General features: G+C 73.6%; 60 protein-coding genes (1 of these 60 running past the window's edge). 23 read left to right on the top strand and 37 right to left on the bottom strand.

Annotated elements, in window-relative coordinates; genetic code table 11:
* A protein-coding gene (locus ACFCY7_RS16895) for a patatin-like phospholipase family protein (RefSeq protein WP_376485594.1) crosses the window boundary here: on the bottom strand, positions 1-304 show its beginning. Its footprint begins 554 nt before the window's first position; 304 of the gene's 858 nt are visible here — the first part of the coding sequence; it begins with the start codon at positions 302-304; the stop codon falls past the left edge of the window.
* A gap of 40 nt (positions 305-344) precedes the next feature.
* Positions 345-1,100 (bottom strand): DNA alkylation repair protein, encoded by a 756-nt coding sequence (locus ACFCY7_RS16890; RefSeq protein ID WP_376485591.1) that lies wholly within the window; start codon positions 1,098-1,100, stop codon positions 345-347.
* 97 nt (positions 1,101-1,197) lie between these two features.
* Here ACFCY7_RS16890 and ACFCY7_RS16885 point away from each other — a divergent pair, with 97 nt between their 5' ends.
* Positions 1,198-1,953 (top strand): TVP38/TMEM64 family protein, encoded by a 756-nt coding sequence (locus ACFCY7_RS16885; protein WP_376485589.1) that lies wholly within the window; start codon positions 1,198-1,200, stop codon positions 1,951-1,953.
* A 28-nt stretch (positions 1,954-1,981) separates the two neighbouring features.
* Here ACFCY7_RS16885 and ACFCY7_RS16880 read toward each other — a convergent pair whose 3' ends face one another.
* Complete coding sequence (locus ACFCY7_RS16880; RefSeq protein WP_376485586.1) at positions 1,982-3,151, bottom strand: thiolase family protein; 1,170 nt, start codon at positions 3,149-3,151, stop codon at positions 1,982-1,984.
* Between the two features lie 135 nt (positions 3,152-3,286).
* Between ACFCY7_RS16880 and ACFCY7_RS16875 the strand changes: the two genes are divergently transcribed.
* Complete coding sequence (locus ACFCY7_RS16875) at positions 3,287-3,769, top strand: winged helix-turn-helix transcriptional regulator (protein ID WP_376485584.1); 483 nt, start codon at positions 3,287-3,289, stop codon at positions 3,767-3,769.
* A gap of 81 nt (positions 3,770-3,850) precedes the next feature.
* A complete protein-coding gene (locus ACFCY7_RS16870; RefSeq protein ID WP_376485581.1) occupies positions 3,851-4,723 on the top strand; it encodes an undecaprenyl-diphosphate phosphatase in 873 nt (290 codons plus the stop codon).
* A 36-nt stretch (positions 4,724-4,759) separates the two neighbouring features.
* Here ACFCY7_RS16870 and ACFCY7_RS16865 read toward each other — a convergent pair whose 3' ends face one another.
* Complete coding sequence (locus tag ACFCY7_RS16865; RefSeq protein WP_376485579.1) at positions 4,760-5,353, bottom strand: flavin reductase family protein; 594 nt, start codon at positions 5,351-5,353, stop codon at positions 4,760-4,762.
* Positions 5,354-5,434: 81 nt separating this feature from the next.
* On the opposite strand from ACFCY7_RS16865, the gene ACFCY7_RS16860 reads away from it, so the two are divergent.
* Positions 5,435-5,878, top strand: coding sequence for a nuclear transport factor 2 family protein (locus tag ACFCY7_RS16860; protein WP_376485577.1), 444 nt, complete (start codon positions 5,435-5,437; stop codon positions 5,876-5,878).
* A gap of 94 nt (positions 5,879-5,972) precedes the next feature.
* Here ACFCY7_RS16860 and ACFCY7_RS16855 read toward each other — a convergent pair whose 3' ends face one another.
* The gene (locus ACFCY7_RS16855) at positions 5,973-6,878 is read right to left on the bottom strand and encodes a Gfo/Idh/MocA family protein (protein WP_376485576.1); all 906 of its coding nucleotides are present in this window, start codon (positions 6,876-6,878) and stop codon (positions 5,973-5,975) included.
* Positions 6,879-6,939: 61 nt separating this feature from the next.
* The gene (locus tag ACFCY7_RS16850; protein WP_376485573.1) at positions 6,940-8,172 is read right to left on the bottom strand and encodes an FAD-dependent monooxygenase; all 1,233 of its coding nucleotides are present in this window, start codon (positions 8,170-8,172) and stop codon (positions 6,940-6,942) included.
* Between the two features lie 102 nt (positions 8,173-8,274).
* Between ACFCY7_RS16850 and ACFCY7_RS16845 the strand changes: the two genes are divergently transcribed.
* The 3 genes from ACFCY7_RS16845 to ACFCY7_RS16835 all read left to right on the top strand — a co-directional run bounded on the left by ACFCY7_RS16845 (position 8,275) and on the right by ACFCY7_RS16835 (position 10,291).
* Complete coding sequence (locus ACFCY7_RS16845; RefSeq protein ID WP_376485571.1) at positions 8,275-8,904, top strand: TetR/AcrR family transcriptional regulator; 630 nt, start codon at positions 8,275-8,277, stop codon at positions 8,902-8,904.
* A 59-nt stretch (positions 8,905-8,963) separates the two neighbouring features.
* Positions 8,964-9,500, top strand: coding sequence for a DinB family protein (locus tag ACFCY7_RS16840; RefSeq protein ID WP_376485569.1), 537 nt, complete (start codon positions 8,964-8,966; stop codon positions 9,498-9,500).
* Positions 9,501-9,805: 305 nt separating this feature from the next.
* A complete protein-coding gene (locus ACFCY7_RS16835; protein WP_376485566.1) occupies positions 9,806-10,291 on the top strand; it encodes a hypothetical protein in 486 nt (161 codons plus the stop codon).
* Positions 10,292-10,304: 13 nt separating this feature from the next.
* Here ACFCY7_RS16835 and ACFCY7_RS16830 read toward each other — a convergent pair whose 3' ends face one another.
* The 11 genes from ACFCY7_RS16830 to ACFCY7_RS16780 all read right to left on the bottom strand — a co-directional run bounded on the left by ACFCY7_RS16830 (position 10,305) and on the right by ACFCY7_RS16780 (position 20,299).
* Positions 10,305-10,778 (bottom strand): hypothetical protein, encoded by a 474-nt coding sequence (locus ACFCY7_RS16830; RefSeq protein ID WP_376485564.1) that lies wholly within the window; start codon positions 10,776-10,778, stop codon positions 10,305-10,307.
* 70 nt (positions 10,779-10,848) lie between these two features.
* Positions 10,849-11,532, bottom strand: a complete 684-nt coding sequence (ung, locus tag ACFCY7_RS16825; RefSeq protein WP_376485561.1) for a uracil-DNA glycosylase — start codon at positions 11,530-11,532, stop codon at positions 10,849-10,851.
* A gap of 82 nt (positions 11,533-11,614) precedes the next feature.
* Positions 11,615-13,192: an ABC transporter substrate-binding protein gene (locus ACFCY7_RS16820; RefSeq protein ID WP_376485559.1), complete on the bottom strand. Its 1,578-nt coding sequence runs from the start codon at positions 13,190-13,192 to the stop codon at positions 11,615-11,617.
* A 149-nt stretch (positions 13,193-13,341) separates the two neighbouring features.
* The gene (locus tag ACFCY7_RS16815) at positions 13,342-14,109 is read right to left on the bottom strand and encodes an SDR family oxidoreductase (protein ID WP_376485558.1); all 768 of its coding nucleotides are present in this window, start codon (positions 14,107-14,109) and stop codon (positions 13,342-13,344) included.
* A 32-nt stretch (positions 14,110-14,141) separates the two neighbouring features.
* Positions 14,142-14,903, bottom strand: a complete 762-nt coding sequence (fabG, locus tag ACFCY7_RS16810; protein ID WP_141298368.1) for a 3-oxoacyl-ACP reductase FabG — start codon at positions 14,901-14,903, stop codon at positions 14,142-14,144.
* A 169-nt stretch (positions 14,904-15,072) separates the two neighbouring features.
* A complete protein-coding gene (locus ACFCY7_RS16805) occupies positions 15,073-15,456 on the bottom strand; it encodes a DUF3037 domain-containing protein (RefSeq protein ID WP_367827267.1) in 384 nt (127 codons plus the stop codon).
* Positions 15,453-16,295 (bottom strand): HipA family kinase, encoded by an 843-nt coding sequence (locus ACFCY7_RS16800; RefSeq protein WP_376485556.1) that lies wholly within the window; start codon positions 16,293-16,295, stop codon positions 15,453-15,455. The genes ACFCY7_RS16805 and ACFCY7_RS16800 overlap by 4 nt, the downstream gene beginning before the upstream one ends.
* A 359-nt stretch (positions 16,296-16,654) precedes the next feature.
* Positions 16,655-17,788 (bottom strand): transglycosylase family protein, encoded by a 1,134-nt coding sequence (locus ACFCY7_RS16795; RefSeq protein WP_376485554.1) that lies wholly within the window; start codon positions 17,786-17,788, stop codon positions 16,655-16,657.
* A gap of 155 nt (positions 17,789-17,943) precedes the next feature.
* On the bottom strand, positions 17,944-19,293 hold the full coding sequence (locus tag ACFCY7_RS16790; protein ID WP_376485551.1) for an FG-GAP-like repeat-containing protein: 1,350 nt from the start codon (positions 19,291-19,293) through the stop codon (positions 17,944-17,946).
* A 313-nt stretch (positions 19,294-19,606) separates the two neighbouring features.
* Positions 19,607-19,783, bottom strand: a complete 177-nt coding sequence (locus tag ACFCY7_RS16785; RefSeq protein WP_376485548.1) for a hypothetical protein — start codon at positions 19,781-19,783, stop codon at positions 19,607-19,609.
* Between the two features lie 186 nt (positions 19,784-19,969).
* Positions 19,970-20,299, bottom strand: coding sequence for a hypothetical protein (locus ACFCY7_RS16780; RefSeq protein WP_376485546.1), 330 nt, complete (start codon positions 20,297-20,299; stop codon positions 19,970-19,972).
* Positions 20,300-20,473: 174 nt separating this feature from the next.
* On the opposite strand from ACFCY7_RS16780, the gene ACFCY7_RS16775 reads away from it, so the two are divergent.
* The 4 genes from ACFCY7_RS16775 (at position 20,474) to ACFCY7_RS16760 (ending at position 24,216) form a co-directional block, all read left to right on the top strand.
* On the top strand, positions 20,474-21,472 hold the full coding sequence (locus tag ACFCY7_RS16775; protein WP_376485543.1) for a helix-turn-helix domain-containing protein: 999 nt from the start codon (positions 20,474-20,476) through the stop codon (positions 21,470-21,472).
* Positions 21,473-21,629: 157 nt separating this feature from the next.
* The gene (locus ACFCY7_RS16770; RefSeq protein WP_376485541.1) at positions 21,630-22,331 is read left to right on the top strand and encodes an adenosylcobinamide amidohydrolase; all 702 of its coding nucleotides are present in this window, start codon (positions 21,630-21,632) and stop codon (positions 22,329-22,331) included.
* Between the two features lie 180 nt (positions 22,332-22,511).
* The gene (locus ACFCY7_RS16765) at positions 22,512-23,528 is read left to right on the top strand and encodes a MerR family transcriptional regulator (RefSeq protein ID WP_376485539.1); all 1,017 of its coding nucleotides are present in this window, start codon (positions 22,512-22,514) and stop codon (positions 23,526-23,528) included.
* Between the two features lie 109 nt (positions 23,529-23,637).
* Positions 23,638-24,216 carry a GNAT family N-acetyltransferase gene (locus ACFCY7_RS16760; RefSeq protein ID WP_376485536.1) on the top strand — a complete coding sequence of 193 codons (579 nt, stop codon included), beginning with the start codon at positions 23,638-23,640 and terminating at the stop codon, positions 24,214-24,216.
* Between the two features lie 118 nt (positions 24,217-24,334).
* Here ACFCY7_RS16760 and ACFCY7_RS16755 read toward each other — a convergent pair whose 3' ends face one another.
* From ACFCY7_RS16755 to ACFCY7_RS16740, 4 genes are all read right to left on the bottom strand, one after another.
* The gene (locus tag ACFCY7_RS16755; RefSeq protein WP_376485533.1) at positions 24,335-24,982 is read right to left on the bottom strand and encodes an alpha/beta fold hydrolase; all 648 of its coding nucleotides are present in this window, start codon (positions 24,980-24,982) and stop codon (positions 24,335-24,337) included.
* 358 nt (positions 24,983-25,340) lie between these two features.
* Positions 25,341-25,877: a sigma-70 family RNA polymerase sigma factor gene (locus ACFCY7_RS16750; protein ID WP_376485608.1), complete on the bottom strand. Its 537-nt coding sequence runs from the start codon at positions 25,875-25,877 to the stop codon at positions 25,341-25,343.
* Between the two features lie 414 nt (positions 25,878-26,291).
* On the bottom strand, positions 26,292-27,665 hold the full coding sequence (locus ACFCY7_RS16745) for a cryptochrome/photolyase family protein (protein WP_376485531.1): 1,374 nt from the start codon (positions 27,663-27,665) through the stop codon (positions 26,292-26,294).
* 168 nt (positions 27,666-27,833) lie between these two features.
* Positions 27,834-29,423 (bottom strand): SDR family oxidoreductase, encoded by a 1,590-nt coding sequence (locus ACFCY7_RS16740; protein ID WP_376485529.1) that lies wholly within the window; start codon positions 29,421-29,423, stop codon positions 27,834-27,836.
* Between the two features lie 124 nt (positions 29,424-29,547).
* Here ACFCY7_RS16740 and ACFCY7_RS16735 point away from each other — a divergent pair, with 124 nt between their 5' ends.
* On the top strand, positions 29,548-30,039 hold the full coding sequence (locus ACFCY7_RS16735) for a MarR family winged helix-turn-helix transcriptional regulator (protein ID WP_376485526.1): 492 nt from the start codon (positions 29,548-29,550) through the stop codon (positions 30,037-30,039).
* Positions 30,040-30,172: 133 nt separating this feature from the next.
* Positions 30,173-32,386 carry an MMPL family transporter gene (locus tag ACFCY7_RS16730; protein WP_376485606.1) on the top strand — a complete coding sequence of 738 codons (2,214 nt, stop codon included), beginning with the start codon at positions 30,173-30,175 and terminating at the stop codon, positions 32,384-32,386.
* Here ACFCY7_RS16730 and ACFCY7_RS16725 read toward each other — a convergent pair.
* The 6 genes from ACFCY7_RS16725 to ACFCY7_RS16700 form a co-directional block, all read right to left on the bottom strand.
* Positions 32,310-33,011, bottom strand: coding sequence for a DUF6230 family protein (locus tag ACFCY7_RS16725; RefSeq protein WP_376485523.1), 702 nt, complete (start codon positions 33,009-33,011; stop codon positions 32,310-32,312). The genes ACFCY7_RS16730 and ACFCY7_RS16725 overlap by 77 nt on opposite strands.
* Positions 33,008-33,625 carry a hypothetical protein gene (locus ACFCY7_RS16720; RefSeq protein ID WP_376485522.1) on the bottom strand — a complete coding sequence of 206 codons (618 nt, stop codon included), beginning with the start codon at positions 33,623-33,625 and terminating at the stop codon, positions 33,008-33,010. The genes ACFCY7_RS16725 and ACFCY7_RS16720 overlap by 4 nt, the downstream gene beginning before the upstream one ends.
* Positions 33,622-34,014, bottom strand: coding sequence for a DUF6114 domain-containing protein (locus tag ACFCY7_RS16715; RefSeq protein ID WP_376485520.1), 393 nt, complete (start codon positions 34,012-34,014; stop codon positions 33,622-33,624). The genes ACFCY7_RS16720 and ACFCY7_RS16715 overlap by 4 nt, the downstream gene beginning before the upstream one ends.
* Positions 34,008-34,784 carry a DUF6230 family protein gene (locus ACFCY7_RS16710; RefSeq protein WP_376485519.1) on the bottom strand — a complete coding sequence of 259 codons (777 nt, stop codon included), beginning with the start codon at positions 34,782-34,784 and terminating at the stop codon, positions 34,008-34,010. Before ACFCY7_RS16710 ends, ACFCY7_RS16715 begins: the two co-directional genes overlap by 7 nt.
* Entirely contained in the window at positions 34,781-35,311 is a 531-nt protein-coding gene (locus ACFCY7_RS16705) for a DUF6114 domain-containing protein (protein ID WP_376485516.1), read from the bottom strand. The genes ACFCY7_RS16710 and ACFCY7_RS16705 overlap by 4 nt, the downstream gene beginning before the upstream one ends.
* A 100-nt stretch (positions 35,312-35,411) precedes the next feature.
* Positions 35,412-36,092, bottom strand: coding sequence for a cholesterol esterase (locus tag ACFCY7_RS16700; protein ID WP_376485513.1), 681 nt, complete (start codon positions 36,090-36,092; stop codon positions 35,412-35,414).
* 135 nt (positions 36,093-36,227) lie between these two features.
* On the opposite strand from ACFCY7_RS16700, the gene ACFCY7_RS16695 reads away from it, so the two are divergent.
* A complete protein-coding gene (locus ACFCY7_RS16695) occupies positions 36,228-36,830 on the top strand; it encodes a TetR family transcriptional regulator (RefSeq protein ID WP_376485511.1) in 603 nt (200 codons plus the stop codon).
* A 98-nt stretch (positions 36,831-36,928) separates the two neighbouring features.
* On the opposite strand, the gene lepB is transcribed toward ACFCY7_RS16695, so the two are convergent.
* Both lepB and ACFCY7_RS16685 read right to left on the bottom strand, forming a co-directional pair.
* On the bottom strand, positions 36,929-37,537 hold the full coding sequence (lepB, locus tag ACFCY7_RS16690) for a signal peptidase I (RefSeq protein ID WP_376485508.1): 609 nt from the start codon (positions 37,535-37,537) through the stop codon (positions 36,929-36,931).
* Positions 37,538-37,640: 103 nt separating this feature from the next.
* The gene (locus tag ACFCY7_RS16685; RefSeq protein WP_376485506.1) at positions 37,641-38,756 is read right to left on the bottom strand and encodes an AraC family transcriptional regulator; all 1,116 of its coding nucleotides are present in this window, start codon (positions 38,754-38,756) and stop codon (positions 37,641-37,643) included.
* 194 nt (positions 38,757-38,950) lie between these two features.
* Here ACFCY7_RS16685 and ACFCY7_RS16680 point away from each other — a divergent pair, with 194 nt between their 5' ends.
* The gene (locus ACFCY7_RS16680; RefSeq protein ID WP_376485503.1) at positions 38,951-39,349 is read left to right on the top strand and encodes a Rieske 2Fe-2S domain-containing protein; all 399 of its coding nucleotides are present in this window, start codon (positions 38,951-38,953) and stop codon (positions 39,347-39,349) included.
* On the opposite strand, the gene ACFCY7_RS16675 is transcribed toward ACFCY7_RS16680, so the two are convergent.
* A complete protein-coding gene (locus ACFCY7_RS16675; protein WP_376485501.1) occupies positions 39,336-40,016 on the bottom strand; it encodes a cysteine hydrolase in 681 nt (226 codons plus the stop codon). The genes ACFCY7_RS16680 and ACFCY7_RS16675 overlap by 14 nt on opposite strands.
* Positions 40,017-40,092: 76 nt before the next feature.
* Here ACFCY7_RS16675 and ACFCY7_RS16670 point away from each other — a divergent pair, with 76 nt between their 5' ends.
* Complete coding sequence (locus tag ACFCY7_RS16670; protein ID WP_376485499.1) at positions 40,093-40,560, top strand: pyridoxamine 5'-phosphate oxidase family protein; 468 nt, start codon at positions 40,093-40,095, stop codon at positions 40,558-40,560.
* An 89-nt stretch (positions 40,561-40,649) separates the two neighbouring features.
* On the opposite strand, the gene ACFCY7_RS16665 is transcribed toward ACFCY7_RS16670, so the two are convergent.
* Complete coding sequence (locus ACFCY7_RS16665) at positions 40,650-41,552, bottom strand: LysR family transcriptional regulator (protein ID WP_376485496.1); 903 nt, start codon at positions 41,550-41,552, stop codon at positions 40,650-40,652.
* A 73-nt stretch (positions 41,553-41,625) separates the two neighbouring features.
* Between ACFCY7_RS16665 and ACFCY7_RS16660 the strand changes: the two genes are divergently transcribed.
* Positions 41,626-42,666 (top strand): DMT family transporter, encoded by a 1,041-nt coding sequence (locus tag ACFCY7_RS16660; protein WP_376485494.1) that lies wholly within the window; start codon positions 41,626-41,628, stop codon positions 42,664-42,666.
* 17 nt (positions 42,667-42,683) lie between these two features.
* Here the strand turns inward: ACFCY7_RS16660 and ACFCY7_RS16655 are convergent, their stop codons facing one another.
* Both ACFCY7_RS16655 and ACFCY7_RS16650 read right to left on the bottom strand, forming a co-directional pair.
* Positions 42,684-43,565 carry an ABC transporter permease gene (locus ACFCY7_RS16655; protein WP_376485491.1) on the bottom strand — a complete coding sequence of 294 codons (882 nt, stop codon included), beginning with the start codon at positions 43,563-43,565 and terminating at the stop codon, positions 42,684-42,686.
* Complete coding sequence (locus ACFCY7_RS16650; protein ID WP_376485489.1) at positions 43,562-44,473, bottom strand: ATP-binding cassette domain-containing protein; 912 nt, start codon at positions 44,471-44,473, stop codon at positions 43,562-43,564. The genes ACFCY7_RS16655 and ACFCY7_RS16650 overlap by 4 nt, the downstream gene beginning before the upstream one ends.
* A gap of 132 nt (positions 44,474-44,605) precedes the next feature.
* Between ACFCY7_RS16650 and ACFCY7_RS16645 the strand changes: the two genes are divergently transcribed.
* Together ACFCY7_RS16645 and ACFCY7_RS16640 are read left to right on the top strand one after the other, a co-directional pair.
* Positions 44,606-45,799, top strand: a complete 1,194-nt coding sequence (locus tag ACFCY7_RS16645; RefSeq protein WP_376485487.1) for a sensor histidine kinase — start codon at positions 44,606-44,608, stop codon at positions 45,797-45,799.
* Positions 45,796-46,467: a response regulator gene (locus tag ACFCY7_RS16640; RefSeq protein ID WP_376485484.1), complete on the top strand. Its 672-nt coding sequence runs from the start codon at positions 45,796-45,798 to the stop codon at positions 46,465-46,467. Before ACFCY7_RS16645 ends, ACFCY7_RS16640 begins: the two co-directional genes overlap by 4 nt.
* A gap of 43 nt (positions 46,468-46,510) precedes the next feature.
* Here the strand turns inward: ACFCY7_RS16640 and ACFCY7_RS16635 are convergent, their stop codons facing one another.
* Positions 46,511-47,845 (bottom strand): aminotransferase class I/II-fold pyridoxal phosphate-dependent enzyme, encoded by a 1,335-nt coding sequence (locus ACFCY7_RS16635; RefSeq protein WP_376485481.1) that lies wholly within the window; start codon positions 47,843-47,845, stop codon positions 46,511-46,513.
* A gap of 35 nt (positions 47,846-47,880) precedes the next feature.
* Between ACFCY7_RS16635 and ACFCY7_RS16630 the strand changes: the two genes are divergently transcribed.
* Together ACFCY7_RS16630 and ACFCY7_RS16625 are read left to right on the top strand one after the other, a co-directional pair.
* Entirely contained in the window at positions 47,881-48,609 is a 729-nt protein-coding gene (locus ACFCY7_RS16630) for a pyridoxamine 5'-phosphate oxidase family protein (protein WP_376485480.1), read from the top strand.
* Between the two features lie 17 nt (positions 48,610-48,626).
* Positions 48,627-49,271 carry an FMN-binding negative transcriptional regulator gene (locus ACFCY7_RS16625; protein WP_376485477.1) on the top strand — a complete coding sequence of 215 codons (645 nt, stop codon included), beginning with the start codon at positions 48,627-48,629 and terminating at the stop codon, positions 49,269-49,271.
* Positions 49,272-49,297: 26 nt separating this feature from the next.
* Here ACFCY7_RS16625 and ACFCY7_RS16620 read toward each other — a convergent pair whose 3' ends face one another.
* From ACFCY7_RS16620 to ACFCY7_RS16610, 3 genes are all read right to left on the bottom strand, one after another.
* Positions 49,298-50,266 carry a DMT family transporter gene (locus tag ACFCY7_RS16620; RefSeq protein WP_376485475.1) on the bottom strand — a complete coding sequence of 323 codons (969 nt, stop codon included), beginning with the start codon at positions 50,264-50,266 and terminating at the stop codon, positions 49,298-49,300.
* 177 nt (positions 50,267-50,443) lie between these two features.
* The gene (locus tag ACFCY7_RS16615) at positions 50,444-51,520 is read right to left on the bottom strand and encodes a DMT family transporter (protein ID WP_376485473.1); all 1,077 of its coding nucleotides are present in this window, start codon (positions 51,518-51,520) and stop codon (positions 50,444-50,446) included.
* A 41-nt stretch (positions 51,521-51,561) separates the two neighbouring features.
* Entirely contained in the window at positions 51,562-52,266 is a 705-nt protein-coding gene (locus tag ACFCY7_RS16610) for a Clp protease N-terminal domain-containing protein (protein ID WP_376485470.1), read from the bottom strand.
* A gap of 196 nt (positions 52,267-52,462) precedes the next feature.
* On the opposite strand from ACFCY7_RS16610, the gene ACFCY7_RS16605 reads away from it, so the two are divergent.
* Both ACFCY7_RS16605 and ACFCY7_RS16600 read left to right on the top strand, forming a co-directional pair.
* Complete coding sequence (locus tag ACFCY7_RS16605) at positions 52,463-52,687, top strand: hypothetical protein (RefSeq protein WP_376485468.1); 225 nt, start codon at positions 52,463-52,465, stop codon at positions 52,685-52,687.
* A 68-nt stretch (positions 52,688-52,755) separates the two neighbouring features.
* Positions 52,756-53,184: an SRPBCC family protein gene (locus tag ACFCY7_RS16600; RefSeq protein ID WP_367828158.1), complete on the top strand. Its 429-nt coding sequence runs from the start codon at positions 52,756-52,758 to the stop codon at positions 53,182-53,184.
* Positions 53,185-53,222: the final 38 nt, after the last annotated feature.

The raw sequence follows: 53,222 nt of genomic DNA, 5'->3' as shown, positions 1-53,222 counted from the left end.
CCTCGGGGGTGCGGGAGGTGAGGACGGCGAGGGCGTACCGGAGGACCGAGCCGGGCCCGAGGCGTGCGGCGGGCTCGGTGACCCCACCGCTCACCTGTTCCGCGTACAGCTCGTCGAGGCTGCGTTCTCCGGCGGCGATCCGGGCCCCGACGACCGCTCCCGCGGAGCTCCCCACGATCAGGTCGGCGGTGGTGAGATCGGTGCCGGCGTCGGCGAGCCCCTGCAGGACCCCGGTCGCCCACCCCGCGCCGACGAGCCCGCCCGCCCCGAGAACCAGCGCCGTCCGCTTCTCCGTCTGCGTCATGTACCCATTCTGGACCCGCGGTTGGGACGGCGGAGGCCGGTCAGAGGTTCTTGAGGGCTTCGCGGACGGAGAGCGGGGAGAGCCGGGCCTCGTGGGCGGCGACGAAGGCGCGGACTTCGGCGGGGGCGGTCTTGCCGTACTCGCGCAGGCTCCAGCCGACGGCCTTGCGGAGGAAGAAGTCCGTGTCGGCGGAGCGGCGCAGGCAGAAGGAGAAGAGCCGGTCGGCGTCGGTGTCCTCCTTGAAGCGGAGCTGGTGCAGGAGCGCGGTGCGGGCGACCCAGAGGTCGTCGTCCTCGATCCACTCGTCCATGCGGTCCGCGAGGGACGGGTCGGCGGCGACGAGCGGGCCGACGACGTGGGCGGCGAGGTGGTCGACGGTGTCCCACCAGGAGACGGTGGTGACGAGCCGGTGGGCGACGGGGAGGAAGCCCGACGAGCAGCGCTTCACGTGGCGGCGCAGGTAGTCGACGGCGAAGTAGTGGTACTCGCGCTCGGGCAGGGCGAAGCAGCGCAGGGCGATGGCGGCGCAGTCGCGCTCGTCGGGGCGCGGGGTGCCGTCGAGGACCGTACGGGACAGGGCGCGGCGCTCGGGCGTGCGCACCCCGAGGAAGGGGGCCACGCCCTTCATGTACGCGACCATCTCCTGCGCGCGGAACGGGTTCCCGGCGGCGGGGTAGACCGCGGTGAGCCGCTCCAGGACGGTGTCGGCGAGGACGCTGCCGGGTGGCGTGGCACCATCGGGCAGCGCCGGGTCGCCGGGAGCGGCTGCGGGGTCGACGGAGGCGGGGTCGGTCATGGGGCCCTCTCGGTCAGGGCGCGGGCTCCGGGCGCGGCCCGGACGGACATGACGCACATTACGGCGATCATACGGACGCGTCCGTTACTCTCCCCGAATGCTCGCCCCCGTCCCCCGGCCGCCGGGCTCCCTCGCCGTCCGCTGCTCCCGGGCCCTGCTCTCGCCCCGCTCGCGGCTCTCCCTGCTCGCGCTGCTGCTGCTCACGGCGGCGGCGCTCGTGGTGCTCTACGAACCGCAGCGGCTGCTCTCCTCGGGCTGGCCGGCGCGGACGGACGGCGCCGGGGCGGTGCTGCTCTTCGGCCTCGCGTACGGGGTGTGCACGGCGGCCTTCGTGCCGCGGCCGGTGCTGAACCTGGCGGCGGGCGCGCTCTTCGGCACGACGTTCGGCCTGACGGCCGCCGTCGCGGGGACGGTGCTCGGCGCGGGCATCTCCTTCACGCTCGGGCGGTATCTGGGCCAGGACGCGCTGCGGCCGCTGCTGCGCGGCCGCTGGCTGACGGCGGCGGACGGGCAGCTGAGCCGGCACGGTTTCCGGTCGATGCTGGCCATCCGGCTGTTCCCCGGCGTGCCGTTCGCGGCGGCCAACTACTGCGCGGCGGTCTCCCGCATGGGGTACGTGCCGTTCCTCCTCGCGACGGCGCTGGGCTCGGTGCCGAACACGGCGGCGTACGTGGTCGCGGGCGCCCAGGCCGGCTCGCCCGGCTCGCCGGCCTTCCTCTTCTCGGCCGGGTTCATCGTCGTCTCCGGTCTCGCCGGGGCGGTCGTGGCCTGGCGCAAGCGGCACGGCCTGCGCGCCCCGGCCCCGGGTCCGGCTCCCGCCGCGGAACCGGAGCCGGTGGGCAGCGCCCGCTGAGGCTCCGGGACGCGGGCGGGCGCCGGCCTCAGAGCACTTCGACGATCATCGCGTTGGCGAGGCCGCCGGCCTCGCACATCGCCTGGAGTCCGTAGCGGGCGCCGCGCGCCCGCAGGGCGTGGACCAGGGTGGTGGTGAGGCGGGTGCCGCTGGCTCCCAGGGGGTGGCCGAGGGCGATGGCCCCGCCGTGGACGTTCACCTTGGCCGGGTCGGCGCCGGTCTCCTGCTGCCAGGCGAGGACGACGCTGGCGAAGGCCTCGTTGATCTCGAAGAGGTCGATGTCGGCGAGGCCGAGGCCGGAGCGGCGCAGCACCTTCTCGGTGGCCGGGATGACTCCGGTGAGCATGAGCAGCGGGTCGGAGCCGGTGACGGCGAAGCCGTGCAACCGTGCGAGGGGGCGCAGGCCGAGGCTCCGGGCGGTGTCGGCGGCCATGACGAGCACGGCGGAGGCGCCGTCGTTGGTGGGGCTGCTGTTGCCGGCGGTGACGGACCAGTCGATCTGCGGGAAGCGGGCGGCGAAGCCGGGGTCCTCGAAGGCGGGACGGAGGCCGGCGAGGACCCCGGGCGTGGTCGCGGGGCGCACCGACTCGTCGCGGCGGACGTTCTCGTACGGCACGACCTCGTCGTCGAAGAGTCCGGCCGCCCAGGCGCGGGCCGCCTTGGCGTGCGATCCGGTGGCGAACGCGTCCATGGCCTCCCGGCCGATGGACCACTTCGCGGCGATCAGCTCGGCGCTGATGCCCTGCGGGACGAGGCCCTCGGGGTAGCGCTCGGCGACGCCGGGCCCGAAGGGGTCGGCGCCCGGCGGCACGTTGGACCACATGGGGACCCGGCTCATGGACTCGACCCCGCAGGCGATGGCGATGTCGTAGGCGCCGGACTGCACGCCCTGGGCGGCGAAGTGGACGGCCTGCTGGGAGGAGCCGCACTGCCGGTCGACGGTGGTGGCGGGCACGGAGTCGGGGAATCCGGCGCCGAGCCAGGCGTACCGGGTGGTGTTCATGGCCTGCTCGCCGACCTGGTCGACGGTGCCGCCGATCACGTCGTCGACGAGGGCGGGGTCGATGCCGCTGCGTTCGACGAGGGCGCGCAGCGTGTGCGAGAGGAGGGCGACGGGGTGGACGTGGGACAGGGCTCCGCCCGCCTTGCCCTTCCCCATCGGGGTCCGGACGGCTTCGACGATGACGGCGTCACGCATGAAAGGCTCCTGGGTTGGAGAAGTGGACTGACACTCGTCGGTAACATAACCCCGTGAGTTGGATTTTCAAACCCTCTCGCCCTGATGGGTTCGCTTTCCAAACCCTCCACCCGGCCGCTGCCCTAGGCTGACCCCATGAAGGCCGCGCCCCGCCCCTGCTCGATCGCCGACACCCTCGCCCTCGTCGGCGAGAAGTACGCACTCCTCGTACTCCGCGAGATCTCCCTCGGCGTGCACCGCTTCGACCGCATCGCCCGCAACACGGGCGCGCCCCGCGACATCCTCACCGCCCGCCTCAAGCGGCTCGTCGAGGCCGGGATCGTGGAGAAGGTGCAGTACAGCGAGCGCCCCCCGCGCTACGAGTACCGGGCCACCGCGGCCGGCGAGGAACTCCAGCCGGTCCTGGTGACGCTCATGGCCTGGGGCGACCGCCACCTCAACGCCGACGCCCGGCCCGTCGTCCTGGAGCACGACTGCGGCGAGGTCCTCAACCCCCGGCTCGTCTGCGCCCATTGCGGCGGCGAGGCCGACCGTACGAGTCTCAGCCACCACGTCAGGTCCCCCGGCTGGACCACGACGGGCCCCGTGGAGGCCGGACCGGGCGGGGACGAAGCCTGATCACCGGCGCGTCATCTTGGGAAGGTACGCTGCGCACGACCTTCTGACCGCACACGTACATAACGGGACGGCCCTAGCCCCATGAGTTGGTTCGAATCGTTCATCCTCGGACTCGTCCAGGGGCTGACGGAGTTCCTTCCCATCTCCTCCAGCGCGCACCTCCGCCTCACCGCCGCGTTCGCCGGCTGGGAGGACCCGGGCGCGGCCTTCACCGCGATCACCCAGATCGGCACGGAGACCGCTGTCCTCATCTACTTCCGCAAGGACATCGCCCGGATCGTCTCCGCCTGGTTCCGCTCGCTGACCGACAAGGCGATGCGATCCGACCACGACGCCCAGATGGGCTGGCTCGTGATCGTCGGCTCGATCCCGATCGGCGTCCTCGGCGTCACCTTCAAGGACCAGATCGAGGGCCCCTTCCGCGACCTGCGGCTGATCGCCACCACCCTGATCGTGATGGGCATCGTCCTCGGCGTCGCCGACCGCCTGGCCGCCCGCGACGAGATCGGCGGCCGCCACCGCGTGGTCCGCGAGCGCAAGACGCTGAAGGACCTCGGCGTCAAGGACGGCCTCATCTACGGCTTCTGCCAGGCCATGGCCCTCATCCCGGGCGTCTCCCGCTCCGGCGCCACGATCTCCGGCGGCCTCCTCATGGGCTACACCCGCGAGGCCGCCGCCCGCTACTCCTTCCTCCTCGCCATCCCCGCCGTCCTCGCCTCCGGCGTCTTCGAACTCAAGGACGCCGGCGAAGGACACGTCTCCTGGGGCCCGACGATCTTCGCCACCCTCATCGCCTTCGGCGTCGGCTACGCCGTCATCGCCTGGTTCATGAAGTTCATCACCACCAAGTCCTTCATGCCCTTCGTCATCTACCGCATCCTCCTCGGCATCCTCCTCTTCATCCTGGTCGGCACGGACGTCCTGAGCCCGCACGCGGGCGAGTCCGCGGGCTGACGGATCGGCCCCGGGCTCGAACCTGCTCCCGGACCGTCAGGCCCGGTAGGGGACCCTGGCGATCTCCTCGATGCCGTCGAGGGTGCCCCATTCGTTCTTGCCGAGGCGGGAGAGGGGGCGGAGGAGGGACATCTCGGGGTGGCCGTCGACGAGGACGGACTCGTGGACGGCGGCGTGGAGGACGCGGCCGAAGACGACGGTGGAGTCGCCGATGCGGAGGGTGCTGTGGAGTTCGCATTCGAGGGCGACGGGTGAGAGGGCGACGCGCGGGGGCTTGACGCGGAGGCTGGGCTCCCGCTCGACGCCGCAGGCGTCGAACTCGCTGATGCCGCGGGGGAAGTCGGTGGCGGTGGCGTTGATCTGCTCGAAGAGGGGCTGGGGGGCGAGGTTGACCACGAACTCGCCCGTCTCCTCGACGTTCCGCAGCGAGTCCTTGCGTCCGACGGAAGTGAACTGCACGACGGGCGGGTTGACCGAGGCGATGGTGAAGAAGGAGTGCGGGGCGAGGTTGTCCGTGCCGTCGGCGGAGGTCGTGGAGACCCAGGCGATCGGGCGGGGTACGACGGTGGCGGTGAGGAGCCGGTAGAAGGAGGGGCCGTCGCCGAGGTCGGGGTCGATGTTCACGCGCATGTCGGACAGTATGACCGCGTGCCGGAACTCGTCCCGCGCACGCCCCTTGGCCCCGGGCCCCCGCTGCCGGACACTGAGCCGATGACGCAGCGCGTGGACCTCGCGACCGTGATGGACCGGCTCGCCGTCGACGACCTGGTATCCGGGTACGCGGCAGCCGTGGACGACGCCGACTGGGCCGCCTACCGGGCGTTGTTCGGCCCGGACGGCCGGGCCGACTACCGGGGCTCGGGCGGCATCGAGGGCCCTGTCGACGCGGTGGCCGACTGGCTCGCCGAGACGATGACCCTCTTCCCCGTACGCCAGCACCTCATCGTGAACCGTCGGGTCGTCTTCCGGGAACCCGGCGGCTATCCCCAGCCGGGCGACGAGGCGGACATCCGCGCCGACTACGTCAACCCGATGCGCTTCGCCTCCGGCGAGGACTTCGTCTGCGGCGGCCGCTACGCCTTCACTGCCCGCCGCACCCCCGACGGCTGGCGCCTCCGGTCGGTGGTCGTCGACGAGCGCTGGCGCCGCCACTGACACGAGGCCGCCCGACCCGGGGCCTGCCCGCGCACGGACGGCGCCACCGCCGCGCCCGCGCGTGGGCGCCGGGGCGACCCGGCGGAGTCGTACGTCAGGATGCCTGGGCCAGGGCCTCGGTGACGACGCGCTCGCACAGTTCGTGGGTGAGGAGGGCGTCGCGGGCGCTGAGGAGCCGGCCTTCGCGGACGGCGTCGAGGAAGGCGAGGACGGCCTGCTCGATGCCGCGCTGGCGGGCCACGGGGACCCAGTCGCCGCGGCGGCGCACGGTCGGCTGGCCCTTGTGGTCGACGACGTCGGCGATGTTGATGACCTGGCGCTTGGTGTCCTGGCCGGACACCTCGAGGACCTCCTCCGTGGAGCCGTTCATCCGGTTCATCACGCCGATGGCGGTGAAGCCGTCGCCGGAGAGCTGGAGCACGACGTGGTGGAGGAGCCCGTCGCGGAGGCGGGCGCGCACGTCGACGTGCTCCACCTCGCCCGGGAGGAGGAAGCGCAGGGTGTCGACGACGTGGATGAAGTCGTCGAGGACGAAGGTGCGGGGGTCCTCGGGCAGGCCGATCCGGTTCTTCTGCATGAGGATCAGGTCGCGCGGGTGGTCGAGGCACTGGGCGTAGCTGGGGGCGAGGCGCCGGTTGAAGCCGACGGCGAGGGAGACCGCGCGCTTCTCGGCGAGCTCCACGATCCGCTCGGAGTCGGCGTAGTCGTAGGCGAGGGGCTTGTCGACGTACGTGGGGACGCCCGCCTCCAGGAGCCGGGTGGCGATCTCGGCGTGGGCGGCCGTGGACGCGTGCACGAACGCCGCGTCGAGTCCGGCGGCGAGCAGCGAGTCGAGGTCCGTGTGGCGCCGCTCGGCGGGCAGGTGCAGGGTGTCGGCCACCCTGTCCAGGGTGGCGGGGGTGCGGGTCTGGAGGTGGAGTTCGACCCCGGGGAGCGCGGAGAGGACGGGGAGGTAGGCCTTCTGCGCGATGTCGCCGAGTCCGATGCAGCCAACCTTCACGGGGTCTCCCTTGTCGTCGTCCGTCGGCCCCGGCCGTGGTCGGAGGGGCCGTCCGCGCTGGTCAGCTTACGCGGCGCCGAATCGCTTCCCCGGTGGGCCCGTTGGCCTCGACGGGCGGGTGCCAGTCGCAGATGCCGTCGAACCCACGCAGGACGAGCCCGGGGCCGAAGCGGGAAACGGTACGGACGAGACCGGCGCGCAGGGCGACGGCGGGGCGGGCGGAGAGCATGGTGACGGCGCCGGTGCGGGCGGCCTTGCGGACGATGGCGGTGGTGCGCGGGAGCCGGTCGGAGGTGTAGGCGGCGAGCGCGCGGGAGGGCAGGAAGCCGGTGTCGGGGCCGGCGTGGTGGGCGAGGACGACGGCGTCCTCGACGGCCTGGTTCCCGCCCTGGCCGAGGCTCGGCATCATCGCGTGCGCGGCGTCGCCGAGGAGGGCCACGCGGCCCCGGTGGAAGGCCGGCAGGGGGTCGGGCAGGTGGTGGACGTCGTGCCGCAGGATCCGGTCGGGGTCGACACCGGCGAGGATCTCGGGCACGGGGTGGTGCCAGTCCCCGAAGAGGCGCAGCAGTTCGGCCCGTTCGTCGTCGGGCGCGTGGGCGCCCGCCGGGGCGACGGCCATGGCGTACGCGTAGACCCTGCCGTCCTTCAGGGGCTGGCTGCCCCACAGTCGGCCGGCTCCCCAGGTCTCGTGCGGAGCGAAGGCCCGTTCGGGGGCGGGGACGACGACGCGCCAGCTGGTGCTGCCGGAGTAGCGGGCGCCGGGGTGGTCGGGGAAGAGCGCCCGGCGGGTCGCCGAGTGGATGCCGTCGGCGGCCAGGACGAGTTCGGCCGCCAGTTCGCTCCGGCCCCCGGTCCCGTCGCCGGAGACGGTGACGCGGGCGGGGTCGCGGTCGTCTCCGGGGTCGGTGACGGTGGCGGTCGCACCGGTGCGGACGGCTCCGTCGGGGAGGGCCGAGGCGAGGATCTCGACGAGGGTGGCGCGGTGCAGGAGGACCAGGGGGCCGCCGAAGCGGTCCGCGGCGGCCGTCGCGTCGGTGCGGGCGAGCCAGCGGCCGCCGGGTGTCCGCATGCCGCCGTCGCCCTGCCAGGCGGCGAGCGTACGGACGCGGTCGCCGAGGCCGATGACGTCGAGGGCGCGCTGGGCGTTGGGGGCGAGGCCGATGCCGGCTCCGACGGGGGCGAGGTCGGCGGCGCGTTCGAGGACGGTGACCCGCCAGCCGCGCTGGTGCAGGGCGACGGCGGCGGTGAGTCCGCCGATGCCGGCTCCGACGACGACGGCGCGGTGCTGTTCCATGGCTGCTCCTCGGATCAGGGAACTACAGGTGTAGTGAGTCCGACGGCATGACCGTACTACAGCTGTAGTTCCTCCGGTAAGGGCCGGTAGTAGGTTGTCCCCATGAGTCCAGCCGCCGCCGGCACCCCGGCCCCGGAGCCCACCGCGTCCCGCGCCGAGCGGATCGGCGACGCCGCCCTCGCCCTCCTCGTCGAGCGGGGGATGCGGGGCCTGACCCACCGCGCCGTGGACGAGCGCGCGGGACTTCCGCAGGGCTCGACCTCCAACCACGCGCGGACCCGCCAGGCCCTCCTGGAGACCGCCGTGCGGCGCCAGGTCCAGCGGGAGTCGGAGGTCCTCACCCCGCACGAGCTGCCGGGCCCGGACGGCGGCGACGCCGCACTCGTCGACGCCCTGGCGCTCGCGCTGCACCGCTATCTCACCGACCACCGCTCCCTGCTGGTCTCCCGCTACGAACTGGCCCTCGAGGCCACCCGCCGCCCCGAACTGCGGAGCTTCTTCGACACGGCGGGCTCGGCCTTCCACACCCCGCTGATCGCGATGATGGCGGCGGCCGGCTCGCCGGAGCCCGAACGGCACGCGCTGTCGCTGATCGCCTGGTGCGAGGGGCTGATGTTCTCCTGCGCGGCGGGCTCCTTCCACGCGGCCGTGCCGAGCCGGGCGGAACTGCGCACCGGTTTCGACGAGTTGCTCCGGGGCATGCTCACGGACCGACCCACCCAGGCGGGCTGACGACACGGGCGCCCGACCGGCCGGGAAACCCCTGGCACCGTCCGCGACCGTGGGGGACGATGCCCGGCATGACCACCGAACGCACCGAAACCACCCCCCGCGTCGACCCGTCCACCACCTCGGGCGAGCGGGAGGCCCTGGAGCAGTGGCTCGACTTCCACCGCGCCACCCTCGCCCAGAAGTGCGAGGGGCTCGACGACGCCCAGCTGCGCACCCCGTCCGCTCCCCCGTCGGACCTCAACCTCCTCGGCCTGGTGCGCCACATGGCCGAGGTCGAGCGCGGCTGGTTCCGCCGGGTCCTGGCCGGCGAGGAGGCCGCCTGGATCTACTCGACCGAGGAGGACCGCGACCGGGACATCCACGCCACGGACGAGGACACGTACGAGGAGGCCCACGCCACCTGGCAGGGCGAGATCGCCAGGGCCCGCACCCTGGCCGCCGGCCGCGACCTCGACGACCTCGCCCTCGGCAGGCACCGCACCGGCCGGCCCTTCAACCTCCGCTGGATCTACCTCCACATGATCGAGGAGTACGCCCGCCACAACGGCCACGCGGACCTGATCCGGGAGCGGATCGACGGCGCGACCGGCGACTGACGGACGGGCGCACGGGCACAGAGACGCACGGGCACACGGACCGCCGCACGGACGCGCGGGTGGCCCCACATGGACGCCGACGCGACGCTGACGCCTGCGGCTCCCGACTGCGGCCTGCGCGGCCGCGGCTCACAGCTCACAGCTCACAGCTCACAGCTCACAGCTCACAGCGAGGGCCTAGCGGGCCCAGGGGCCGGTCGCGGCCGGGCCCGCCGGTCAAGGCCGGGCCCGTGACGGCACCCGTGCGGGGCATTCCCCGCCGGTAGGGGTACGAAGATCGCCACCGGGGCGCCAGAGTTGCGCGGGTGCATGGAACCCGAACCACAGCGAAGATCCTGGTCGGGGCGGCGGTGGCCGCTCTGACGGGCTGCGTCTCGGTGGACGCGCCGCCGACGGTGCCCGTCACCGCGCCCGCGGCGGAGACCGTACGCCCCGCCCAGGAGGTGGCACCGCAGATCGTCGAGGGCCCGGCCCTCGACGCGCTCGAAGCGGCGCTCCCCGCTCCCCCTCCGTCCGCCGCGCCCCGCACGACACCGCCGCCCGACGTACCCCGGAGGGCGGCGGCTCCGCGCCGATCCGAGACCCCGCACCCCGAGGCCGAACCCCGGCAGCAAGCCCGTCCGCACCACCCGGCGGCCCGGTCGGAACTGCCTGGACTGCCTGACCTGACGGCTCTGCCGGAGGCCCCCCGTGTCTCCCGCGCGGACGTGTGCGCCCTGGGCGAGCGGTACGGGGGCTGGGACCCGAAGGGCGAGCCGTCCGGGATCTGCCGCGGCGCGCACGGCCGGTGAGCGGCCGCCCGCGTCAGTCGCCCCGGAGCCGCAGCTCCAGCCGTGCGATCGCGGCCCGCACCCCGTTCCCGTATCCGTCGTCGTCCAGGGTCTCCGAGGCCGCGCGGGCCCGGTCCAGATGGACCCGTGCGGCGTCGGGGCGCTGGAGCTTGACGTAGTCGGCGGCGAGGTTGAGGTGGAGCGAGGGGTAGAGCGCCCGCAGCGCGACGGCCGAGCCGTCGGCGGCGAGCCGCTCACCGGTGAGGCCCTCGGCCGCGCTCAGCGCCCGCAGGTCCCAGGCCAGCTCGGTGTCGGGGTCGTCCTGGGCGTCCGCCATGTAGTGCGCGAGGGTGCACCGGTGGAGCGGGGCCCCGTCCGGGCCGATCTGCTGCCAGAGCAGCCCGAAGCGGTTCCTGGCCTCCTCGCGGTCACCACCGTGGAGCAGCATCAGGGCCTGCCCGATCCTGGTCATGACCCCGTCGTCCGACACCTGCTGCTGCTCGGTCACCGCGCTCTCCACCCGCTCATCCACTGGGAGGGACGACGCTAGCCGCCCCCGGCCCGGATCCGGCCGAGGCTCAGCCGAGGTCGGGGATGCGCCAGTCGATCGGCTCGTGTCCCTGGGCCGCGACGGCCGCGTCGATCTGGGTGAAGGGCTGCGATCCGAAGAACTTCTTCGCGGACAGCGGCGAGGGGTGGGCGCCCTTGACGACCACGTGCCGCTCCTCGTCGATGAGCGGCAGCTTCTTCTGCGCGTAGTTGCCCCAGAGGACGAAGACGGCGGGGTCGGGCCGCGAGGCGACGGCGGTGATCACCGCGTCGGTGAACTTCTCCCACCCCTTGCCCTTGTGCGAGTTCGCCTCGCCGGAGCGGACCGTCAGCACGGCGTTGAGCAGGAGGACGCCCTGCTGGGCCCACGGCATCAGATAGCCGTTGTCGGGGATCGGGTGGCCGAGCTCGGCCTGCATCTCCTTGTAGATGTTCCGCAGGGAGGGCGGGGTCTTCACGCCGGGCCGGACCGAGAAGCAGAGCCCGTGTCCCTGGCCCTCGCCGTGGTAGGGGTCCTGACCGAGGATCAGGACCTTCACCTTGTCGTACGGGGTGGCGTCGAGGGCGGCGAAGACCTCGTCCTTCGGCGGGAAGACCGGGCCGGCGGCGCGCTCCTCCTCGACGAACTCGGTGAGCTGTGCGAAGTACGGCTTCTGCAGCTCGTCGCCGAGAACACCCCGCCAGGAGTCGGGCAGCATGCTGGTGTCGGTCACGGTCAACAACCTCCGGTGGACGTTCCTGTTTCTCCGTCCGAGAACCTACCGGGGGCCACTGACAGTGGCCCCCGGCGGCCTTCTACCAGCTGGCCCTGCGGTACAGCTCCCACAGCTGCATGACCGTCTGCGGGTCGAGCGCGCGCTCGCCGCCGCCGATGTCCTCGCCGGCCGCGAGGTACAGCTTGCCCTGCCAGAGCGGCAGCAGGCGGACGTCCTGGACCATGATCTCCTGGGCTTCCACGAACTCGTCCGTGACGGTCCCGCGGTCGCTGTCGCGGCGGGACTTCGGGAGGAGCTCGTTGGTGATCCGGGGGCTCACGTACGGCGTGCCGAGGACGTTCTCCTTGCCCACGAACGGGGCGACGAAGTTGTCCGGGTCCGGGAAGTCGGGGAACCATCCGCGGCCGAAGACCGGGTAGCGGTTCTTCTGGTAGCCCTCCTGGAACTCCTTCCAGGGCTTGCCCTGGAGGGTGATCTTGAAGAGGCCGCTCTCCTCGAGCTGCCGCTTGAGCTCGGCGAACTCGGCGGCCGTCGAGGAGCCGTACCGGTCGGTGGTGTACCAGAAGGTCAGCTCGACGGGCTCGGTGATGCCGGCCTCGCGGAGGATCTTCTTGGCCTTGGTCGCGCTGGGCGAGCCGAAGCGGTCGAAGAACTTGGTGGTGTGAGCGGCGATTCCCTTGGGCACCATGGAGTACAGCGGCTCGGCGGTGCCCTGGTAGACCTTGTTCACCAGCTCGTCGCGGTCGACGAGCTGGGCGATCGCCTTGCGGACGGGGAGCTTGGCGACCACGGGGTCCTGGGCGTTGAAGACGAGGTAGCGGATGTCTGCGCCGGTGGACTCGACGAGCTGGAGGCCCTTGTTCTCGGGCTTGTCGTCCTGGAGACCGATGACCTCCTCGGCGGTGAGGCCGCGGTAGGTGGCGTCGATCTCGTCCTTCTTGAGGGCGGCGACCATGGCGTCGGAGTCGTCGAAGTACCGGATCGTCGCGCCGCCGTTCTTGCGGTCGGCGAATCCCTTGTAGCTGGGGTTCTTCGTCAGCTCGGCGGACTTGCGCTCCTCGTACGAGTCGAGCACGTACGGGCCGGAGCCGGTGACCTTGCCGTCCTTGCGCAGCTTGTCGGCCGGGTAGTCGGCCGGGTCCACCAGCGACATGGCGGGGGTGGCGAGGACGTACGGGAAGGTGGCGTCCGGCTTGTTGAGCCGGAAGACGATGGTGCGCTCGCCGACGGTCTCGATCTTGTCGAGCGAGCCGAGCATCCCGTTGGGGCCGCCCTCCTGGTCGATCGTGCGGATGCGCTCGATCGAGTACTGGACGGCCTTGGCGTCCAGTTTGTGCCCGTTGGAGAACGTGAGGCCCTCGATCAGCTTGCATTCGAAGACCCGGCTGGAGGTGTCCGAGAACTTGCAGTCGGCGGCGTCCGACTGCGGTGTCGTACTGCCTGTCGGGAAAGCCACCAGGGTTTGGAAGACATTCCGGAACAGCTCCCAGGAATTGTCCCAGGCGGCGGCCGGATCAAGCGTGGTGGGAGAGCTCGTCGTGCCGATGACGATTCTCTGATCCCCGGCGGAATCACTGTCCGAGAAGACACTGCATCCGGACACCAGGGATATGGACACAAGGGCTGCAGCGGCCTGCAGACTGGTCCGGTTGAACACGTGCACGCTCCTCGTTCAGCCAGGGGTCGGCCGACGATACCGCAGCACCCCGTCAGGTCAATGTTTGAGCCCGACGGGGCACTTGAGGCATTCAACGTATAACCGGGGTCAATCCGGACACCAGATTCCGGAAAGCGTCCGATTATCGGTCACCCGACTCCGGCGTTCAGGAAAATCCCGCCGTCGACGACCAGCGTCTGGCCGGTGATCCACTCCGCTTGGGAGGAGGTCAGGAAGGCGGCCGCACCCCCGATGTCCGCCGGCTCGCCGAGCCGGCCGAGCGGATAAGCGGCGGCGGCCTCCGCCTCGCGGCCCTCGTAGAGGGCCTGCGCGAATTTCGTCTTCACGACGGCCGGGGCAATTGCATTGACCCGCACGAGCGGCGCGTATTCGTGCGCCAATTGCAGGGTCAGGTTGATCATCGCGGCCTTGCTCATTCCGTATGCGCCGATGAAGGGCGAGGCCGATACGCCGGCGATCGAGGCGATGTTCACGATCGCGCCGCCGTGTTCCTTCTGCCAGGCGTGCCAGCTGCGCTGGGCGAAGCCGAGCGCGGAGACCACGTTCGTCTCGAAGACCTTGCGGGCGACCCCGAGGTCCAGATCGGCGATGGGCCCGAAGACCGGGTTCGTACCGGCGTTGTTGACCAGGAAGTCCAGCCGGCCGAAGCCGTCCATCGCCGCCTCGACGGCGGCGGCCTGGTGGGCCTCGTCGTGGGCCTTGCCGGGCACGCCGATCGCCCGGTCGGAACCGAGCCTCTCGACGGCCTCCTTGAGGGCCTCCTCGCCGCGTCCGGTGATGACGACCCGGTCGCCGCGGGCGACCAGCGCCTCGGCGACGCCGTATCCGATGCCCCGGCTCGCGCCGGTGACGAGGGCGACCTTGCCGGAGAGCTCCGGCCTTGCGTTCGCGGTCATGCCTACCTCCTCCTCTCGCTGCTGCCGGTACGTCAGTTGAGCGGGCCGCCGGCCACGTACATGACCTGGCCGGAGACGAAGCCGGCGTCGTCGCCCGCGAAGAAGGCGATCGCGTTGGCGACGTCCTCGGGGCGGCCGACCCGCTGCACCGGGATCATCGAGGCGGCGGCGGCCTGGAAGTCCTCGAAGCCCATGCCGACCCGCTCGGCGGTCTGCGCGGTCATCTCCGTGACGATGAAGCCCGGGGCGACGGCGTTGGCGGTGATGCCGAACTTGCCGAGCTCCTTGGCGAGGGTCTTGGTGAGGCCCTGCAGACCGGCCTTGACGGCCGAGTAGTTGGCCTGGCCGCGATTGCCGAGCGCCGACGAGGAGGAGAGCGACACGATCCGGCCGAAGCCCGCGTCCACCATGTGCTTCTGGCAGGCCTTCGACATCAGGAAAGCGCCCTTGAGGTGCACGTTCATGACGAGGTCCCAGTCGGACTCGGACATCTTGAAGAGCAGGTTGTCGCGGAGCACGCCCGCGTTGTTGACGAGGATCGTCGGCGCGCCGAGCTCGGCGGCGATCCGCGCGACGGCGGCCTCCACCTGGGCGCTGTCCGAGACGTCGCAGCCGACCGCGAGGGCGGTGCCGCCGGCGGCGGTGATCTTCTCGACGGTGTCCTTGCAGGCCGCCTCGTCGAGGTCGAGTACGGCGACGGCGCGGCCCTCGGCCGCGAGGCGGAGCGCGGTGGCGGCCCCGATGCCCCGTGCGGCACCCGTGACGACTGCTACGCGCTGCTCGGTGGTGGACATGCTTGGTTCTCCTCGCCCTTGGATCGTCCCTGGTCGCGGCCGAACCGGTCGTGCGCCCTTGCGTCCCGCACATGAGCGACCGCTTAGTATCGTCCGCAGAACGAGACGCTAGAAGCCCTGGCACCCGGTGTCAACGGCCCACCGGGTGCACCAGGTCACTCCTTCCGTGCTACCGCACGAGCAGGTCGAGCAGACGTTCCACTTCGGCCTCGGGATCGGCCGTGAGCCCCGTGTGCACCGGGCCCGGCTGCACCACGGTGGAGCGCGGGGCGATCAGCCAGCGGAAACGGCGGCCCGCGTCGTCGCGCGCCGCCTGGCCCGCCGCGTCGCCGCCCAGGCAGACCCCCTCGACCGCGCGCAGCGCGGCCCGGACGCCGGTCACGTCGGCCGCCGGGTCGAGGACCGCCAGCTTGGCCTCGTCCAGATGGGTGCGGGCGGCCACGAAGGACCGGGCGCGGCAGTAGACGACCACGCCCGCGTTGAAGCACTCGCCGCGCTCGACCCGCGGCACCACGCGCAGCAGCGCGTACTCGAAGACATCGCGGTCGGTCACGTGGTGCTGTCCTTCTCGGTGGAGTGCGGCCGGGGCGCGAGACGCTCGGCGAGCCAGCCGGGCGGCTGCTGGGGCCGGCTCTCGGTGCGGGGGCCGAGCGTGATCCGCTCGTGGATGGTGGCGGCACGCGGCAGGAGCGCGTCGACGTACGCCGCCCGCACCTCGTCCGTACTCGCGAAGCCGGGCTCGTCGACCAGCCACTCGTCGGGCACGTCGGCGGCGACCTCTTCGAGGAGTTCCCGGGTGACGAGCGGTGCGAGCTCGGCCGCCGCCGCGGCCACGTCGGGCGAGAACGGCGCGAGCGCGTGGTCCGACGCGTCGTACGGCTTCGCGGCCGAGGCCTGGGCGCCCGGCCAGTTGTGGTGCCAGATCATCGTGGCCCCGTGGTCGATCAGCCACAGCTCCCCGTGCCACACCAGCATGTTCGGGTTCCGCCACGACCGGTCGACGTTGTTGATCACCGCGTCGAACCAGACGACCCTGCCCGCCTCCCGCGGGTCCACCTCGTACGCCAGCGGGTCGAACCCCAGCGACCCCGGCAGGAAGTCCATGCCCAGGTTCAGCCCGCCGCTCGCCTTGAGCAGCTCCTGCACCTCCTGGTCCGGCTCCGAGAGCCCGATCACCGGGTCCAGCTGGATCGCGACGAGCTCCGGCACCCGCAGGCCCAGCCTCCGCGCCAGCTGCCCGCAGACGACCTCGGCGACCAGCGTCTTGCGCCCCTGGCCGGCGCCGGTGAACTTCATGACGTACGTGCCGAGATCGTCGGCCTCGACGATTCCGGGGAGCGAGCCGCCCTCACGCAAGGGCGTGACGTAGCGGGTCGCTACTACCTCTTCCAACACTTTTCCAGGCCACCCATCTCTTCAACCTTGCAATCCACGGAAGGCGTCCCCAGAGGGCAGGGGCTGGCGTTGCCGGTCGACGACACCGGAGAGGATCCGGGGAGTTGCGATCGGCATGTCGGTCTCCCCGCTCCCCGAGCAGTGCGTCGATGGTGCCGCGCCCCTTGCCGCCGGCCTCCGGCATGAAGTGAGCATAGTAACCGAGGGTGATCGCGGGCACGGGGAATCAGAGCCGTACGACCTGCCCGGTGCGGCGTGCCTGCTCGGCGGCGACCAGCTGCGACCAGCCTGAGCGAAAGGAGGAGCCGCCCGGCCTGTGCGGCGGGGCGGCTTCTCGGGTGCGGTGGCGTGCCGGGTCAGACGAGGTGGCTCGTGCCGCCCCAGCCCTGCCCGATCCTGACGCCGGCCTTGAGGCTGTTGCTCATGCTGGCGTAGTGGTAGAGGTCGCCGGTGCTCGCGATGGTGGCGACCACGTCGGCGCGGCCGTCGCTGTCGATGTCGGCGAGGGTGAGCTTGTCGATGCCGCCCCAGTTCTGACCGATCCGGATCGCGGGGGCGACGCCGGTGCTGGTGCCGACGTACAGGTTCAGGTCGCCCGTGGCCTTGGCCATGGCGACCAGGTCCGCGCGGCCGTCGCCGTTGAAGTCGCCGGCGGCGAGCTTGGACATGCCGGACCAGCCGCTGCCGATCTGCTTGGTGTACGTCACGTCCGTGCCCGTGCCCGAGTACAGCCGCAGGCTGCCGTCGTCCTTGCGGACCGCCGCGATGTCCGCCTTGCCGTCACCCGTGAAGTCACCCGCGACGAAGTCGGACATCGAGTTCCAGCCGGTGCCGATCTTCACGGTGGACTTGAAGCCCCCGCCACCGTTGCCGAGATAGAGGTACAGGTCCCCGGTCGAGGCCTCACGGGCCACCAGGTCGCCGTCACCGTCGTTGTTGAAGTCGGCGGCCCTGACCTTGTCCATGCCGCCCCAGCCGGGGCCGACCTCCTGCGAGGCGAACTGACCCGCCCCGTTGCCGACGTACAGGCGCAGCTTGTCGTCGCCGGCGCTGACGCCCAGCAGGTCGTCGTTGCCGTCGCCGGTGTAGTCGTGGTCCCGCTGGACTGCGGGCTGGGTCGGGTACGGGTCCCGGTCGTCGGAGCCGAGGCCGGCCGCCGGTCCGCAGATGGGCCAGGCGCCCTCGCCCTGGCCGGCGAGGGCCTTCTCGCCGATGAGTATCTGCTCCGTCTTGGACGCCTGGTGAGGGTACGAGGCGTAGGCGCCGCCGCCGAAGAAGTCCCAGGTGGACTTCGAGAACTGCAGTCCGCCGTAGTAGCCGTTGCCGGTGTTGATGGACCAGTTGCCGCCGCTCTCGCACGCGGCGACCTTGTCCCAGGTGGCGACGGAGGCGGCGGAGGCGGGGGCCGCGGCGGCCAGCGGGATCAGGGCGCTGAGGGCGGAGGCGGCGAGGAGCGTCAGGGCGGAGCGGCGCAGGGCGTGCTGAGTCATGGCGAGGGAGACCTTCATCTCGTACGGCGCGGAGGCGACGGAGGGTGGGAGGGGCGGAAGGGAGGAGCGGGGCGGAGAGGCGCGGGGCGGAGAGGCGTGGCCCCTGGGAGCCCGTCCGGGAAGGACGGGCCCCCGGGGCCCCGGCCGGATGCCGGTCAGATGAGGTGGCTCATGCCGCCCCAGCCCTGGCCGACCTTCACGCCGGCCTTGAGGCTGTTGCTCTGGCTCTTGTAGAGGTAGAGGTCGCCGGTGCTCGCGATGGTGGCGACCACGTCGGCGCGGCCGTCGCTGTCGATGTCGGCGAGGGTGAGCTTGTCGATGCCGCCCCAGTTCTGACCGATCTGGATCGCGGGGGCGACGCCGGTGCTGGTGCCGACGTACAGGTTCAGGTCTGCGGTCGAGTTGACCTGCGCCACGAGGTCGGCGCGGCCGTCGCCGTTGAAGTCGCCGGCGGCGAGCTTGGACATGCCGGACCAGCCGCTGCCGATCTGCTTGGTGTACGTCACGTCCGCGCCCGTGCCCGAGTACAGCCGCAGGCTGCCGTCGTCCTTGCGGACCGCCGCGATGTCCGCCTTGCCGTCACCCGTGAAGTCACCGGCCACGAAGTCGGACATCGAGTTCCAGCCGGTGCCGATCTTCACGGTGGACTTGAAGCCGCCGTTGCCGTTGCCGAGGTAGAGGTACAGGTCCCCGGTCGAGGCTTCACGGGCCACCAGGTCGCCGTCACCGTCGTTGTTGAAGTCGGCGGCCTTGATCTTGTCCATGCCGCCCCAGCCGGGGCCGACCTCGTGCGAGGCGAAGTCGCCGTCGCCGTTTCCGGCGTACATGCGGAGCTTGTCGTCACTGGCGCTCACACCGAGCAGGTCGTCGTTGAGGTCACCGGTGAAGTCGCGGTCGCCCTTGCTGTACGAGGCGGGGGTCGCGCCGAGCGGTGTGACGTAGGCGCTGATGCGCTGGCCGATGGAGCCCGGGGTGGAACCGACGTGCTTCTGCGAGGCGCTCACCGCGACGTCGGCGACCCGGTCGCTCCAGTTGCCGTGGGTGGTCATGATCGAGCCGTCGGCGTGGACGGCGGTGACCATGCCGACGTGCTGCGCCCAGCCGTTGGCGTACTCGAAGACCACGGCGTCTCCGACCTGGGGCTGGTACGAGGACGACGTATGCAGGGTGCCGTTGGCCTGGCCGTACGAGTAGAAGGAGGAGGCGCGGGCGTCCGTCCCGTTGACGTTGAAGCCCGAGTTCTTCCAGACCCACTTCACGAAGTCCGCGCACCAGGGCTCCGCCTCGGTACCGGTCGAGGTGTTGCAGCTCGTCAAGAAGCCCCTGCCGCCGAGGGAGTTCGTCGAGCAGGCGTTGTCGCCGACCTGGGCCCGGGCCAGGGCGGCGGCCTGCGCGGTCGTGTCGGCGAAGGCGGGGACGGTGATCAGGCTGAAGGCGCAGCCCACGGTGGCGAGGGTGACGCCGGCGGCGGAGAGGGTGCGACGGGTACGAAGCGACAGGGACATGACACATCCTTGGGTTGGGTTGGGTGCTGCTGATGGGAAGTCGGTAGGGCGCGCACGGTCCGCGATGACTGCTGCCCTGCAGGAGCAGCGGTCAGGGGGGACCGGGGCAGTCGAGGTGGAGGTGGAGCCGAGGAGGCCCAGTCGGGCCGGGGCCCGGAAGAGAGCCGAGGGCATGGGGCCGCGGGCGGAGGGCCGAGGGCGTGGAGCCAAGGGCGGAAGGCCGCGGGCGTGGGGCCGGCTGTGAAGGGCCTCGGGGGTGGGGGCCGGAGGCGGAGGGTCGGAAGCCCAGGACTGCTCCGACCGGCGCGAGGGCCTACTGCCAGATCATGTCGTCGGTGGTGACGACGACGGGCTCCGCGCCCGGAGCGGTGGCCGCGGTGACGCTCGCCGTGGCCGCTCCGGTGGCGGAGTCGGCGGCGAGGGCGGCGGACGGGGCGGCGAGGGCGAGGGCGGCGACCGCGGCGGCCACGGCGATACGGGTGCGGATCATGGCTGAAGTCCTTTGCTGTGTCGGATGCTTCGGAAGGGCCGAACCGGTCGTCATCCCGCGGTGATGCGTTCCCGGTTCCTGCCTGCCGGTCGGTGTTCCCTGCCGGCGACCACTACTTTCGTCGCCGCCCGGCGGCGGCGGAAGGGCTTCCCGGTGGACCGAATCGGCCTTGGACCTTTCCGTCCATCACTCGGTCTGCGGCCCGGAAGAGGACAGCATCTGCTCGAAGACGGGCGCGACCAGGGGGACTTGGGCATCGAGCAGGGTCCATCCCGTGAGCTCGGGGCAGTTGAGCAGGGCGCGCAGGCAGATCGCGCGCGCCGCCGCCTCCGCCTCCAGGAGCCCGTTCGACCGGAGGTACAGCCCCAGGACGGGGTGGGGTTGCGCGTGCGCGTGGACCGACACGTGCTCGACGCGCTCCTCGGGCAGGGCCTGGCCCAGGACGAGAGCACGGATGTCAGGCGGCAGGACCGCAGCGCCACCGAGCGCCTTCAGGCTCGCGTGGATGAGATACATGCACCCGACCCAATCAGGAATGCCGGACTCGCGGCACCCTGGCGCACCGGACCGTTTGGGCCTTTGGACCCTTCCGGCCAGACATCGAACGGAGGGTGACCGCCCGACGACCCTTATGGCATGATCGCGTCGCCTGACAAGGGTTGCCGGTCAAGTCCTGCTGGGGGGTTGGAGATGCTGGCCGTACTGGGTCTCGACGCGCGCGCGGAATCCGTCTACCGCGCGATGCTGGCCCGTCCACAGGACGGTGTGACCGGTTTGGCGCGACACACGGACCTCACCGAGGAGCAGGTGCGGGACGCGCTCGACCTGCTGAGCGAACTGGCGCTCGTACGGCCCTCCGCCGACGAGGAGGGCCGGATCCGGGCCGTCTCGCCGGACCTCGGCATGGAGATCCTGATGGCCCGCCAGCAGGCCGAACTCGCCGCCCAGCAGCAGCGGGTGGAGACCTCGCGGGCCGCCGCCGCGCAACTGATCGCCGAGTTCGCCGATCTGCGGCCGCAGGCGCCGAGCCCCGGCGTGCAGCAGCTGGTCGGCCTCGACCGGATCCGGGAGTGCCTCGCCCGGCTCACCCGCGAGACGACCACCGAGGTGATGACCTTCGCGCCCGACGGCGCCCACACGCCGGAGTCCATCGAGGCCGCCCGTCCGCTCAACGAGGCGTTACTGAAGCGCAGGATCCGGATGCGGACGATCTACCTCGACAGCGCGCGCAACAGCCCGCACACCGTCGAGTACGTCCACTGGCTGTCGGAGCGCGGCGCGCAGATCCGTACGTCCCCGGTCCTGCCGACCCGGATGATCATCACCGACCGTTCGACCGCCGTCATTCCGGTCAACAGCGACGACACGGCCGCCGGCGCCGTGGTCCTGACCGGACAGGGCACCCTCACCGCGCTGTGCGCGCTGTTCGACACCACCTGGGCTGCCGCACAGCCGCTCGGGCAGGTGGGAGCCCGCGACTCCCACGGCCTCACCGGCCCGGAGGCCACCACCATCCGGCTGCTCTCCGAGGGCTTCACGGACGAGGCGATAGCCAAGCGGCTCGGCGTCTCGCAGCGCACGGCACGCCGGATCGCCACCGACCTGATGGAACGGCTGGGCGCACGCAGCAGGTTCGAGGCGGGGGTCCGCGCGGTCCAGCACGGCTGGCTCCCGGCCCGGCCCGCCTGAGCCTTCCCTTCCGAGCGCCCGCCCGGCACCGCCGCGCCGCTCCTCCCCCACCGGGCCGCACCCTGACCGGTCCGCATCCCCGCCGGGCCGTGCCCGCACCGCGCAGGACCCGACCGCACCGCGCGTTCGCGCCGGACACCGCGCGTTAGGGTGTGGGGTGCTTCCGCGAACCCTCCTCACCAGCCGCTCCCTGGCCGACGCCGCGCTCCTGGCGCACACGGAGCAGGGTCAGGAGTGGCCGCTCCTCGTCTGGGCCCCGGGGCCGGGCGTGCGGATGGTGTCGAGCGCCGTCCTCGGCGGCGGCATCGGCGAGCGGGCGTGGGTCCTGAACGCCCAGGTCCCGCCCGGCTACGGCCGGCTCGACCCCGTCGCCCACCTCCGCGACCTGGCCTCCGGCGCGGGACTCGAAGGCGTCGGCGTCGGCCTCATGACGGCGGCCTCGGTCGCGGACCGGCGGCACGCGGCGGACGGCGGCGCACAGGCCGTGGTGACCGCCGGGATCGGCGTACGCGGCTGGGCAGCCGCACCGGCGGCCGGTGACCTCGCACCCCCGCGCCCCGGAACGATCAACATCATCGTGTCGCTCCCCGTACCGCTCACGGACGCCGCCCTCGTGAACGCCGTCGCCACCGCCACCGAAGCGAAGACCCAGGCCCTCGTCGAGCTCGGCGCCGACGCCTCCGGCACCCCCACGGACGCCGTCTGCGTCGCCGCCCCCTCCGCCACAGGCCCCGGCGCCGAGGCCTTCGCCGGCCCGCGCTCCCTCTGGGGCGCCCGGCTCGCCCGCGCGGTCCACCAGGCGACCCGAGCGGTCTGCGCGGACCTCCTCGCGGCCGAGAGGGCCGACCGGACCGGCTGACACCCGGGGAGACAGGCCGACCGAAGCCGTCGGCTCCGTCCGAACCCGGGCGGACGCGCCGACTCCGACCGACCTGCCGACCGAACCCGGAGCAGACGCGCCGCCCGAACCCGGGCGGATCCGTCGGCCGAACCCGGACGCTTCCGCCCTCGCATCGTTCGTGCGTCGTATTCTGGAGAGATGTCCGACACGACGCACGGCGTCACGACCGGTGCGGTGGCACGGCGCCTCGGGGTGTCGCCGACCACCCTGCGCTCATGGGACCGGCGCTACGGCATCGGTCCCGCGACACGCGAAGGCGGACGGCACCGGCGGTGGACCCCGGCGGACATCGCCATGCTGGAGGAGATGTGCCGGCTCACGGCCTCCGGAGTGCCTCCCGCGGAAGCGGCGCGGGAGGCCCGGCGTGACCGGGAGGGGCCGCAGGACCGGGCATCGGCCGGGGCGGCCCCCCGCCGTCCCGCCCGGCAGCCCGGCTCCGGCAACGGCCTGCCGCTCGGTGACGTGCGCCGGGAGTGCCGGGGACTGGCACGGGCCGCCGTGCGGCTGGACAGCCCGGCCCTGGACGTGATGTTGCGGGACGTCGTGGCGGAGCACGGGCTCGTCACCGCCTGGGAGGAGGTGATGGCGCCCACGCTGCACGCGGTGGGGCGGAAGTGGGAGTCCTCCGGGGACCGGTACGTCGAGGTGGAGCACCTGCTGTCCTGGCACGTGTCGACCGCGCTCCGGCTGACCGCGAGCCCCGGGCGCGGCTCCGTGGCCTCCGCGCCGCCGGTGCTCCTCGCGTGCGTCCCCGGCGAGCAGCACACCCTGCCGCTGGAGGCGTTGGCGGCGGGGCTGGGCGAACTCGGCCTGCCGACCCGGATGTTCGGCGCCGCCGTCCCCGCAGAGGCACTCGATGCGGCCGTACGGCGCATGGGGCCCGCGGCGGTCGTCCTCTGGTCGCAGTCGCGCTCCACGGCGCACCACGCGCTCGCCCGGCACGTCGCCGGCAGCGCGTTCGGAGTCAAAGGGGCCCGGACCTGCCCCCTCGTGGTGCTCGCCGGCCCCGGCTGGGCCGGCCGCACCACGGCGGCGGGCATGCCGCGCCCGGCCGGCCTGCGCGAGGCGCTCACGGTCCTCGCCCGCCTCTACCCGGAACCACGGACCACGGCCACCACCACGGCCACCACCACAGCCCCCTCTGACACCGGGTGAAGCCCCGACGACCGACCGGGCGCGGACGATCCGGCCCGGTCTTCCCCGAGCCCGCGCACACCGCCGGAATCCGGGTGCGTCCGCTCCCTCACCCCGGCACCATGGCCCGATGGAACACCCCCTCGTCGTCCCCGAACTCGCCGCCGCCGACGGCTTCGTGCTGCGGCCCTGGCGGCTCACGGATCTGCCGCTCGTGCGCGAGGCGGCGGCGGACGACTACATCCCGCTGATCACGACGGTCCCGTCGCCGTACACCGAGCCGGAGGGGGTCGCGTTCGTCGAGCGGCAGTGGGGCCGGGCGACCACGGGAACGGGGTACCCGTTCGTCGTCGTCGCCCCCGACGGCCGGCCCGTCGGCAACGTAGGACTGTGGTCCAGGCCGGAGCCCGATCGCGCGTCGGTGGGCTACTGGGTCGCCGCGTCGGGGCGGGGGCACGGCGCCGCGCTCGCCGCGCTGCGGGCCGTCGCCGACTGGGCGCAGCGGGACCTGGGGCTCACACGGCTCGAACTGCACGTCGAGCCGTGGAACACGGCCTCCGTACGGACCGCCGAGCGCGCGGGCTTCCGACGCGAACGGCTCGTGCGGGACGGCCTGCGGATCGGGTCCGGGTACCGGGACGTGTTCCTGTACGCGCGCCAGGACGGCCGGCACGGCGGGACTCCCGTCGAGTCGGCGACCGCCCTGTGACCCGCACGTCCCTGTGACCCGAGACGCCCCTGTGCCCCCGCCCGGACCTGTGTCGGCCGGGGACCGCGTCGGGGGCGGCGTCGGGAGCCGTGTCGGGGGCGACGCCCCGGCGACGTCCTCAGCCGTGGGAGAGCAGCGCGGCGGTGAGTTCGGCCGCGCGGCGGTGCCAGAGGCCGGCGCCGCGGAGCATGGCGTGGCCTCCGATCGGCATCGGGATGCCCGCCGCGTCGGCGCCGGCCGCCCGCGCCCTGCGGACGAAGTCCCAGGACTCGCGGGCGGAGGTGACGCGGTCGGCCTCGTCGTGGAGGAGGTAGAGCCGGCGGCCGCCGAGGTGGTCGACGGGTTCGCCGGCGGGGCACCAGGGCGCGAGGGCGACGACACCGCGGACGGCCGGGTCGCCGGCGGTCCTGAGCGCGGCGCGCCCGCCCATGGAGTGCCCGACGAGGACCACGGGCACCGGGCCCGCCTCCTCGCGCAGCCGGGCGAGGGCGGCCTCGGCGTCCCGGGCGGCGTCGGCGCGGTCGCCGTTCCAGCCCCGGTGGCCGTACCGCACCTCGGCGACCAGGACGTGCCGGCCCCGGACGGCGCGCGTGACCGCGGCGACGAAGGGGCGCATGCGCAGCGCGGGGAGGTTGAGTGCCGGCGGCGGCTCCGGGCCGTCGGCCCGGCCTCCGTGGAGCAGCAGCACGGCCGCGGTGGGCGCCTCGGGTGCGCTGCGGACGACGAGGCTGCCCGCCTCGGCCCTGCGGGTCCGGCATCCCGTCATCGCGCACCCGTCCCGGTCGCCCGTCGCCCGTACGGCCGGGGGTGGTCCCCGCTCGTCCGGGCCGTGCAGGCCGCGTCACCGGGCCGCTGCGCCATGAGGCCTCCATCCGTCGCTTCACCGCTCGCCGCCGTGGGCGGTCCCCTCGCACCCGGGGAGTCGAGCCTGGGAGCCGCAGTCTGCCAGGTCGCACGGTCCGTCAGATACGGGCCCGGGCCACTCGCGCGACTTCGGATACGGACAGGGACCACGCGTGCGCGTACGGGTAGGAAGTAGGGCACCCGCCGGGGTGCGGAGGCGGCACGCGTGCGCGTACGGGCGGCTCGTCCGCGGACGGTGGCGGGGACCGCTCCCGGCAGGCTCAGCCCGCTGCCGCCAGGCCCCGTCGCATGCGCTGGAGGCCCCGGCGCGCGTGGCTCTTGACCGTGCCCAGGGGCAGCCCCGTCCGGTGGGCGATCTGCACCTGGGTGAGGTCGCCGAAGAACGCGAGGGTCAGCACGTCGCGCTGGTCGCGCGGCAGGCGCGCCAGTTCGCGGGTGACGACGATCCGGTCGAGGACCCGCTCGGGGTCCCCCTGCGCGGTGACGGCGGTCTGCACGGCCGCGCCCGCCGCGGCGACGAGGTCGAGTCGGCGCGTCCGTGCGGTGAGGGCGTCGGCGATCTTGCGGCGGGCGATGCCGACCAGCCAGGCGGGTACGGGTCCGCGTTCGGGCCGGTACCCGGCACGTCCCCGCCAGGCGGCGAGGAAGACCTGCTGGGTGACGTCCTCGGCTTCGCGCGCGTCACCCAGGACACGGGCCGCCAGGGTGTGGACGAGCCGGCTCCACCGCCGATGGGCGAGGGCGAGGCACTCTTCGTCGCCCCGGACGAGCCCCCGACCGATCTCCTCGTCCGACAGCGCGCCGACCTCGCGCCCTGCCGCCCCGACCTCGTGCCGTGCCGTCCCACCCGCGTGCGCTGCCGTCCCGACCTCGTGCCGTGCCGCTCCGTACGCGGCCGGGGCGACGTGCGGGAAGGGGGACGCGCGGAGGCCGAGGAGGGCGGGAAGGGTGTCCAGGGACGGGGAGGCGTGCGGGGACACCGACGGGGGGACCGGACGGGCGAGCGGGTACGTGGTCGTGGTCATGGCGGCTGCTCCTCGTCCTCCCGGAGCTCGGTGCTCCCGGCCCACCCAGCGTCCGGCCGGGGGTGCGGGCACCTCAAGTCGCATCGTTCGTGCGTCGTATCCCCGACGACTCTCCGACGACTTCCCGACGACGCAGGCCGTGCCCCGCCCGACGACACGCCCCCGGCCCCGCCCGTGGCCGGGGGGTCAGTCCCGGCCGCGCGCGTGCCGGAAGCGGGCGAGGCCGTCGGCGAGGTCCACGATCGGGTCGGGGTAGTCGTACGAGGCGCGGTCCAGGCCCTTCAGCCGCCAGGGTTCGTGGATCGAGGCACCGGGCAGTTCGGTGAGCTCGGGGACCCAGAGGCGGACGTAGGCGCCGTCGGGGTCGTACCGCCGGCCCTGGAGGACGGGGTTGAGGACGCGGTGGGGGCGGGTGTCGGTGCCCGTACCGGCGACCCACTGCCAGTTGAGCTGGTTGTTGGCGACGTCGCCGTCCACGAGGAGGGCAAGGAAATGGCGGGCCCCCTCCCGCCAGTCGATGTAGAGCGTCTTCGCGAGGAAGGAGGCGGCGAGCAGCCGGCCCCGGTTGTGCATCCAGCCCTCGTGGGCGAGTTGGCGGAGGGCCGCGTCCACCACGGGGTACCCCGTCCGGCCCTCCCGCCACGCCTGCAGGTCGGCTTCCGCCCGCGCGCCGCGCCGCCAGTGGTCGAGCCGCGGCCGGTAGTCCTCGACGGCCGTCTCGGGACGCGCGGCGAGGACCTGCTGGTGGAAGTCCCGCCAGCAGAGCTGCCGTACGAAGGCCTCGGCACCCGCCCCGCCGCGGGCCCGCGCCCGGTGGACGGCCTCGGTCGCCGAGACCGCGCCGAAGTGGAGGTACGGGGAGAGGCGCGAGGTCGCGTCGCCCGCGAGGTCGTCGTGGCCCGTCTCGTACGAGTCGGCGTGCCGGGACAGCCAGGCGCCGAGCCTCCGGCGGCCCTCCGTCTCCCCTCCCGTGGCGAGGCCTTCGGACACGTCCGCCACCGCGGATCGCTTCGGCAGCGCCTCGGAGCGCGGTCCGCCCGGCACCCGCACCGCCCGCGGGGCCGCGAGGGGAGTCCTGAGCGGTTCGGCCGACCAGCGCCTGAGGTACGGGGTGAAGACGGCGTAGTGGTCCGAGCCCTGCGGGGTGACGTCGCCGGGCGGTACGACGGTGGTCACGGCGTCGTGGACGTACAGGCGGCATCCGACGGACTCCAGCGCCCGCCGCAACCGCGCCTCCCGGCCGCGCGCGAACGCCGAGTGCCCCGCGGCCATGTGGACCTCGTCGGCCTCCGCCCGCCGCACCACGGCGCACACCTCGGTGACGGTGTCGCCGCCGCGGACGAGGAGTCGGCCGCCGCGCTCCTTCAGGCCCGCGTCGAGGTCGGCCAGGCAGTCCGCGAGGAAGGCGAGCCGGTTGGGCGCCGCGAACCCCGCCCGGTCCACGGCGGGGTCCCGCACGAACAGCGGCACGACCTCGTCCGCCGCGTCCACGGCGGCGCGCAGGGGTGCGTGGTCGTGCAGGCGCAGGTCGGACGTGAACAGGACGACGGAGACGGTCATGGCGCCACTCCCGGCGATCGGCCACCGGGCGGGCGGGCCACGGGGGCTGCGCGCAGCCGGTGGGCTGGTGTGCTGACGTGCTGTGCGTGCTGGTCTGCTGCACTCCCCTTCCGCCCCCGGCCGTCCCTCGGATGCGGCAGCCCACGGCTCCCCGTCGGCGGAGGCCCGTCACCCGCCACCGGACAGGCCCGGGCCGGCGCCCGCGCCCTTCTCCGCCCCCACCGCCCCGCCCATGGCCGCTCCCTTCTCCGCGTCCTTCTCCGTGCCCTGCTCGGCGGCCTTCTCGGCGGTCCGCGCGATGTTCCTCGCCATGCCGCCGAAGACGACGGCGTGGAAGGGCGCGACGCTCCACCAGTACAGCTGTCCCGCGAGGCCCCGGGGGTGGAAGAGGGCGCGCTGGCGGTAGCGGGTGCGGCCCGTGCCGTCGGGTTCGGCGCGCATCTCCAGCCAGGCGAGCCCGGGGAGGCGCATCTCGGCCCGCAGGCGGAGCAGGGTGCCCCGTTCGATCTCCTCGACCCGCCAGAAGTCGAGGGCGTCGCCGACCCGGAGCCGCTGGGCGTCGCGTCGGCCCCGGCGCAGCCCCACTCCCCCGGCGAGCCGGTCGAACCAGCCGCGTACGGCCCAGGCCAGCGGGAAGGAGTACCAGCCGTTCTCGCCGCCGATGCCCTCGATGACCTGCCACAGCTCCCGTGGTCCGGCGTCGACGGTCCGTTCCCGTTCGTCCGTGTAGAGGCTGCCGCCCGCCCAGTCGGGGTCGGTGGGCAGCGGGTCGCTGGGGGCGCCCGGCAGCGACGCGGAGGACCAGCGGGTCGTGACGCCGGCCTCCCTGACCCGCTGGAGGGCGAGGGCGAGGGCCCGGTCGAAGGACAAGGGGGCGCCGGGCGGGTCGGGGACGTGGTCGGAGATGTCGTGCTCGGCGCACACGACCTCGACCCGCAGGGACTCGGCGAGCGGGCGGGCCAGCGCCGCGGGCACCGGGGTGACGAGTCCGATCCAGTGGCTGGAGAGGCGCGGGGTGAGCATCGGGACGGGCACGATGAGCCGCCGGGGCAGTCCGGCGACCCGCGCGTACCTGATCATCATCTCCCGGTACGTGAGGACGTCGGGGCCGCCGATGTCAAACGCCCTGCTGACCTCCGGCGGCATCCGGGCGCTGCCCACCAGGTAGCGCAGCACGTCGCGGACGGCGATGGGCTGGACCCGGGTGCCGACCCAGCTCGGCGTCACCATCACGGGAAGCCGTTCGGTGAGGTACCGGAGCATCTCGAAGGAGGCGGAGCCCGAACCGATGACGACGGCGGCCCGCAGCACGGTGGTCGGGACGCCGGATTCCAGGAGGATCCGCCCGACCTCGGCCCGTGAGCGCAGGTGCGGGGAGAGTTCCCGCTCGGGGACGCCGGCGGGCGTGAGGCCGCCGAGGTACACGATGCGGCGCACCCCCGCCGAGCGGGCCTCCTCGGCGAAGGTCCGTGCCGCGAGCCGGTCGGTCTCCTCGAACCCGTGCCCCGCTCCCAGGGAGTGCACCAGGTAGTAGGCCACCTCCACGTCGCGGAACGCGGGGCGCAGGCTCGCCGCGTCGGTCACGTCGCCCCGCACCACGTCGACCCGGTCGGCCCACGGGTGGTCCCGCAGGTTGGCGGGGGTGCGGGCGAGGCAGCGGACGCGGTGTCCGGCCGCGAGCAGCTCGGGCACCAGCCGTCCGCCGATGTAGCCGCCGGCGCCGGTCACCAGGCAGAGCCCTCTGGGATGCGTCGTCATGGGATGTGCTCCGTTCCGTCCCCGGGGTGGTCGCGGCGGCCCCGCGCGGGGCGGTGCCCTGGAAGATTCTTCTCCGTCCGCGGCCCGGACGGATGCACGGGAACGACGTCTATAGGCTGGACGCGTGCCCAGCGAAGAAGACCGAGACGCTACCGCCGCCCCCGGGGGCGTGACGGGTGACCTGCAGAGCTTCGCCGTCGCGCTGCGCCGGACGCAGGGCGAGATCAACCGCCTGGTGCACGGTTTCGCCCAGGCGCAGGGGCTGCATCCGACGGACGTACAGGCGCTGGCCGTGGTCCTGGACAGTCCCGAGCCGCTGACGCCGGGGCGGCTCCGGGAGCATCTCGGTCTGACGTCGGGCGCGGTGACGGCGTGCCTCGACCGGTTGGAGAAGGCCGGGCACATCCGCAGGTCGCGGGAGAGCGCGGACCGCCGGGTGGTGCACGTGCGGTACGAGGAGGGGGCGAAGGCCGCCGCCCGGCGCTACTTCATGCCGCTCGCGGAGGCCGCGGAGCGGACGCGGGAGCGGTTCGACGCCGACGAACTCGCCGTGGCCCTGCGCTTCCTGAACACCCTGAACGAGGAGCTCGGCGCCCTGCGCGTTCCGCGTCGCTGAACCGGCCGCATCCGTTCGGGCGCTCGCGTCCGAAGGAGTGGTGTCCCCCGTACGACCGTCGGGGAACCGTCGTGGTACAAATCTTTCTCAATCATTGAGATAGTTAATGATCGAGACAAAGTTCGGAGTTCCCATGCCCCGCGCCGCGCGCCGGACCCGCCTCCTCCTGCCCCTGGCACTCCTCGCCGTCTGGCTCGTCGTGGGCGGCGGGCTCGGCCCGTTCGCCGGCCGACTCGGCGAGGTGTCCACCAACGACCAGGCCGCCTTCCTGCCCCGCAGCGCCGAGTCCACCCGGGTCGTCGAGGAGCAGAAGGCCTTCCGCTCCTCCGAGGCCGTACCCGCGATCGTGGTGTGGACGGCACGGGACGGCGGGACGCTGGCGCCCGGGTCCACGGAGGCGGCGACCCGCTCCCTCGCCGGCCTCGCCGGGCGTCCGGGCGTCGCCGGGCCGCCCTCCCCCGCGCTGGCGTCGGAGGACGGCCGGGCGCTGCGGTCCGTCGTCCCGCTCCGGCCCGGTCTCGGCGACGAACTGCCGGTCACGCTCGACGCGATCCGCGCCGCGGCGGCCTCGGTGCCGGGGACGACGGTGGGGCTCGCGGGCCCCGCCGCCACCCAGGCCGACCTGTCCGGCGCGTTCGCCGGCATCGACGGGCTCCTGCTCGGCGTCGCGCTGGTCGCGGTGCTGCTCATCCTGCTGGTCGTCTACCGCAGCGTCCTGCTGCCCCTGATGATCATTCTGGGGGCGGTGTTCGCGCTGGGTCTGGCGTGCGCGCTCGTGTACGTCCTCGCCGACGCCGGCCTGGTCAGGGTCGACGGCCAGGTGCAGGGCATCCTGTCCATCCTGGTGATCGGCGCCGCGACCGACTACGCCCTGCTCCTGGCGGCCCGCTACCGCGAGGAGCTCGCCGCCCCCGGCGCGGACCGCTTCGCCGCGATGGCCAAGGCGCTGCGCCGCTCCTTCGAACCCGTCGTCGCCAGTGCCGCCACCGTGGCCCTGGCCCTGATCGCCCTCCTCGTCAGCGACCTGGCCAACAACCGGGCGCTCGGTCCGGTCGGCGCGATCGGCATCGTCTGCGCGGTGCTGAGCACCCTCACCTTCCTGCCCGCGGCCCTCGTCCTCACGGGCCGGGCCGCGTACTGGCCGGCCCGCCCGAAGCCACGCCCCGCCGACACCGCCACTACCGACACCACCGGCACCACCGCCCCCTCCCCCGCCAAGGGCGGTCAGGCCGTCTGGGAGCGCGTCGCCGCCCTCGTCGACCGGGCGCCGCGCAAGGTGTGGGCGATCTCCCTCGCGGGCCTGCTGGCCTGCGCCGCCTTTGCGCCCGCCCTGGACTCCCGGGGCGTGCCCCTGGACGAGATCTTCGTGAACGACGCGCCGTCCGTCACCGCGCAGGACACCCTCGGCCGCCACTTCCCGGGCGGCGCGGGCAACCCTGCGGTGATCATCGCCGACGCTCCGGCGGCCGCCCGGGTGGTCGCCGCGGCGGAGGCTGTGGACGGCGTCGACTCGGCGTTCCCGGTGGACGCCGCGGGCCGCCCCGCGCCCGGTGCGCCGCTCGTGGTCGACGGCCGGGTGCGCGTCGACGCCACGCTGACCGCCGCGTCCGACAGCGACGCGGCCAGGGAGACGCTCGCCCGGCTCCGTACGGCCGTCCACGCGGTCCCGGAGGCCCACGCGCTGGTGGGCGGCTCCACCGCGCAGCAGTACGACACCCAGCGCACGGCGGCACGGGACCGCGCGCTGATCGTGCCGGTGGTCCTGGCGATCATCCTGCTGATCCTCATGGCGCTGCTGCGCTCCGTGGTGCTGCCCCTGCTCCTCGTCGCGACGGTGGCGCTCAACTTCGCCGCCACCCTGGGCGTCTCGGCACTCGTCTTCGAGCACGTCCTCGGCTTCACGGGCACCGACGCGTCCGTGCCGCTGTACGGCTTCGTCTTCCTCGTCGCGCTCGGGGTCGACTACAACATCTTCCTCATGTCCCGGGTCCGGGAGGAGTCGCTGCGCCACGGGGTCCGCGAGGGCGTCCGGATCGGCCTGACCGCGACCGGGGGCGTGATCACCTCCGCCGGTGTCGTCCTCGCCGCGACGTTCGCCGCGCTCGGGGTGATCCCGCTGGCCTTCCTCGTGCAGATCGCGTTCATCGTCGCCTTCGGGGTCCTGCTCGACACCCTGGTGGTCCGCTCGCTCGTGGTCCCGGCGCTGGTGCGCGACCTCGGCCCGCGGGCGTGGTGGCCGGGCGCGCTCGCCCGGCCCCGCGCGGACGCGCTCACGGGGTCCCCGGAGTCCCCGTCGGCCGGGCCGGAGCGGGACATGCCACGACCCCCGGCCGGACGGAGAGCTTGAGCCCGGGCGCGGTGAGGAGGCCGGGGATCTGGAAGTCCTGCGCGGTGCCGACGATCGCGTCGAACTTGGCGTAGCGCGCCTGGATGCCGAAGCGGTGCTGCGGGCTGTCCAGCGGGTTGACGACGTACGCGCCGGTGGCGTCCTTGACGGTCTTCACGTCGGCACCGTTGACGTTCAGGTCGACGACGCCGTCCATGTCGAGGACGCCGGTGGCGCTGCGCAGGTCGAGGACGGTGTTCTTCGTCCTGATCTCCCAGGAGCCGGGGTTGCCGTCGCCGAGGGTCAGCAGCAGCGTGTACGTGGCTCCCGCGATCTGCTGCCGCTGGCTGAGGCAGAGGCCGTTGAGCATGCCGTCGGCGAAGCCCATGCGGAGCACCCGCTGGGTCGCGGTGGAGCCGTCGGGCCGTACGACGGTCTGGTCGACGACCGCGGCGCCGTACTGGGTTCCGTACAGGCTGCTGGTCGTGAAGTCGACGGGACGGTCCTGGATCCGGAGTCCGACGGCCAGCGCTCCGCCGGCCATGGCGGAGCCGATGCCGCCGGCGGCGGCGAGCGCGGGCACGGCGACGGCCAGGGAGCGGCGCCAGTGGGTGCGTCCCTCGAAGGGGCGGCGGTCGGGGCTCATGGGGTGGTCACCGTGATGGTCCCGGGGAGGTGGACGGGGTTGTCGGTGGAGTCGAGGGCGGCGTGGTCGTCGACGGTGCGGATGGCGTAGATGTCGCCGACGAAGTCCTCGGCCCCGGCGGTGAGGGGGATGAGGGAGCCGAAGAAGTCGAGCAGGCCCTGCACCCCGCAGATCTTGACGAGCACCCGGACGCAGACGTTGGTGATGTTCCCCCACATGGTGGTCGTCTCTGGCTTCCCCGCGCTGTCGTATCCGCCGAGGGAGCCTTCCTGGGGCACGTCGATGGAGACGGTGTGGCCGGCCGCCCGCTGGGTGACGTTCATGTGCGAACGGATCTTGAGCTTGGTGAAGGTGTACTGGGTCGTCGTCCGCGTCGTGCCGTCGGAGAGCCGGATCGTGACGTTCTTGTCCACGGTCATGGAGACGGCGACCATGCTGGAGATGGTGACGTGCAGGGGGTCCGGCGAGGGCAGGAAGGGCACGCCCAGCGGTTCGGGCGCGGCGGTCGGTCCCGAGGCGCTGCTGGGCTGGCCCGACCAGACGGCGGTGACGACCGCGAGCAGCAGGGCGGCAGCCACCGCGAGCGCCTTCCGGCGGGTCTTCCGGCGCGTCACCCCTCCACCGCCTCGCGTGCCCGGCGCGGGCGCTTGGCGCCCCAGCCCACCATCATCGAACCGCCGAGGACTCCGAGCGCCATGCCGAGGAGGAATCCGCCGAGGTTGGAGACGACCAGCGAGACGACCGCGAGGACCGCGCCGATCAGCCCGAAGGTGTAGCGCTGGGCGGGCAGGGCGAGCGGGACGAGCCCGCAGAGGATCATCCCGCCGCCGACCAGGTAGCCGGCCACTCCCCCGAAGCCCGTGCTGACGATCAGCTGCAGGGAGCTGAGGGAGAACTTGAGGACGGTCCAGCCGCCCGCGACCAGCCACACCCCGCCCCAGAACGGCCGGGTGCGGCGGAAGGCGCGGAACCAGCGGTACGCGGCCTTCGCCCGGCTCAGCATGCCGTGGCCGATCCCGCGACGACCCTGATCTTCAGGTCGGGGAGGACGAGCGCCCCGGCCATCTCGGCGTCGTAGGCGGTGGCGTTCAGTCCGTGCAGCTTGATGGAGCTGCCGCCCTCGCCGCCGGCCGAGCCGAGGCCGAACCCGCCGGGCAGGGCGCCGGTGAGCGGCTTGCCGGCCACGGTGACCTGGTCGGCGGACTGGCCGATGACCGCGTTCTGGAGCGTGGTGGGTCCGTACGCCTGGAGTTCGGTGGCCTGGATGTAGAGGTTCGACGCGTCGATGTCGGTGGTGAAGGTCCCCGGCGGGGTGGCGGTCACCGTCTGGCCGCCCGTCAGGAGCAGCGAGTACGGCACTCCGGCGATCGTCTGGTGCACGATGCCGCACAGTCCGGCGAGTCCGGCGCTCGCGAAACCGACGCGGGCCATGGCCGTGTTGGTGGTCGACGTGCCGTCCGGGCGGCCCACGGCCGGGGTGTTGACGACGGCTCCGAAGCCGGTGCCCGCGACGCCGTTGGACGTCAGGGTGAAGGGCTGGCCGGTGACGCTGAAGTTGGCGGCGAGCGCGCCCTGCGCCAGCGCCGTGCCGAGCGCGCCGACGGCGATCACCGAGGGGACGAAGGCCAGTGCGCCGCGGCCCCAGCGGGTGCCCCGCCGGGTGCCGTCGGCCGCCTCGGCGAGCATCCGGGCGTTCCAGTCGGAGACGGCACGGGGGCCGGCCGCGCGCACGCGGGCGAGGGACGGGCCGAGGCGGTCTGTCATGCGTGTCATACGGATCCGCTCCCAACGGACGCGGGGGGTACGGGTGTTCCGGCGGCCGGCCCGCGGTCGCGGCGCAGCGGGCCGCCGCGCCTCCGGGCGGGCTTCTCGGGCAGCCAGGCGAACGCCATCGAGCCGCCGAGGACGGAGAGGACCATGCCGACGAACAGGCCGCCGAGGTTGGACAGCGGGAAGGAGGCGACTCCCGCGATCACGGCGATGACGCCGGCGGTGTGGCGCTGGCTCGGCAGCAGCAGGACGAGCAGGGCCATCGCCATGATGACGACGCCGCCGGCCATGCCGGCGATCCCTCCGACGCCGACCTGGAGGATCTTGCCGAGCGGCGCCATCGGCAGGAAGAAGATGACGAAGCCGCCGGTTCCGGTCCACAGGGCCGCCCAGAAGGGCCGGGTGCGGCGCCAGCGGCGGAACGCGCGGCGCGCGCGGTGCGCCCTGCCCTGGTCGGGTTCCCGGGACGGCTCGGCGGGCTCGGCCGAGGCCGTCGGCCCTGCCTGTCCGGACGGCGGATCGGTGGTCATGAAGGCCTCACAGCGGTGGGTCGAGGGGGGAGGCCGGGGCCCCGCGCGGTACGGGATGCGCGGGGCCCCGACCGGTTCGGGCGGTGCGGTCGCGTCCGGGTCAGCAGGCCTTGTCGCCGTGGGTGATGCCGATGGCGAGGTCGGGCAGGGTGATCGCGCCGGAGATCGTGGCGCCGTTGGCGTCGGCGTTGAGGTTCTTGATGTCCGTGCGGCCACCGGTGGCGTCCAGGCCGAACTGGCCCGGGGTGCCGTCGTTGATGCCGGTGCCCTTGATCGCGGCGCCGTCGGCTGCGGCGCCGATGACGTTCGGGGTGGCGTCGCTCGCGTTGAGCGTGGCCGTGGCGGCCTTGAGCGACTGGGCGTCCAGGACCAGCTTGTTGGCCTGGAGGCCGGCGCCGGCGACGAGCTGGTCGCTGGTGAGCGGGGTCGCCGCGGCGGGCGAGGAGATGTTCAGCGACCACGTGCCGAGGCTTCCGATCACCGGAAGGTTGACGGACTGGACGGCGTGGACGCAGATGCCGTCGAGCCCGGCCTTGGCGATGCCGACCTCGGCGGCGCCCTTGGCCCCGCCGGCGTCGATGGTGTGCATGACGGCGCCGATGCCCTGGTGCGCGGCCACGGTCTTCGAGCTGAGGGTGAAGGGGACGCTCGTCAGCGAGAGGTTCGCGGCGAGCGCGCCCTGGACCATCGCCGTGGCCATCGCCGCGACGGCCGCGGTCGCGGGCACGGCCAGGAACGCCGATCTGCGCCAGCGGGTGACGCCTCTGGTCTCGTTCTGCATGGGATCTCCAACCTTCGGGCCGCACCGGGTCGAATGACACTTCGCGGCTTCCTGTTCGAGAATTGGACACTCTTTGAAGGAGTGTCAACACTTCGGACAATCCTGGGAAGAATTGCGCTGGACTAGGCTTGGCCGATGCCACGGTTCAGGGAGACGGTTCGGACACTGCTGCGCGAGCGCCTGCTGGACGCCGCGTACGAGGCGGTCGCGGACCGCGGGTTCGACAAGCTGCGCATGGCGCACCTGGCCGGCGCGGTCGGCGTCAGCCGCCAGACCCTGTACTCGGAGTTCCCGTCCAAGGAGGCGGTCGGCGAGGCCCTCTTCCAGCGCGAGCTGGAACGCTGCCTCGTCGGCATCCAGCAGGGCCTGGACGCCCACCGGGACGACCTCCACGCGGCCGTCGAGGCGGCCGTCGGCTTCACGCTCACGCTGGCCGGCCGCAACCCGCTGATCAAGGCCATGCTGACCAGCGCGGGCGAGGACGGACTCCTCCCCTACCTCACCACCCGCTCCGCGGCGGCGTTCGAGACGGCGACGGCGATGGCCGACGCGTACGTCACGGAGGCCTGGCCGACCGTCGACCCGGTGGCCCGCGAACTGGCCGTGGACGCCGCGGTCCGGCTGACCGCCAGCCACATCGTGCAGGCCGGCCCCTCCCCCGAGGCGTCGGCCCGCCGCGTCGCGGACACCGTGGTCCGGGTCGCCCTGAGCACCGGCCGCGAGGAGATCCCCCGGTAGCACCCAGGGGTGTCCGGCCGATCAGCCCGGCCTGGAGCGTGCGTGCCGGGCGCCGCGGGGCCGCCCTTCGGGCGACGACGGGAATGTGACGACAGGCCCTAGGGACCCGGCCCCGGGTACGCCTCCAGGACCGGCCTATTGCCGATGTCCCCCGCCGACGTGACCGGGAAGGCCCGCAGTCCGACCCTCCCCTCCACCCGGCCGATGTCACCCCAGCCGTACGTCCGGGAGTCGTCGGACAGGTCGGGGTTGTCCCCCAGGTAGAAGAACGCGCCCTCGGGCACGGTCCGCATCCCGGGCCTCGCCGACCGCGTGCCGTCGGGCGCGCAGCAGGCACCCGTACGGCGGGCCTGGGCCGTCCACTGGGGCGCCACCACCCGGTACACGGGCCCCCGTCCGCCCTCCTGGAGGAGCACCTGGAACGGCTCCTCCGGCGTGGACACGACGGCGACCCGGTCACCCGGCAGCCCGATCACCCGCTTCACCAGCAGCGCGTCCCTTCCGGTGGCCCGCAGCAGCACCACGTCGAACCGGCGGGCCTCGCCCGCCGACCCCGGCGCCACGAGGATCCGGTCCCCCTGGTGGAGGGTGGGCGCCATGCTCGTGCCGTCGACCCTGACGCCGAGCGCGGTCACCGCCACGCCCGCGACGAGACTGAGCAGCACACCGGCCCCGAGGACGGCACCGGCCACCCGGCGCGGGTTCACCGGCGGCGCGTGGGGTCCGGGGGCCTCACGGCGCCGGACCGGTCGATTTCGGTCATGGCGGGACGGTAGGACGGGGCGCGGACGGCGGCTGTGACCGTACCGCTCACGGTTGTTGACCGCGACCGCGGCGAGCCTGCCCGCCTCCCTCGAACCGTTCGTTCCGCCCTACGGCCCCGACGTCCGCCGCGACCCCCCGGGGCCGCGCCCGGTACGCCCGGGGCGTCTCGCCGGTCCAACGCCGGAACGCCCGGTGGAAGGCGCTGGGTTCGGAGAACCCGAGCTGGCGGGAGAGCCGCTCGATGGAGACCCGGCCGCCGGCCAGTTCGGCGATGGCGTGATCGCGCCGCACCTGGTCGCGGAGCCGCTGGTACGTGGTCCCCTCGGCGGCCAGTTGGCGGCGGAGGGTCTGCGGGCTGACGGACAGCCGGTCGGCGAGCTGCTCGGGCGTCGGCACCGGCCCGGCGGGCAGGGCCCTCCCCATCAGGTGCCGCACGCGGCCCGTCGCCGTACTGCCGTAGTCGGCGCAGACGAGCACGTCGACGGGGGCGCGGCGGAGGAAGACCTTGAGCGCCGCCGCGTCGCGGAGGACGGGTTCGTCGAGGTCCGCCCGGTCGAAGACGGCGGCCGTGCGTCCGGCGCCGAACACCCGGGGCGCGCCGAACAGGAGGGCGTACTCCCCGGAGTGACGGGGTTCGGGGTGGGTGAACTCGACCCGCCGCAGGCCGATCCGGCGGCGGATGAGCCAGCCGGCGAAGCGGTGCGCGACGAGCACGGTGGACTCGGCTCCGAAGTGCAGCGGGTCGTCGTACGCGGAGACGTCGAACTCCATGCGGGCCTCGTCGGGTTCGCCGGCCTCCCCCGCCGCGGGCTCGACGAGTCGGAAGCGCGGTCCGGCGGGGAAGAGGGAGTAGAAGGCCTGGCAGCGCCGGAGCGCCTCGCGCAGGTCCCGGCTGCCGTGGACGGCGACGTGGGCCATCATCGCGAAGGTCCCCACCTTGCTGGGCGCGCCGCCGAAACCGATCAACTCGTCGTCGAGCGTGGCCCACAGCATCCTGACGAGCTGTCCGAACTGTTCGGCCGGCACGCGCGCGCGGGGTTCGTCGGCGAGGGTGGAGGGCAGTCCGGCGCGGGCGAGCAGCGACGTCACGGCCACCCCGCGCCGCTCGGCGCCGAGGAGCACGGCCCGTACGTGGTGGGCGCTGACCGAGTGCGTCGGCATGTGTGGGGCCCCCGTCCCGGCGGTGTCGGGCCCCGGGCCCGCCGGAGCTGGACACTTTGATCGAAGGATGTCCAAGTTCCGACACTCTACTGGGAACTGTAAGGCGGTCGAAGACGCCATCCTGTGAACGGGACACAGGTCACAGACGTACGGTCGTGGCCGACAGCAGTGCACCGAGGGAAGAGGGGCAGTACATGAGCGGAGTGGCACGCCGGACGGTGGTCGCGGCGGCGGGCAGCGCGGGCCTGGTGGCGGCGCTCGCCGCCTGCGGCGGCGGCTCGGACGACAAGAACACGGCAGCGGAGGGCGCCACGCTCGCCCGCACCGGCGACATCCCGGTGGGCGGCGGGAAGGTGCTCGCCGACCAGGGGGTGGTGATCACCCAGCCGAAGGCCGGCGAGTTCAAGGCCTTCTCCTCGAAGTGCACCCACGCGGGCTGCGCCGTCAGCGCCGTCAAGGACGGCGCCATCGTCTGCCCGTGCCACCAGAGCCACTTCGACGTGTCGGACGGCAGCGTGAAGTCCGGCCCGGCGCCGTCCCCCCTGCCGCCGACGCCGATCCAGGTGGTGGGCGACGAGATCAGCCTCGGCTGACGGCACCTCCGGTCCGCCCGGGACCGCGGGGAGCCTTCCAGCAGTCCAGCACCTCGTCGGTCGTCGTGATCGTGGCCACGAGGGCGAGGGTGTGACGGATCATCGCGGGGGTGTAGTCGGCCGGCACCCCCGCGATGGCGTCCCCGGGCACGACCACCGTGTAGCCGCGGTTCACGGCGTCGAACACCGCGTTGGGCACGGCCACGTTGGCCGAGACGCCGGTGACGATCAGCGTCCGGCAGCCGAGGTTGCGGAGCAGTGCGTCGACGTCGGTTCCGGCGAGCGGCGAGAGCCCGTGCAGGCGCCGGACCACGAGGTCCTCGTCGACGACCTCGATCGGCGCGGCGACCCGTACCGCCCTGCTGCCGCTGTGCTGCTGCACGGGCAGCCGGCCGGCGGCCCGGAACAGCCTGGCGTTGCTGTTGGCCCCCCGGCCGTCGGGGCGCCGCTCCGCGACGGCGTGCATCACCTGGACGTCCGCCCGGTGCGCCGCGGCGACCAACCGGGCGACGTTCCGCAGGGCGCCCGATCTGCGTGCGGCGGTGGCCAGTTCGGGCAGTGCGCTGTCCGGGCCGACGACCCCCTCCTGGCATTCGACGGTGAGCAGGACGACTCCGCCGTCCGGGCGGAGCCGTTCCCCGAGCCGTTCTGCCGAACTCTGACCCATGGTCTCCCCTTGCACGCGCGCGGATGGCCCTCCATGCTTTCTGACGTCTCATCAGAAATCCAGAAGGGTGCGGACGATGACCGTCGCACAGCGCCGTGGACGCCGGATCATGATGACCCCGGCCGAGCTCGACTCCTTCCTCGCCGAACAGCGCACCTGCCGGGTCGCGACCGTCTCCGCCGACGGCCGCCCGCACGTCAGCGCGCTCTGGTTCGCCTGGGACGGAACCTCGCTGTGGCTGTACTCGCTGACCCGCAGCCGCCGCTGGGCGGAACTGCGCGCCGATCCGAGGATCGCGGTCGTGGTCGACGACGGCGAGGAGTACGGCGACCTCCGCGGGGTCGAACTCTCGGGCACGGCCGTCTTCGTCGGCGAGTCCCCGCGCACCGGCGAACCGTGCCCCGAACTCGACGTCGTCGAGCGGCTCTTCGCCGCCAAGAACTTCGGCCTCGACGCCATGCCCCACGACGGCCGGCACGCCTGGCTCCGCCTCACCCCGGACGCCGTCGCCTCCTGGGACTTCCGCAAGCTCGCCGACCTCTGACCGACCGGGCACCCGGCGAGGCACGGGCGCGGCCGGACCGGCGGTAGGCACCGGCCCCCCGCCCCCGCTGCCGCCAGGCCCCCCGACCCCTAACTCCCCAGAGGCTCCGCCGCCGCCCGCAGCGCTGCGACGACCGCCCGTACGGAGGGCCGGCGGCCCGCGTCGGCGCGCCAGGTCGCGTAGATGTGCCGCCGCACCTGCTGCCGTACGGGCACGAAGACGACCCCGTCCGGAACCGGACGACCGAGCCGGGGCGTGACGCACACCCCGAGCCCGGCGGCGACGAGGGCCAGTTGGGTGTGGTGCTCCCCCGCGAGGTGACCGATGCGCGGTTCGATGCCCTGCGAGCGCAGGGTGAACATCAGCCAGTCGTGGCAGAACTCGCCCTCGGGCCAGGACACCCACTCCTCGTCGGCGAAGTCCTCCAGGTCCACCGTCTCGCGGCCGGCCAGCGGATGCCCGGCGGGCAGGGCCACGTCGGCGGAGTCGTCGAGGAGGTGGGCGCGCTCCAGCCCGCCGGGCACGGGCGCCCGCTTGTTGCTCCAGTCGAGGACGAGGGCGAGGTCCGCGTCGCCGCGCAGCACCGCGCGCACCCCCTGCTCGGGCTCCAGCTCCGTCGTACGGACCCGGAGCTCGGGGTGTCCTTCGCGCAGGGCGGCGAGGGCGGCGGGGAAGAGTCCCCGGGCCGCCGTGGGGAAGGCGGCGGCGCGCACCTCGCCGACCACCTGCCCCCGCTGGGCCTCGATGTCGGCCTGGGCCATCTGGACCTGGGACAGGATGCGGGCGGCGTGCTCGGCGAGCAGCAGCCCGGCGTCCGTGAGCCGGACGCCCCGGCCGTTCTTGGCGAGCAGCTGCTGGCCGACCTCGCGCTCCAGCTTGGACAGCTGCTGGGAGACGGCCGAGGTCGTGACGTGCAGCCCGTCGGCCGCGCCGCTGACCGAGCCGTGCCGGGCGACGGCGTCGAGGGTGCGCAGGCGCTCCAGGTTCAACATGTAAGCGATCCTAAGGGAAGGGGTCGAGGAATTCTCGCTTGTCCTAAGAGGTGGGGCCCGTCACCCTGACTGCATGAGCCCCGCAGCCCCGACCACCGCCCGCACCTCACGCCTGCTCGACTGGCGCGTCCGCTTCGGCGCGCTCGCGCTGATCTGGGGCTTCAGCTTCCTCTTCATCAAGGTCGGCACGGAGGGCTTCGCCCCGTTCCAGGTCACCTTCGGCAGGCTGCTCTTCGGTACGGCGGTCCTCGCCGTGGCACTCGTCGTCAAGCGCGACCGCCTGCCCCGGGGCGCCCGCACCTGGGGTCACCTCACCGTCGCGGCCCTGCTCCTCAACGCCCTGCCGTTCTCCCTCTTCGCCTACGCCGAGCTGACCATCCCCTCGACCCTCGCGGGCATCTGCAACGCGACGACGCCGCTCTGGGGCATGCTCCTCTCCCTCGTCGCCCTCTCCGAGGACCGCCCGACCCGGGTCCGGGCCGCCGGCCTGGGCATCGGCTTCATGGGCGTCCTCACCGTGCTCGGCGCCTGGCAGGGCTTCTCCGGCCTCGACGTGACCGGCACCGCCCTCGCCCTCCTCGCCTCCTTCAGCTACGCCGTCGGCTGGATCTACGTCCGCCGCACCCTCGCCGGCACCGGCGCCTCCCACCTCTCCCTCGCCACCTCCCAGGTGGGCCTCGCCACCCTCCAGCTGGCCGCGGTCACCCCCTTCTTCACGTCCCTCCCGAAGTCCGTCGAGGTCCTCCCCCTCCTCGCCGTCATCGCCCTCGGCGCCCTCGGCACCGGCTACGCGATGCTCCTCCAGTACGGAGTCGTCGCCGAGGTCGGCCCCACCACGGCCTCCATGGTCACGTACTTCATCCCCGTCATCGCCACCACCGCCGGCGTCGCCCTCCTCGACGAACACCTCACCTGGAACACCCCTCTCGGCGCCCTCGTCGTCCTCGCCGGCGCCGCCCTCACCCAGACCCGCACCCGCCCCGCCCCGACGCCCCCCGTCGCGGGCCATCGCTCCGCCGGGGCGGATCCCACCCCCGCGCCCCCCACCGTGGGCACCCGTTCCGCCGAGGCGGAACGGGTGGGCACAACGGACGGCGCCCCCTGCCGGATCTAGGCTTCCGCGAACGCCCCTCACACGTCGCGCCGCCGCACGACCACCACCATCACGACCACCGCGACCAACGCCCACCCTCCGAACACCCCCCACGCCTCCCCCACCGGCACCGGGTACTTCTCCGCCGCGTAATCCCGCGCGGGATTCCTGACCAGCGCCCGCCAGGCGCAGAGCGGCATCGCGTTCCCGATCTCCTTCACCCACCGGTACGTCTCACCCGTGAAGAGCGCCGGCACCATCAGGAGCACGCCGACGACCGCCACGACCGTGCCCGCCGCGTGCCGGACGAGCGCGCCGAGGGCCATCCCGACAAGCGCGCACAACGGCGCGAGCAGCGCGGAGGCGGCGACGGCCCGCAGGGCCCCGGGGTCGCCGAGGGACATGCCGTGGTGGTCCCGCAGGATCATCTGGGTCACGCCGAACGAAGCGCCCGCGACGACCGTCCCGAGGACGAGCATGACCGCCGCCATGACGATCGCCTTGGCCGACACGACCGCGCTGCGCGCGGGGACGGCGGCGAAGGTGGTGCGGATCAGTCCGGTGGTGTACTCGCCGAAGACGGCGAGGGCGCCGACGCTGCCGGCGACGACCATGAGGAGCTGCCAGGCCGGGTCGACGAAGGCGGTGCCCAGGGGATCGAAGAGCGTCTCGACCCCGGCGGGGAATCCGGGCGGCGTGGCGGGAGGCAGTTCGGGCTGCTGCGCCAGCCGCTCGGCATTGCTCCGGGCGGAGTTCACGTTGATGCCGATGACCGCCGCCGGGCCGATTCCGAGGACCCAGGAGGTGGATCGCAGCGACCACAGCTTGATCCACTCGGCGACGAGGAGGTGGCGGAACCGGGCCGGGGAGTCGAGGCCGGTCGCGTACGCCTTCGGTACGGGCATCGTCCGTGCGGTCATCGTGCTTCTCCTGCGCTGTACTCGGTGCTGCCGGCGGTGAGTCCCATGAAGGCCTCTTCCAAGGAGGCGGACCGGGGGGCGAGTTCGTGCAGGAGGACGCGGTGGTGGAAGACGAGTTCGCCGATGCGGTCCGCTGTCAGACCGGTCACCGTGCACGAGCCGTCGGCCTCCTGCCGGACGGCCGCTCCCTCCGCGCCGAGGACGGTCGTCAGCGCGGCGATGTCGGGTGTGCGGACGGACACGCTCGGCCGGGTGCCGCGAGCGGCGAACGCGGCCAGGCTCTCCGCGGCGATCAGCTCGCCCCGGCCGATGACGATCAGCTGCTGGGCGGTGTGCTCCATCTCGCGCATCAGATGGCTGGAGACCAGGACCGTGCGGCCCTCGGCGGCGAGCCGCCGGAAGAGGCCGCGCACCCACAGCACGCCCTCCGGGTCCAGCCCGTTGAGCGGCTCGTCGAACAGCAGGACGGGCGGGTCGCCGAGAAGCGCGGCGGCGATGCCGAGCCTCTGCTTCATTCCGAGGGAGAAGCCTCCGATGCGGCGCTGGGCGGCGGTGGCCAGCCCCACCTCCTCCAGGACCTCGTCCACCCGGCGCCGAGGCAGGCCGTTGCTGTGTGCCAGTGCGGACAGGTGTGCCCGCGCGCTGCGTCCGCCGTGCACGTCATGGGCGTCGAGCAGTGCCCCGACGTGCCGCAGCCCGCGCGGTCGCCCCCGGAACGGCTGTCCGTCGACGGTGACGGTGCCGCTGCTGGGGTCGTTCAGGCCGAGGATCGTCCGCAGCGTGGTGGACTTGCCGGCGCCGTTCGGACCGAGGAAGCCGGTGACGTGGCCGGGGCGGACGGTGAAGGTCAGGCATGCGACGGCGGTGGTGGTGCCGTATCGCTTCGTCAGTTCGTTGACTTCGATCACCGGACCACCGTGCCGTGGGCCGCTTCCGCGCGGCATCGCCCGGCGGGCCACAGTCCCGGGGACCGCATGTGGCCCGGGGGTGTACGCCTGCGGGTCGATGCCCCGCCATCCGCCCGTACCTATGATCGCGGCATGATCCACTCACCCCGGGCCGCGCGCCCGTGGCGCGTGCGACCGGCCGCGGCGCGGGCCCTGGCCTGGTGCGGTGCGTTCGCCTATCCGATCCTGCTGTACGTCGCGGTGCTCAACGAGAACGAGCCCACCGGCGTACGGCTGTTGCTGCCGGCGGCGCTGTCGGTTCTGGCCCTCCCCCTCCTGCGGCGCCGACCGCTGCCGACCCTGGCCCTGGTGCTGGCGGGTTCGTTCGCCGCGACGTTGCTCGCGGCCTCGAAGCTGGCCTCGGCCTACCCGTTGACGGCATCGGGGCAGGCATGGCAGATCGGCTGCCTGCAGGCGACGGTGATCGATGTCGCCGTCGGCTGGATCGCCGCCGTCCGGGGGCGGCGGACCGCGCTCGCCGCCGCGGCCGTCGCCCTCGCCGTGCAGATCGCCACCGCCGCCTTCCACCGGAGCGGGCAGGACGCCTTCCTCTCGGCCGTCGCGTTCCTCGTCCTGATGCTCGCCCTTGCCGTGATGGCCGGCCATCTCGTCCAGGAGCGCCGCGAGCACGCCGAAACGGTGCGGACCCAGGCCGCGGTCCAGGCGGTCACCGCCGAACGGCTGCGGATCGCACGCGAGTTGCACGACATGGTCGCGCACAGCATCGGCGTCATCGCCATCCAGGCCGGCACGGGGCGCAGGGTCATCGACACCCAGCCGGCGGAGGCCCGCAATGCCCTCGCCGCCATCGAGTCCACCAGCAGGGACACGCTGGCCGGGCTGCGGCGCATGCTGGGAGCGCTCCGCGCGACCGGACCCGAAGCGGCGCCGCTGGCCCCCGCGCCGAGCCTGGCGGACGTCGACCGGCTCCTCGCGGCCACGCGGGACAGCGGCGTACGGGCCGACGTGGTGCGGCGCGGGGAACGGCGCCCGCTTCCCGCGGACGTCGAACTGTCGGCCTTCCGCATCATCCAGGAGGCCGTCACCAACGTGGTCCGCCACGCGGGCACGCACGAGTGCCGGGTGGTCATCGAGTACCAGGAGGACGAACTGGCCATCGAGATCACCGACCACGGTCATGGGCCCGCGTCGGCGGGCGCCGGATACGGCATCACCGGGATGCGCGAGCGGGTCGCCCTGCTGCACGGCCGGTTCACCGCCGGACCCCGCCCCGAAGGCGGCTTCCGCGTGGCGGCCCGGCTGCCGGTGCCCGTGGAGGCGCGATGACCCCGCCCGCCGTCCGTGTCGTCCTCGTCGACGACCAGCCGCTGGTGCGCGCCGGGCTGCGCGTGCTCGTCGCGGACAGCCCGGGTCTCGAGATCGTCGGAGAAGCGGGGACCGGGGAGCAGGCGGTCCGGCTCGCCGAGGACCTCAGACCCGACGTGGTGGTCATGGACGTCCGCATGCCCGGCATGAACGGCATCGAGGCGACCGGGCTGATCACGGCGGGCCCGAGCCCGTCACGGGTCGTCGTCCTCACCACCTTCGACGACGACGAGTACGTCTACGGCGCGCTGCGCGCGGGCGCGAGCGGATTCCTCGTCAAGGACATGGACCTGGACGACATCCTCACCGCGATCCGTGTGGTCGCCGCCGGCGAGGCGCTGATCGCGCCGAGTGTGACCCGCCGCCTCATCGAGGAGTTCGCCGCCCGCCCCGAACCCGCGGCAACTCCCCCGGCCGGGTCCGTAGAGGGCGTCACCGACCGGGAACGCGAGGTGCTCACCCTCGTCGGACGCGGCCTGTCCAACGCCGAGATCGCCGACCGGCTCACCATCAGCCCCGCCACGGCGAAGGCCCACGTGGGGCGGCTCTTCACCAAGCTGGCGGCCCGTGACCGGGTCCACCTGGTCATCATCGCCTACGAGCTGGGCCTGGTCTCGCCGTCGCGCTGACCGCGACCCCAGCGGGCCGGGGTCGCCCCACGGCACGGCCCCGTCACCCGTAACTCCGCGCCGGCACCCCTCGCGCCCCCCTGGCCAGCGCGTCCGCCAACCCCTCCACGTCCGACGCCGCGAGTCCGGACACCGTCACGCGCACCGCCGGCCCGGTGTCCATCCGGAACCGCGCGCCGGGTGCGACGGCCCAGCCGTCGGCGAGGAGTCGTGCCACGGCGCCGGTCTCGTCGGCGACGGGGATCCAGACGTTCATGCCGCTGCGGCCGTGGCCGGTGACGCCGCGGCGGGCGAGGGCGCGGACGAGGCCGTCACGCCGCTTGCCGTAGGAGCGGGCGACGAGCGCGGGGTCGACGGCGTCGGTGGCCCAGAGGTGGGCGACGGTCCGCTGGAGGAGCCGGCTGACCCAGCCGGGGCCGAGCTGCTGTCGGCCGAGCACGCGGTCGACGGTCTCGGCGTCGCCGGTGAAGGCGGCGATGCGCAGGTCGGGGCCGTAGGCCTTGGCGACCGAGCGGACGAGGACCCAGTGGTCGGTGACGCCGGCGAGCGGGTGGAGCGGCTGGGCGACGATGCCGTGCCCGTGGTCGTCCTCGACGAGGAGGACGTCGGGGTGCGCGGCGAGGACGCGGCGCAGGGCCCGTGCCCGGTCCGCGGTGACGCACGCGCCGGTGGGATTCTGCGCCCGGTCGGTGACGATCACCGCGCGCGCCCCGTCCTGCCGGATCGCGCGGTCGACCTCGTCGGGCAGCGGTCCCTCGTCGTCGACGGCGACCGGCACCGGGCGCAGTCCGAGCGCGGGCACGAGGTCGAGGAGGCTGCCCCAGCCGGGGTCCTCGACGGCGACGGCGTCGCCCGGCCTGAGGCGGGCGGCGAGGACGCGTTCGACGGCGTCGAGGGAGCCCGAGGCGACGCCGACGGGGCCGTGGGGAATGCCGTCCGCGTCGAAGGCGGCGCGGGCGAGCCGCCCGAACTCCTCGTCGACCGGGGCCTCTCCGTACAGCCCGGGGCGTTCGGCGTACCCTCGCGCCACCTCGGCGAACGCCTCGCCGAGCGGCGGCAGCAGGGCGGGGTCGGGGCTGCCGTTGCTCACGTCCCGCACCCCGGCGGGCGCGTCCACCCGGATCGAGCCGCGCGCGGTCGTGGCGGGCCGTGGCCGCACCCGGCTGCCGCGGCGACCGTCCGTCTCGATGACACCGCGCTCGCGCAGGGTGCGGTAGGCGGCGGCGACGGTGTTCGCGTTGACGCCGAGGGTCGAGGCCAACTCCCGCATCGGCGGCAGTAGTCGGCCGGGCTCCAGGGCTCCGGTCCCGACTCCTCGCTCGACGCTGGCGGCAATGTCCGATGCGCGGCGACCTTCGATCCGATACTCTCCTAGCACAAAAGAGATTATGCACTAGTGCAATGGAGTCCGCAATGACCGCCGCCGCCGCCGAGACCACCGAGTCCACCGACATCGCCGGCACGAACGCGTCCACCGACACGGCCGACGCGTACACGCCGACCGACCGGACCGTGCCCACCCGCTCCCGGGAACGGGCCTCGTACGACAAGGCGCTGGTCCACTCGATACTCGACGAGGCGTACGTCTGCCACCTCGGCTTCGTGCGCGACGGGGCGCCGGTCGTCCTGCCGACGCTCTACGGCCGGGTCGGCGACCGGCTCTACGTCCACGGCTCCACGGGCTCGCGCCCGCTGCGCGCCGCGGGCGACGGCGTGGAGGCCCCCGGTCTGCCGGTCTGCCTCACCGTGACCCACGTCGACGGCCTGGTCCTGGCCCGTTCGGCGTTCCACCACTCGCTCAACTACCGCTCGGTCGTCGTCCACGGCACCGCCCACCAGGTGACCGACCCGGAGGAGCTGCGCACCGCCCTCGACGCGCTGGTGGACCACGTCGTCCCGGGCCGCTCCGCCGACTCGCGCCCGGGCAACACCAAGGAGCTCGCCGCCACCGCCGTCATCCGGCTCGACCTGGACGAGGTCTCGGCGAAGGTCCGCACCGGCGGCCCCAACGACGCCCCGGAGGACCTCGCCCTCCCGTACTGGTCCGGCGTGGTCCCCGTACGGCCCGACTACGGGGCGCCGATCCCCTCCGACGACCTCGACCCGGCCGTCGCCCTGCCCGACTACCTCGCCGCGCTCTGAGGACGGACGGACCGACGATGCTGATCCATCCCTGGGACTCCGCCCACGACGAGGGCGAGTGGCGCGCCTGGCTCGCCCGCCACGACTTCGGCCAGCTCGCCGTCAACGGCCTGCCCGGCGAACCTCCGTGGGTGCAACCCCTGCACTTCCGGTACGACTCCGAGCCCGGCCGCCACGGCAGGGTGCTCGCCCACCTCGCCCGGCCCAACCCGCTGTGGCGCGCCCTCGACGCGAACCCGACGGTGCTCCTGAGCGTGGTCGACGACTACGTCTTCGTACCGGGCCCGTGGACGGCTCCCGAGGGGGCGCCGTCCGAGCACGGCACCCCCACCTCGTACTACGCGGCCGTCCAGCTGCGCTGCACCGCGCACGTGGTCGACGACCCGGCGGAGAAGGCCGACCTCCTCAACCGCCAGGTCGCCCACTTCCAGCCGGACGGCGGCACCGCGCCGGTCGCGCCGGGCGAGGCCCCGTTCGGCCGCATGCTGTCGGGGATCCGCGTGCTGAACCTGGAGGTCACCGACGTACGGGCCAAGTTCAAGTACGCGGGCAACAAACCGCGGGACGTCCAGGACCGCGTCGCGGACCGGCTCGGCGAGCGCGCCGGCCCCCGCGACCGGGCCGCCCGCGACCACCAGCTCCGCCGCCGCACCACCGACTGACGGCGACCGCACGGCCTGCTGTCGGCCTAGACCGCCACGGCGGCCTCCCGCCTGCGTTCCTCCACCGCCGTCCGGGCCTCCGCGAACGCGAGGCCGGTGACGGCGGCCAGCAGCAGCAGCGTGCCGAGGACGATCGCGGCGGTGAGCTCCTCACCGAGCAGCGAGACGGCGATCAGGGCCGCGCTCACCGGCTCCAGGAGCATGATCACGGACACCGTGGCCGCCCGGACGACGGCCGCCCCGGCGAAGTACAGGGCGTACGCGAGCGCCGTCGGCACCGCCGCCACGTAGACCAGCAGGAGCACGACGCCCAGCGGCGCGTCCGTGTGCGGTACGAGTCCCTCCGCGAGCGCCGCCGGCAGCAGCCCGGCGGCCCCGATCGCGAAGGCCCAGGTGGTGGTCGCCAGCGCGTCCGTGCCACCGCCGTCCCGGCCGAGCCACCGGGTGAGCAGGGTGATCGCCGCGTACCCCGCCGCCGAGACGACCGCGAGGACGACACCCAGCGGCCGGACCTCCGCCGCGCCGCCGCCGAGGACGAGCACGGCCAGTCCGGCGAGCGCCCCGGCGACGGCGGCGACCCCGCCGCGGCCGAGGCGCTCCCCCATGGTGAGCCGGGCGCCGACCGCGATGAGGACGGGGCCCGCACCGAGGGTGACGACCGTTCCGACGGCGAGGCCGGTGGCCTGGACGGCGGCGAAGTACGCGCTCTGGAAGACGGTGAGCCCGATGCCCGTGCCGAGGATCCGGGCCGTCCGCCGGCCCCGCGACTCGACGGCGGTACGCGCGGCGGCCCGCCGCGGCCGCAGCGCGAGCGCGCCGAGCAGCAGGACGAGACCGCCGACGCAGCGCCAGAACGAAAGGGCCAGCGGGCCCGTGTCACTGATCCGGAAGATCAGCGAGGCGGCGGCACCGGCCGTGCCCCAGGCGATTCCGGCGACGATCAGATAGAGGAGGCTCCGCCCGACGGACAGGGCGGATCCCGAGGAGTTCGACACGTGACTTCTCCGAGGAAGACAGGAGGGAAAGGTGGTCGCTGGGCTCCGCGCGCGCAGCGACGAACCGCTCGGCGGGGGCGAGGAGCCGCCCGGCCGAGCCCGGTCTTCGTCGAGGAGTGTCTCCGCGCGCGCTAGGCGGCGGGAGGCGGAAGCACGGTCGAATGCATGGCCGTCACCCTACGAGGCGTTCCGCCCGGCCGACAACTCCGCACCCCGCCCGACCACGTCCCCGTCAGCGCCGGAACCGGAACCGGGACCGCCGCCGTCGCGTGCCCCTGGCCCTGCCGCGGCACCTGCCCCGGCCTCCGTTCCCGCGGCGGACCCCGCCACCGGCGCGGACGGAGACGCCTTCGGCGTCGACGACTGCGCGATGAAGGCCCCGACGAGGACGACCGCGCCTCCGATGATCTGCGGCGCCTCCAGGTGCTCACCGAGCAGGACCCAGGCCAGGACCGTGGCGATGACGGCCTCCAGGCAGGCCACGACCCCCGCCACCTGCGGGGACAGCCGGCGCACCGAGATGACTCCGGTGACGTACGCGAGGACGGTGGCGATCAGCACGATCCACCCGAGGAGCAGCCACGCGGGCACGCTGCTGCCGTCCATGTCGGCGCTGCCGCCGAGCAGTGCCCAGTCCATGCCCCACGGGCGGGCCACGACCGTGAGGACGAGCGCGCCGATGAGCAGTCCGTACGCGATGACGCCGAGCGGATCGGCCTGCCCGGCCTCGTCGGAGCCCTGGTCGGAGAGGACGAAGTAGCCGACCTGGCAGCAGGCGGCGGCGAGCGCGAGGAGCAGGCCGAGGAGGTCGAAGCTCAGCCCCGACCAGACCTGGACGACGCACGCGAGACCGCCGGCGGCGAGGACCACGCCGACGGCGGCGGCGCGGGTGACCGGGCGGCGCTGGACGAACCGGACCCAGCCCAGGACGAGCGCGGGCGCGAGGTATTCGATGAGCAGCGCGACGCCGACGGGTATCCGGGAGATCGAGGCGAAGTAGAAGGCCTGGACACCGGCGACGGCGAGCAGGCCGAAGCCCACGAGGAGGGCGGGTTTGCGGCGCAGCAGGTCCCGGTGGCGCCAGGCCACGGGCAGCATGACGAGCGCGGCGCCGGTGACCCGGAGCCACACCACATGGAGCGGGTCGAGTCCCGCCTCGATGAGCGGCTTCGCCGCCACACCTGAACCACCGAATGCGAAGGCCGAGGCCAGGGCTAGTCCCAGGCCGGCGCTTCTCCCCTGAGACGCGTGCATCCGGCCATGATGACAGGACGCCGTCAGGCGCGTAACCCCCGTTACACCTGTTGAGACGGCTCCTCACCGCGCGTACCGAGGCGGACGTCCGCGTGGACGTCCGGACGGACGTCGGCGCCCCCATCGGTACGGGCGTCCGACCCGGCATCGACGAGCACGCCGGGGCCGAGGTCCGGCCCGGAATCGATCCGCGCGTCGGCCCGGCCGTCGATGCCGGCGGCCAGCGCGGCCGGGTCGACCCCCGCGCGGCGCAGCACCTCCGCGGCCCGGCATTCCGGATCGGCGGCGATGACGGCGAGCAGATCGAGGCCGCGCGCGCGGTCGTCGCCGCGCGCGGCGGCCCGGCGGAAGGCGCCTTCCAGGGCGACGGCCGCCGCGGGCGACCAGCCGGAGGCCCGGGCGCCCTGCGGTTCGGCCCCGCGCACGGCGGGGAGCAGCCGCCCGGCGCCGGAGTCCTCGACCGAGCGCTGCCAGCGGAGGCCGTAACCGATGGACCGCTGGGCGAGGTAGCCGAGGACGCGGGCGAGCCGGCGGGCGTCGTCGAACGCGGCACCGGCCTCGGGGTCGGATTCGACGAGCGCGTGGAGGAGGTGCGCGGTGTCGATCTGGCGGTCACCGTCCCGGAGGGCTCTGCGGCGGGCGCCCGTCACGACCGCCGCGAGCGACGGCGTGAGGAAGGACGTGAGCTCCGCGCGCAGGGCGACGGGCTGCCGGTGGGGCGGGGTGAGCGGGACGGGACTGTGCACCCTCCCACCTCATCAGGCGAGGGCGGCCGGGGCATCACCGGCGAGAAGCATGTCCACATCCCACCGGAGTTGGGCACGGGTGCGCGGTTCCTCCTCCTTGCGGATGAGATTGCGCTCGCTCGACCCGAGGGGCGCGCGCCGCCTTGCTTCGCGCCCCTGTTGCAACCACGGACCCTCCGCCGCACGTCTTCCGGTCGTGTTCTGGATGGTCGCTCTGCTCGCGCTCGACGGGCGGCAGTACGTGTACCGGGTGTACGCACCCCGGGAAGCACTGCCGGCCGATCTGTTCTGGGCCGCGTTCCACTGCCACGAGGAGGACGGGGCGCCGCGAGCGTCCGACAGCTTCGACGCCTCGGAGATCTGGTGGATCGGCGACGGCACGGGCCCGGCCACCGCAGAACTGACGGTTCATCAGTATTGAATGTTCACGGCCGCCCCGCTACGTTCCGCGACACCGGAACCCAGTTGGACGCGTGAAGGGGTGGTCTCATGGCCGAAGTCAGCGCGGAGGCACGGATCGAGGCGCCGGCGGGGAAGGTCTGGGCGCAGCTCACGGACTTCGCCTCGTACGGCGAGTGGAACGCCACCCACACCAGCTTCCCGAACGGCGGCCCCGCCCCCCTGGAGGCGGGCGCCACCTTCACCGAGAACATGAAGCTGATGGGCTTCCCGGCCGAGGTCCTCTGGACGGTCGAGGAGCTGGAGTCCGAGCGGGCCTTCGCCATCAAGGGCAAGGGCCCGATGGGCGTCCTCGTCACCACCCGCTACTCGCTGGCGGCGGACGGGGACGCGACGACCGTGCGGATCGACGGCGAGTTCACCGGTGCGGCGGTCTCCCTGATGGCGGGCAAGCTGAAGGACTCGGCCACGGCGGCGCTGACCGAGTCCCTGCGCAAGCTGTCGGGCCTCGTCGCCTGAACCGCACGTACGGGAAGGGCCCCGCAGCACACCGCTGC

Source organism: Streptomyces sp. NPDC056361 (assembly GCF_042262805.1).
Classification (GTDB): Bacteria; Actinomycetota; Actinomycetes; order Streptomycetales; family Streptomycetaceae; genus Streptomyces.
This window is presented reverse-complemented; position numbering and strand designations above follow the sequence as displayed.

Excerpts from the sequence above, each read along its gene's own strand:
- ACFCY7_RS16680 (WP_376485503.1), top strand. The coding sequence starts at position 38,951 with ATGAGCGGAGTGGCACGCCGGACGGTGGTCGCGGCGGCGGGCAGCGCG.
- ACFCY7_RS16625 (WP_376485477.1), top strand. The coding sequence starts at position 48,627 with ATGCTGATCCATCCCTGGGACTCCGCCCACGACGAGGGCGAGTGGCGC.
- ACFCY7_RS16665 (WP_376485496.1), bottom strand. The coding sequence starts at position 41,552 with ATGTTGAACCTGGAGCGCCTGCGCACCCTCGACGCCGTCGCCCGGCAC.
- ACFCY7_RS16850 (WP_376485573.1), bottom strand. The coding sequence starts at position 8,172 with ATGGAACAGCACCGCGCCGTCGTCGTCGGAGCCGGCATCGGCGGACTC.
- ACFCY7_RS16675 (WP_376485501.1), bottom strand. The coding sequence starts at position 40,016 with ATGGGTCAGAGTTCGGCAGAACGGCTCGGGGAACGGCTCCGCCCGGAC.
- ACFCY7_RS16670 (WP_376485499.1), top strand. The coding sequence starts at position 40,093 with ATGACCGTCGCACAGCGCCGTGGACGCCGGATCATGATGACCCCGGCC.
- ACFCY7_RS16655 (WP_376485491.1), bottom strand. The coding sequence starts at position 43,565 with ATGACCGCACGGACGATGCCCGTACCGAAGGCGTACGCGACCGGCCTC.
- ACFCY7_RS16705 (WP_376485516.1), bottom strand. The coding sequence starts at position 35,311 with ATGACCACCGATCCGCCGTCCGGACAGGCAGGGCCGACGGCCTCGGCC.
- ACFCY7_RS16715 (WP_376485520.1), bottom strand. The coding sequence starts at position 34,014 with ATGCTGAGCCGGGCGAAGGCCGCGTACCGCTGGTTCCGCGCCTTCCGC.
- ACFCY7_RS16790 (WP_376485551.1), bottom strand. The coding sequence starts at position 19,293 with ATGTCCCTGTCGCTTCGTACCCGTCGCACCCTCTCCGCCGCCGGCGTC.
- ACFCY7_RS16745 (WP_376485531.1), bottom strand. The coding sequence starts at position 27,665 with ATGACCGTCTCCGTCGTCCTGTTCACGTCCGACCTGCGCCTGCACGAC.
- ACFCY7_RS16730 (WP_376485606.1), top strand. The coding sequence starts at position 30,173 with ATGCCCCGCGCCGCGCGCCGGACCCGCCTCCTCCTGCCCCTGGCACTC.
- ACFCY7_RS16785 (WP_376485548.1), bottom strand. The coding sequence starts at position 19,783 with ATGATCCGCACCCGTATCGCCGTGGCCGCCGCGGTCGCCGCCCTCGCC.
- ACFCY7_RS16795 (WP_376485554.1), bottom strand. The coding sequence starts at position 17,788 with ATGACTCAGCACGCCCTGCGCCGCTCCGCCCTGACGCTCCTCGCCGCC.
- fabG (WP_141298368.1), bottom strand. The coding sequence starts at position 14,903 with ATGTCCACCACCGAGCAGCGCGTAGCAGTCGTCACGGGTGCCGCACGG.
- ACFCY7_RS16815 (WP_376485558.1), bottom strand. The coding sequence starts at position 14,109 with ATGACCGCGAACGCAAGGCCGGAGCTCTCCGGCAAGGTCGCCCTCGTC.
- ACFCY7_RS16725 (WP_376485523.1), bottom strand. The coding sequence starts at position 33,011 with ATGAGCCCCGACCGCCGCCCCTTCGAGGGACGCACCCACTGGCGCCGC.
- ACFCY7_RS16890 (WP_376485591.1), bottom strand. The coding sequence starts at position 1,100 with ATGACCGACCCCGCCTCCGTCGACCCCGCAGCCGCTCCCGGCGACCCG.
- ACFCY7_RS16880 (WP_376485586.1), bottom strand. The coding sequence starts at position 3,151 with ATGCGTGACGCCGTCATCGTCGAAGCCGTCCGGACCCCGATGGGGAAG.
- ACFCY7_RS16740 (WP_376485529.1), bottom strand. The coding sequence starts at position 29,423 with ATGACGACGCATCCCAGAGGGCTCTGCCTGGTGACCGGCGCCGGCGGC.
- ACFCY7_RS16755 (WP_376485533.1), bottom strand. The coding sequence starts at position 24,982 with ATGACGGGATGCCGGACCCGCAGGGCCGAGGCGGGCAGCCTCGTCGTC.
- ACFCY7_RS16710 (WP_376485519.1), bottom strand. The coding sequence starts at position 34,784 with ATGACACGCATGACAGACCGCCTCGGCCCGTCCCTCGCCCGCGTGCGC.
- ACFCY7_RS16640 (WP_376485484.1), top strand. The coding sequence starts at position 45,796 with ATGACCCCGCCCGCCGTCCGTGTCGTCCTCGTCGACGACCAGCCGCTG.
- ACFCY7_RS16700 (WP_376485513.1), bottom strand. The coding sequence starts at position 36,092 with ATGCAGAACGAGACCAGAGGCGTCACCCGCTGGCGCAGATCGGCGTTC.
- ACFCY7_RS16775 (WP_376485543.1), top strand. The coding sequence starts at position 20,474 with ATGCTGGCCGTACTGGGTCTCGACGCGCGCGCGGAATCCGTCTACCGC.
- ACFCY7_RS16840 (WP_376485569.1), top strand. The coding sequence starts at position 8,964 with ATGCCCGGCATGACCACCGAACGCACCGAAACCACCCCCCGCGTCGAC.
- ACFCY7_RS16845 (WP_376485571.1), top strand. The coding sequence starts at position 8,275 with ATGAGTCCAGCCGCCGCCGGCACCCCGGCCCCGGAGCCCACCGCGTCC.
- ACFCY7_RS16645 (WP_376485487.1), top strand. The coding sequence starts at position 44,606 with ATGATCCACTCACCCCGGGCCGCGCGCCCGTGGCGCGTGCGACCGGCC.
- ACFCY7_RS16885 (WP_376485589.1), top strand. The coding sequence starts at position 1,198 with ATGCTCGCCCCCGTCCCCCGGCCGCCGGGCTCCCTCGCCGTCCGCTGC.
- ACFCY7_RS16600 (WP_367828158.1), top strand. The coding sequence starts at position 52,756 with ATGGCCGAAGTCAGCGCGGAGGCACGGATCGAGGCGCCGGCGGGGAAG.
- ACFCY7_RS16760 (WP_376485536.1), top strand. The coding sequence starts at position 23,638 with ATGGAACACCCCCTCGTCGTCCCCGAACTCGCCGCCGCCGACGGCTTC.
- ACFCY7_RS16660 (WP_376485494.1), top strand. The coding sequence starts at position 41,626 with ATGAGCCCCGCAGCCCCGACCACCGCCCGCACCTCACGCCTGCTCGAC.
- ACFCY7_RS16875 (WP_376485584.1), top strand. The coding sequence starts at position 3,287 with ATGAAGGCCGCGCCCCGCCCCTGCTCGATCGCCGACACCCTCGCCCTC.
- ACFCY7_RS16695 (WP_376485511.1), top strand. The coding sequence starts at position 36,228 with ATGCCACGGTTCAGGGAGACGGTTCGGACACTGCTGCGCGAGCGCCTG.
- ACFCY7_RS16860 (WP_376485577.1), top strand. The coding sequence starts at position 5,435 with ATGACGCAGCGCGTGGACCTCGCGACCGTGATGGACCGGCTCGCCGTC.
- ACFCY7_RS16865 (WP_376485579.1), bottom strand. The coding sequence starts at position 5,353 with ATGCGCGTGAACATCGACCCCGACCTCGGCGACGGCCCCTCCTTCTAC.
- ACFCY7_RS16615 (WP_376485473.1), bottom strand. The coding sequence starts at position 51,520 with ATGCACGCGTCTCAGGGGAGAAGCGCCGGCCTGGGACTAGCCCTGGCC.
- ACFCY7_RS16765 (WP_376485539.1), top strand. The coding sequence starts at position 22,512 with ATGTCCGACACGACGCACGGCGTCACGACCGGTGCGGTGGCACGGCGC.
- ACFCY7_RS16870 (WP_376485581.1), top strand. The coding sequence starts at position 3,851 with ATGAGTTGGTTCGAATCGTTCATCCTCGGACTCGTCCAGGGGCTGACG.
- ACFCY7_RS16630 (WP_376485480.1), top strand. The coding sequence starts at position 47,881 with ATGACCGCCGCCGCCGCCGAGACCACCGAGTCCACCGACATCGCCGGC.
- ACFCY7_RS16780 (WP_376485546.1), bottom strand. The coding sequence starts at position 20,299 with ATGTATCTCATCCACGCGAGCCTGAAGGCGCTCGGTGGCGCTGCGGTC.
- ACFCY7_RS16685 (WP_376485506.1), bottom strand. The coding sequence starts at position 38,756 with ATGCCGACGCACTCGGTCAGCGCCCACCACGTACGGGCCGTGCTCCTC.